Source organism: Alkalicoccus saliphilus (assembly GCF_003044065.1).
GTDB lineage: Bacteria > Bacillota > Bacilli > Bacillales > Salisediminibacteriaceae > Alkalicoccus > Alkalicoccus saliphilus.
This window is the reverse complement of sequence record NZ_PZJJ01000028.1, coordinates 1-42,989: the sequence shown is the minus strand read 5'-3', so window position 1 is coordinate 42,989 and position 42,989 is coordinate 1. Positions and strand designations below refer to the sequence as shown.

33 protein-coding genes and 1 tRNA gene are annotated in these 42,989 nt (G+C 48.0%); 13 read left to right on the top strand and 21 right to left on the bottom strand.

The annotated features are described in order from the left end of the window. Nucleotides 1-1,054: 1,054 nt before the first annotated feature. From C6Y45_RS13935 to C6Y45_RS13925, 3 genes are read right to left on the bottom strand one after another with little or no spacing between them, the layout of a single operon-like run. Nucleotides 1,055-2,470, bottom strand: a complete 1,416-nt coding sequence (locus tag C6Y45_RS13935; protein ID WP_107585842.1) for a glycosyltransferase family 2 protein — start codon at nucleotides 2,468-2,470, stop codon at nucleotides 1,055-1,057. Next, the gene (locus C6Y45_RS13930; protein WP_160058396.1) at nucleotides 2,460-3,503 is read right to left on the bottom strand and encodes a HEAT repeat domain-containing protein; all 1,044 of its coding nucleotides are present in this window, start codon (nucleotides 3,501-3,503) and stop codon (nucleotides 2,460-2,462) included. The genes C6Y45_RS13935 and C6Y45_RS13930 overlap by 11 nt, the downstream gene beginning before the upstream one ends. Nucleotides 3,504-3,554: 51 nt before the next feature. Further along, the gene (locus tag C6Y45_RS13925) at nucleotides 3,555-4,478 is read right to left on the bottom strand and encodes an acetamidase/formamidase family protein (RefSeq protein WP_107585840.1); all 924 of its coding nucleotides are present in this window, start codon (nucleotides 4,476-4,478) and stop codon (nucleotides 3,555-3,557) included. A gap of 382 nt (nucleotides 4,479-4,860) precedes the next feature. On the opposite strand from C6Y45_RS13925, the gene C6Y45_RS13920 reads away from it, so the two are divergent. From C6Y45_RS13920 to thrB, 3 genes are read left to right on the top strand one after another with little or no spacing between them, the layout of a single operon-like run. Beyond that, nucleotides 4,861-6,159: a homoserine dehydrogenase gene (locus C6Y45_RS13920; protein ID WP_107585839.1), complete on the top strand. Its 1,299-nt coding sequence runs from the start codon at nucleotides 4,861-4,863 to the stop codon at nucleotides 6,157-6,159. Beyond that, nucleotides 6,159-7,223, top strand: coding sequence for a threonine synthase (gene thrC, locus C6Y45_RS13915; protein ID WP_107585838.1), 1,065 nt, complete (start codon nucleotides 6,159-6,161; stop codon nucleotides 7,221-7,223). Before C6Y45_RS13920 ends, thrC begins: the two co-directional genes overlap by 1 nt. Beyond that, nucleotides 7,220-8,140: a homoserine kinase gene (gene thrB, locus C6Y45_RS13910; protein ID WP_107585837.1), complete on the top strand. Its 921-nt coding sequence runs from the start codon at nucleotides 7,220-7,222 to the stop codon at nucleotides 8,138-8,140. Before thrC ends, thrB begins: the two co-directional genes overlap by 4 nt. A 553-nt stretch (nucleotides 8,141-8,693) precedes the next feature. Here thrB and C6Y45_RS13905 read toward each other — a convergent pair. The 6 genes from C6Y45_RS13905 to C6Y45_RS13880 form a co-directional block, all read right to left on the bottom strand. Continuing rightward, entirely contained in the window at nucleotides 8,694-9,212 is a 519-nt protein-coding gene (locus C6Y45_RS13905; protein WP_107585836.1) for a DoxX family protein, read from the bottom strand. Nucleotides 9,213-10,176: 964 nt separating this feature from the next. After that, nucleotides 10,177-11,310: a PTS ascorbate transporter subunit IIC gene (locus C6Y45_RS13895; protein ID WP_342752444.1), complete on the bottom strand. Its 1,134-nt coding sequence runs from the start codon at nucleotides 11,308-11,310 to the stop codon at nucleotides 10,177-10,179. Then, the gene (locus C6Y45_RS18120; RefSeq protein WP_281260620.1) at nucleotides 11,225-11,446 is read right to left on the bottom strand and encodes a PTS transporter subunit IIC; all 222 of its coding nucleotides are present in this window, start codon (nucleotides 11,444-11,446) and stop codon (nucleotides 11,225-11,227) included. The genes C6Y45_RS13895 and C6Y45_RS18120 overlap by 86 nt, the downstream gene beginning before the upstream one ends. 18 nt (nucleotides 11,447-11,464) lie before the next feature. Then, the gene (locus C6Y45_RS13890; protein ID WP_107585835.1) at nucleotides 11,465-11,737 is read right to left on the bottom strand and encodes a PTS sugar transporter subunit IIB; all 273 of its coding nucleotides are present in this window, start codon (nucleotides 11,735-11,737) and stop codon (nucleotides 11,465-11,467) included. An 18-nt stretch (nucleotides 11,738-11,755) separates the two neighbouring features. Further along, on the bottom strand, nucleotides 11,756-12,214 hold the full coding sequence (locus tag C6Y45_RS13885) for a PTS sugar transporter subunit IIA (protein ID WP_107585834.1): 459 nt from the start codon (nucleotides 12,212-12,214) through the stop codon (nucleotides 11,756-11,758). 23 nt (nucleotides 12,215-12,237) lie between these two features. Continuing rightward, nucleotides 12,238-14,073 carry a BglG family transcription antiterminator gene (locus tag C6Y45_RS13880; protein ID WP_107585833.1) on the bottom strand — a complete coding sequence of 612 codons (1,836 nt, stop codon included), beginning with the start codon at nucleotides 14,071-14,073 and terminating at the stop codon, nucleotides 12,238-12,240. 1,003 nt (nucleotides 14,074-15,076) lie between these two features. Between C6Y45_RS13880 and C6Y45_RS13875 the strand changes: the two genes are divergently transcribed. Continuing rightward, nucleotides 15,077-15,829: a hypothetical protein gene (locus C6Y45_RS13875; protein WP_107585832.1), complete on the top strand. Its 753-nt coding sequence runs from the start codon at nucleotides 15,077-15,079 to the stop codon at nucleotides 15,827-15,829. A gap of 487 nt (nucleotides 15,830-16,316) precedes the next feature. Here C6Y45_RS13875 and C6Y45_RS13870 read toward each other — a convergent pair. Both C6Y45_RS13870 and C6Y45_RS13865 read right to left on the bottom strand, forming a co-directional pair. Then, a tRNA-Arg gene (locus C6Y45_RS13870) sits at nucleotides 16,317-16,393 on the bottom strand. Nucleotides 16,394-16,439: 46 nt separating this feature from the next. Next, nucleotides 16,440-17,216: a Cof-type HAD-IIB family hydrolase gene (locus C6Y45_RS13865; RefSeq protein WP_107585831.1), complete on the bottom strand. Its 777-nt coding sequence runs from the start codon at nucleotides 17,214-17,216 to the stop codon at nucleotides 16,440-16,442. A gap of 190 nt (nucleotides 17,217-17,406) precedes the next feature. Between C6Y45_RS13865 and metA the strand changes: the two genes are divergently transcribed. Together metA and C6Y45_RS13855 are read left to right on the top strand one after the other, a co-directional pair. After that, the gene (metA, locus tag C6Y45_RS13860; protein ID WP_107585830.1) at nucleotides 17,407-18,321 is read left to right on the top strand and encodes a homoserine O-acetyltransferase MetA; all 915 of its coding nucleotides are present in this window, start codon (nucleotides 17,407-17,409) and stop codon (nucleotides 18,319-18,321) included. Nucleotides 18,322-18,498: 177 nt separating this feature from the next. After that, nucleotides 18,499-19,956, top strand: coding sequence for an alpha-amylase (locus tag C6Y45_RS13855; protein ID WP_107585845.1), 1,458 nt, complete (start codon nucleotides 18,499-18,501; stop codon nucleotides 19,954-19,956). Between the two features lie 384 nt (nucleotides 19,957-20,340). Here the strand turns inward: C6Y45_RS13855 and C6Y45_RS13850 are convergent, their stop codons facing one another. From C6Y45_RS13850 to C6Y45_RS13840, 3 genes are all read right to left on the bottom strand, one after another. Beyond that, nucleotides 20,341-21,705 (bottom strand): aspartate kinase, encoded by a 1,365-nt coding sequence (locus tag C6Y45_RS13850; RefSeq protein ID WP_107585844.1) that lies wholly within the window; start codon nucleotides 21,703-21,705, stop codon nucleotides 20,341-20,343. A 170-nt stretch (nucleotides 21,706-21,875) separates the two neighbouring features. After that, nucleotides 21,876-23,534: a glutathione ABC transporter substrate-binding protein gene (locus C6Y45_RS13845; protein WP_107585829.1), complete on the bottom strand. Its 1,659-nt coding sequence runs from the start codon at nucleotides 23,532-23,534 to the stop codon at nucleotides 21,876-21,878. A gap of 362 nt (nucleotides 23,535-23,896) precedes the next feature. Beyond that, entirely contained in the window at nucleotides 23,897-25,522 is a 1,626-nt protein-coding gene (locus C6Y45_RS13840; protein ID WP_107585828.1) for a glutathione ABC transporter substrate-binding protein, read from the bottom strand. A 390-nt stretch (nucleotides 25,523-25,912) separates the two neighbouring features. Between C6Y45_RS13840 and C6Y45_RS13835 the strand changes: the two genes are divergently transcribed. From C6Y45_RS13835 to C6Y45_RS13820, 4 genes are read left to right on the top strand one after another with little or no spacing between them, the layout of a single operon-like run. Further along, nucleotides 25,913-26,809, top strand: coding sequence for an ABC transporter permease (locus C6Y45_RS13835; RefSeq protein WP_107585827.1), 897 nt, complete (start codon nucleotides 25,913-25,915; stop codon nucleotides 26,807-26,809). Between the two features lie 21 nt (nucleotides 26,810-26,830). Further along, nucleotides 26,831-27,751, top strand: a complete 921-nt coding sequence (nikB, locus tag C6Y45_RS13830; protein ID WP_107585826.1) for a nickel ABC transporter permease — start codon at nucleotides 26,831-26,833, stop codon at nucleotides 27,749-27,751. A 35-nt stretch (nucleotides 27,752-27,786) separates the two neighbouring features. Then, a complete protein-coding gene (locus tag C6Y45_RS13825; protein WP_107585825.1) occupies nucleotides 27,787-28,839 on the top strand; it encodes an ABC transporter ATP-binding protein in 1,053 nt (350 codons plus the stop codon). Then, nucleotides 28,805-29,818, top strand: coding sequence for an ABC transporter ATP-binding protein (locus tag C6Y45_RS13820; RefSeq protein ID WP_107585824.1), 1,014 nt, complete (start codon nucleotides 28,805-28,807; stop codon nucleotides 29,816-29,818). The genes C6Y45_RS13825 and C6Y45_RS13820 overlap by 35 nt, the downstream gene beginning before the upstream one ends. A gap of 345 nt (nucleotides 29,819-30,163) precedes the next feature. Here C6Y45_RS13820 and C6Y45_RS13815 read toward each other — a convergent pair whose 3' ends face one another. Both C6Y45_RS13815 and C6Y45_RS13810 read right to left on the bottom strand, forming a co-directional pair. Then, complete coding sequence (locus tag C6Y45_RS13815) at nucleotides 30,164-30,757, bottom strand: FMN-dependent NADH-azoreductase (RefSeq protein WP_107585823.1); 594 nt, start codon at nucleotides 30,755-30,757, stop codon at nucleotides 30,164-30,166. Between the two features lie 10 nt (nucleotides 30,758-30,767). Beyond that, nucleotides 30,768-31,100, bottom strand: coding sequence for a CHY zinc finger protein (locus tag C6Y45_RS13810; RefSeq protein ID WP_107585822.1), 333 nt, complete (start codon nucleotides 31,098-31,100; stop codon nucleotides 30,768-30,770). 121 nt (nucleotides 31,101-31,221) lie between these two features. Between C6Y45_RS13810 and C6Y45_RS13805 the strand changes: the two genes are divergently transcribed. Next, nucleotides 31,222-31,743, top strand: a complete 522-nt coding sequence (locus tag C6Y45_RS13805) for an acyl-CoA thioesterase (protein ID WP_107585821.1) — start codon at nucleotides 31,222-31,224, stop codon at nucleotides 31,741-31,743. Between the two features lie 37 nt (nucleotides 31,744-31,780). Here C6Y45_RS13805 and C6Y45_RS13800 read toward each other — a convergent pair whose 3' ends face one another. From C6Y45_RS13800 to gltB, 3 genes are all read right to left on the bottom strand, one after another. Next, a complete protein-coding gene (locus C6Y45_RS13800; protein WP_107585820.1) occupies nucleotides 31,781-32,017 on the bottom strand; it encodes a hypothetical protein in 237 nt (78 codons plus the stop codon). 160 nt (nucleotides 32,018-32,177) lie between these two features. Further along, nucleotides 32,178-33,665, bottom strand: a complete 1,488-nt coding sequence (locus C6Y45_RS13795) for a glutamate synthase subunit beta (protein WP_107585819.1) — start codon at nucleotides 33,663-33,665, stop codon at nucleotides 32,178-32,180. Between the two features lie 256 nt (nucleotides 33,666-33,921). After that, nucleotides 33,922-38,511, bottom strand: a complete 4,590-nt coding sequence (gene gltB, locus C6Y45_RS13785) for a glutamate synthase large subunit (protein WP_107585817.1) — start codon at nucleotides 38,509-38,511, stop codon at nucleotides 33,922-33,924. A gap of 731 nt (nucleotides 38,512-39,242) precedes the next feature. Between gltB and C6Y45_RS13775 the strand changes: the two genes are divergently transcribed. Then, nucleotides 39,243-40,673, top strand: a complete 1,431-nt coding sequence (locus tag C6Y45_RS13775; protein WP_107585815.1) for an NAD-dependent succinate-semialdehyde dehydrogenase — start codon at nucleotides 39,243-39,245, stop codon at nucleotides 40,671-40,673. Between the two features lie 71 nt (nucleotides 40,674-40,744). Here the strand turns inward: C6Y45_RS13775 and C6Y45_RS17980 are convergent, their stop codons facing one another. Next, the gene (locus tag C6Y45_RS17980; RefSeq protein WP_245922665.1) at nucleotides 40,745-41,059 is read right to left on the bottom strand and encodes an ATP-binding cassette domain-containing protein; all 315 of its coding nucleotides are present in this window, start codon (nucleotides 41,057-41,059) and stop codon (nucleotides 40,745-40,747) included. Next, nucleotides 41,038-41,541 (bottom strand): ATP-binding cassette domain-containing protein, encoded by a 504-nt coding sequence (locus tag C6Y45_RS17975; RefSeq protein ID WP_245922664.1) that lies wholly within the window; start codon nucleotides 41,539-41,541, stop codon nucleotides 41,038-41,040. The genes C6Y45_RS17980 and C6Y45_RS17975 overlap by 22 nt, the downstream gene beginning before the upstream one ends. 172 nt (nucleotides 41,542-41,713) lie before the next feature. Between C6Y45_RS17975 and C6Y45_RS13765 the strand changes: the two genes are divergently transcribed. Further along, a complete protein-coding gene (locus C6Y45_RS13765) occupies nucleotides 41,714-42,610 on the top strand; it encodes an AEC family transporter (RefSeq protein WP_107585814.1) in 897 nt (298 codons plus the stop codon). The last annotated feature ends 379 nt before the right edge of the window (nucleotides 42,611-42,989 follow it).

Below are 42,989 nucleotides of genomic sequence, written 5' to 3'. Positions count from 1 at the left end.
TCTCTGTGAATGTTTTTTTCGTCATGATCTTCTCCCCGATCTTTACTCATTATCTATTTCTCATTATACAAAAAAGTACCCTATAGGTAGACTTTTTAATGTGTCTACTCTATAGGGTACACTTTATATTCAGGGCGGAGGCTTTTAAGATGTTGAATAAAATACTTTCAGCATAGAAAAGATCAACTTCGACTTCAGGAACGCCTTATGGAGAGAGTCGTTCTCTGCAGCTGCAGCCATCTATTAATAAGCTGATTCCTTCCATAAAGCTGTGTTCAAGTTCAGAGTTGAGAACTGAAGGAACTCCGCTTCAATCCGGCAGGCTTGCCGTGGAGGAGATCTCCAGCTTCCTCGGACTCGCGTCCTGCGGGATCTTCCGATCTCCTTCTTCCACAGGCGTCCGCCGGCTTCCGCTTCGTTTCCCCTGCTATCCAGTAAAAAGCCGCCTGCTTCTATGAATGAAGTTTTCTGCTAAATAATTAAGTACTAAGGAGGGTTCGAGACATCTGCGTAAAAAATATGAAAGATATTCCCGGGCGCGGGGGACCACCGTAAGCCTTAGCCGCAGAAGTCTTCTTAATTAACACAGAGCTTTAAAAGAGCCATTCATGCAAATTTCCGCCTTATAAAAGGATGAAAATAATTTTCTATATCGGTGGATTTTAAACAATCCTCTTTGTTAGAAGAAAAAAAAGAGGTCGTATTTTTACCGGTAGTTGCAGGAGAAATGGGGGACTCCGGAGCGATCAAGGACGAGCCCCCACCCCAACCGACCTAAGGAGGATGGAATTAGCTGAGGCCGGCCCGCTCGGAAAGCTCCCCATGGAAACGAAAGCGCTCCTATTTATTTTCAAAGTATTCTATAAAACAGTAGTCCGGAAGATCATCCTATACATAAAAACATTTTATTATCAGCCCAAAAGCCTCCGTCCTTTTATATTCAAGGCGGAGGCTTTCCTGTTGTTCTTTTATTTGTTCTGCAGGCACTCGTTACTATTATTAAAAGAAAATTTCTTTTTTCAGCGTGTTTTGTGTGGAAAGCACTAAAGACTGCTTACTTTTCCTCTGCAAGACCTTTACGCTGCATTGTGCCCCAGCTGTGCTTCTTTTTAAAAGCGGCGATTATTCCGAGGAACTGGGCCCATACCATGAACGGCCGGTACCAGAAGGTTTCACTCAGCGCCCATAAATAAAGAATAATGATGCTTCGGAGCTCTTCGTACTTATGATAGGTCCACTCCTCCAACAGGACGGCAAGCGCAGAGAGCAGTGAGCCGTAAAGAATCGTTACTACAATCATAAGACCTGTAATATGTGCATCGACGAGACCGAAGAAAAGCCCGGCAATAATCAGAACATAGCCGACAAGCTCAAGCACGCAGCTGAGCAGTTCCACGAGAAGGTAGTACGGCATCGAAAACGTTCCGACTCCTCTATACTTCGGGTTCAGCATCATCTTTCTGTGCTTCCAGAGCGTCTCGGCAAGCCCCCGCTGCCAGCGGACCCGCTGGGATTTAAGCGAGCGTATATCCGATGGGGCTTCGGTCCAGCAGACAGGATCCTGAATATACTCAATCCGCTGGGAGGACTTTTCCTCTTTCAGCATCCGGTGCAGCCTGACGATCAGCTCCATATCTTCTCCTACGGTGTTCGTATCAAAACCTCCGGCCCGTATAACACGGCTTTTTTCAAAAACCCCGAACGCTCCGGAAATAATCAGCAGCAGATTCATCCGGCTTAATCCGAGCCGTCCGATCAGAAACGCCCGGAAATATTCGATAATCTGCATGACTGCAATCGGCTGCCGCGGGAGAGAAATTTTTTCGACGATACTGTTTCTTACGACCGAACCATTCGCAATGCGCACCGTGCCGCCGGTTGCCGTGACTCCGCCATTGGAGTCGATAATCGGCTTCATCGTTTTCAGAAGCGCGTCTTTTTCAAGAATCGAATCCCCGTCAATCGCTGCAAAATAAGGATATTTGGAGACGTTTATCCCGGCGTTCAGCGCGTCTGCCTTGCCGCCGTTTTCTTTTTCGATCAGAACAACTTCCGGATGTTCCTTGGATCGGTACACAGCTTTAACCTGCGCCGTAGGAAAGTGTTTTCTTACAGGCATCGTCACCTGATACATATTAAATTCCTCAATCATTCGTTCACTCGTTTTGTCTTTGGAGCCGTCATTAATGACGAGCACTTCAAACTGCGGATAGTCCAGACCGAGCAGGGAATGTACAGTAGTCGTTACGCCGAGTTCTTCGTTATAGGCAGGCACGAGTACGGAAACCGGGTACGTATCCGGACTGTGCAGCAGATCTTTAATCGGTTCCCGCCGGTGCAGTTTATGCTCCCGGCGGATTTTCGGAGTGGCAATAAAAAACAGGACAAGGTAAATAAGCCCGATGGCCACCATATAAAAAATGACGGCATAGGCGAGAAAGTTTAATAAACTGTTCAAATTACCCATCATGTACACTCACCTCCCCGCGTGTCGTCAGCATTTTGGCCGCCATGTCCCGCGCATACCGGTCCTGATGATTCTTCCGGGCCTCTTCCAGCAGGTCCGGACCGTCCGAAAAAGAGAGCAGTGCTTCGGCAGCCGCGGACCGGACCCACCATGCCGGATCGCCGAGAAGGCGAAGAAGGCTTTCCTTCCACTGAGCTCCGGATAAAGCAGCCGCTGTTTTGCAGGCATACATCCGTTCCTCCCAAAATTCAGAATGGAAAAACGGCTCGATAAGCTCCGGCTGTTCCACCTGCTGGTAAAAACCGAGGCTTTTCAGTGCTTTGAGACGAATTTCCATCTCTTCGTGCTGAAGCGCTTTTTCTACGTAAGGAAGAAATACCTCCTCCCCACGTTCACCAGCGTGAACTAAAAATGCCTGCAGAAGGAGAAGATCCTGCCTTCCCGTGCGGTAGTATAAAAGCGTCAGCTTCTCACGATTCAGCCTCCGCATTATTTCTTTTATGAAAGCGACACTTTTGTTTTTCTCATCCGAAAGGCTTTCCACTGCCTGCAGGTGGGAGAAACTGGCGAGTACGCGCAGTGCCTGCCTGTATTCCTCCCCACTTCTCATTCCACGGCGGACCCTTTCAGCAAGTGTATCCCCCATATCCACCAGTAAGAATTCCTCCATAAAGTACATCGCATTCATCCTGTCTGCCCAGGATCCTCCAGAAAGCATCTTCTGATAAAGCGGCTGCAGTTCCTGGACAGCGAGCTGCCTGACCTTCTCCTGCTCGACCGCGCTTTTTGTTTCACTGCGAATTTGGGAAAGTACTTTTTCCAGCACTTCTCTCCGCAGCCGGGTGTTTTTAGGAAGACCATAAACTTCCTCTAAGCTTCCCGACACGTAGTCCTTCATGACAGGCATTATAGCAGTACAGCTTTTCTCCACTCTTTCTATAAAACGCAGACTTCGATACTTTCCGATCAGCAGAACCCCGAGAAGAGTAAGCTGCAGAATCAGGAAGATGCCGATAAGCCACCATGCCCAGATCATCCAATAAAACACCCTCTCCATTTACATTCCTTTTGAGTTTTTCCGTGCGGGCTACTTAAATATATTCAGCGGCAGGTAAGCCGATACGAGATAATGCGGCATATCCACCGCTTCGCTGATTTTCAAATCAACAGCTACGCTGCACAGCGCATAAGCCTCCACATCGGACAGCTTATATTTCATCGTCAAATGTTCGATCATGTAGCTGACAGCTTTTTTGGAAGCCGTCAGAAGATCCGTGCCAAATCCGGTTGTTACAAAATGGCCTCTGCCGGGCGGCCCTGCCTGCAGCGGTCCCGGGGTTTCAAACTGAGGCTCTTTTATCTGCTTTCCTTTGTGCAGTTTAAAACTTAAGTCGATATCCATCGGTGCCTCGATCGCCGTACCGCATACTTCCCCGTCCCCCTGGGCTGCGTGGGTGTCGCCTACAGAAAACAGGGCCCCTTGCACCCAGACCGGCAGATACAGCTTTGTTCCTTTCGTCAGGTGGCGGATGTCCATGTTTCCGCCGTTTTGACGCGGCGGTACGAGGCTGTGCGGTCCTTCTTCAGGAAGCGCGGTGCCAATCGTTCCTGGAAACGGTGCAATCGGAACTTCAATCCCGTCCGTAAACTGTGCCCTCCCGCCGGAAAGATCCCATGTTTTTAAATACGGATTCGGAAAATCACTGCTCAACAGTCCAAAGCCCGGTATAACGGCTGTCCACCCCCAGTTCTGCGGTCCAAATCCGGCAATTTCCACTTCGAGCGTATCCCCCGGCTCGGCTCCTTTTACAAAAACCGGCCCGTTCACCGGATTGACGCGGTCAAAGTCCAGACGGGCCACATCCTCCGCCGTGGATGACGGCTTCAGCTGTCCAGCCGATGAATCCGTCACTTCAAAACGAAGCCGGCTCCCGGGGTCGATTTCGTGTACGGGCCGGATCGATTTGTCCCATGCAAAATGGTGATGATGCCTGTGAATAGTATGCTGCATAATGATTGCCCTCCCTGTAACTAAAAACATTTTGTTCAGATGAATAAAAATAATTTTTTCAAAGCAGAGACAACAAGACAGTAATATACTGATTTCCTTTATCTTACCATATAAACTTCCGTGGATAATATCAGAAGCCGCTCCTTCCTGCGGACGTAAAAAAAGCAGCCTGAAGTTTTAACAAAACCTTTCTCAAATACAGAAACCGGCCGTATTTTTCCATCTTTATACAGCACAATGCACTTAGGAAAACGCATACATTAATTTAACACGCCTTTTTCCTTCCTTAAGGTTGTTTTAAGTAACAAAGCCCTCTATAATGTCCTTTATACAAATACATTTGTTCTTTTAATAGAGACATGAATTCAGGAGTGATGACGGCATGACACAGGTAATGAATATTGGTCTTCTCGGCTTCGGAACGGTCGGCACTGGAGTGCTGGAAATCGTCGAGCAGCACCAGGATAAGCTGGCCCACCAGATCGGTGCCAACGTAAAAGTTAAAAAAATCCTCGTAAACGATCTGGAGAAAGAACGCGGCATTCACGTCCAGCCGGAACAGCTGACGACAAACGTGGAAGATATTATTCACGATGAAGATATTGATGTTGTTATTGAAGTCATGGGAGGGATTGAAGAAGCGAGGCGCTGCATGAAGCTCGCTCTTGAAAACGGCAAGCACGTCGTAACAGCGAACAAGGACGTTATGGCCCTTTACGGAAGCGAACTGCTTAAAACGGCAAACGACAAGCACTGCGACCTTTTTTATGAAGCGAGCGTTGCCGGAGGTATTCCTATTCTGCGGACGATTGTGGAAGGCCTTGCATCCGACCGGATTACGAAAATCATGGGTATCGTTAACGGCACGACAAACTATATTTTGACGAAAATGACAAAGGAAGGCCGTCTGTACGAAGACGTGCTGAAAGAAGCCCAGGCTCTCGGCTACGCCGAAGCTGATCCGACCGCAGACGTCGGCGGCCTCGATGCAGCCCGTAAAATTGCGATTCTCGGAACGCTCGGATTCTCTATGAATCTGGATCTTGATGACGTTTCCGTGGAAGGCATTACAGAAGTGACGAGCCAGGACCTTGCATACAGCAAGCAGCTTGGATATACAATGAAGCTTGTCGGTATTGCCAACAGGCAGGATGATAAAGTGGAAGTCAGCGTCCAGCCGACGCTCGTCCCTCATGAACACCCGCTCGCTTCCGTAGATAATGAGTTTAACGCCGTGTATGTGAACGGCGAAGCCGTCGGGGAAACGATGTTCTACGGCCCGGGTGCCGGAAAACTGCCTACCGCTACGGCCGTCGTTTCCGACCTTGTGGAAGTACTTAAAAACAAGCGTCTCGGGGTCAACGGCAATTCCGCTGTCATCCCGCAGTATGATAAACAGCTGAAAACACCGGACGAGATCCGGTCCAAATATTTCATGCGTATTCACGCAAAAGATCTTCCAGGGACATTTGCTTCTCTGACAGCCCTTTTTCTTAAAAACAATATCAGCCTCGAAAAGATTCTTCAGGTGCCTTTAAACGAAGGCAAGCTGGCTGAAATTATTATCGTCACCCACGAAGTAACGAAAGCCGATTACGACCGGGTCAGAAAAGAGCTCAATAACGAAGACGTAGTCATCGAAGTAAAAAGCAGCTACCGTGCGGAAGGAGAAATGAACTAATGTTATGGCGAGGACTTCTTGAAGAATATAAACCGTATCTTCCGGTGACAGATAAAACACCGATGCTTTCCCTGCAGGAGGGAAACACTCCGCTCCTTCCTCTCCGTCACCTTTCGGAAAAACTGGGCGTTGAACTGTTCGTCAAATACGACGGGGCCAATCCGACCGGCTCCTTTAAGGACCGCGGCATGGTCATGGCTGTAGCTAAAGCAAAGGAATCCGGAAGCGAAGCCGTAATGTGTGCTTCCACCGGAAACACGTCCGCCGCTGCCGCAGCGTATGCCGCCCAGGCGAAAATGCGCTGTATGATCGTGATTCCGGAAGGCAAAATTGCGATGGGTAAACTTGCACAGGCTGTTGTGTACGGAGCAGAAATTGTCAGTATCGCCGGGAATTTCGACAATGCACTGCAGATGGTACGGAACCTCGAGAAGCAGTCACCGATTTCTCTCGTTAACTCCGTCAACCCGCACCGGATTGAAGGACAGAAAACAGCGGCTTTTGAAATCTGTGATGCGCTCGGAAGCGCTCCGGATGTTTTAACGATTCCTGTCGGTAATGCCGGAAACATCACGGCCTACTGGAAAGGATTTAAGGAATACCACGAAGCCAAACAGACCGGCCTTCCCGAAATGCGCGGTTTTGAAGCAGAAGGAGCTGCTGCGATCGTTAGAAAACAGATCATTGAAGAGCCGGAAACACTTGCAACAGCCATCCGGATCGGCAATCCCGCCAGCTGGGATAAAGCAGTAAACGCCGCAGACGAATCCGGAGGGAAAATCGACGAAGTAACAGACGATGAAATCGTCGCCGCCTACCGGCTGCTCGCGAAAGAAGAGGGCGTCTTTGCAGAACCGGCTTCCGCAGCTTCTATTGCCGGACTGATCAAACAGATTGATTCCGGGGAGATCAAAAAAGGCTCCCGCGTTGTATCGGTCCTGACAGGAAACGGCCTGAAAGATCCGGATACAGCTATTGATACAGCACCGGTGCAGCCAATGAAACTTCCAAACAATGAAAAAATTGTTTTTGATCATCTATTAGGGCGGGTGAATGCAACATGAGCAGACAGTGGAAAATCCGTGTACCGGCAAGCACCGCCAATCTAGGCCCGGGCTTTGACTCCATTGGTATGGCGCTTGGGCGGTATTTAACTTTACACGTGAAACAATCGGAAGAGTGGTTTTTTGAAGGTCTTGGTGAAGACCTTCAGGGGCTTCCTTCCGGAAAAGAGAATTTGATTTATATTATCGCTGAATGGGTTGCAGAAAAGTATGAAGCAGAACTTCCGGCAGCCTATGTCACGATGGAAAGTGATATTCCTTTATCCCGCGGTTTCGGAAGCAGCGCCACTGCGATCGTCGCGGGCATTGAGCTTGTAAATGAACTGTGCGGTCTTCAGCTGACAAAAGAAGAGAAAGCCCACCTTGCGAGCTTGTACGAGGGGCATCCGGACAACGTCGTCCCTTCCATTTACGGAGGGCTCGTTATCGGCAGTCAGTTTGAAGAGGAAACTCACGTCGTCCACGCAGGGGTGCCGACGGTTGATCTCGTTGCGGTCATCCCATCCTATGAACTGAGTACGAAGGAATCCCGCGATACCTTGCCGGAAGGCTTTACGTATAAAGCCGCGGTATCCGCAAGCAGCGTATCCAACGTTCTTACTGCTGCTATTATGCAGGATAACTGGGAGCTTGCCGGCAGACTGATGAAAAAAGACCTTTTTCACCGGCCGTACCGTCTTCCGTCGATTCCGGAGTGGCAGCGGGCTGAGCTTCTTGTGGAGGAACTTCCGGTTTACGGTGCCACGCTCAGCGGTGCCGGGCCGATTATTCTCTTTTTTGTTCCGAAAGGTAAAGGCAAAGAAGTACTCCTGCAGATCCGTTCCCAGTATCCGGGACAGGCGGTCGAGCAGGTGGACGTCGATGCCTTCGGTTCTTCTGTGGAAGTACTCGAAGCCGCATGTACCGCTAAAAAATAAATCTGCAGGCCTTTGGCTTCGCACAGAACAAAGCCTGTCAGTATTGAGCTGACAGGCTTTTTCAGGCTGTTGAAAAATTGTTTTTTATTTATAAGTAGACGGTTTTTGCTTCCGCCTCCACAGGACGCTTTCCGGGCGGGACGTCCTCAGCTAATTTTCCCCTCCCGCTGCTCGGGAAAAATGGATCTTCGGCTCGTCCTGTTTCGCCCTGGAGTCGCCTGCTGCAGCTCCAGCAGAAACATAAAAAGAAGATTTCTCTTCTAAAAAACGTGTTGCTTCCCCCTTTTTATACTATTCAGTAGATGCTTTTTCCTCCGGAACGTCCGGCGGGGACACTGGTGGGATGAAGCGAAGTTGGAAGATTCTTCACGGCTGGAGATCGAACAGCTGAAGACGAGCCTTACAGCAAGCTTCCACCGAAACGTGAAGGAGAACTGTACGCTGAATTAATCTAAAAAGCAGCCTGAATCCACAAACTGTAAAGCCTGTCAGCATTGAGCTGGCAGGCTTTTTCCCTTTATTATATCCGGTACCCGATTTCCGGATTGGAAAGTTAAGCGGCTTTCGGCTTAGGCTGCGGCAGGCGCTTCTGTATCCAGCTTCGTCCGAGGACGTTTGTGCGGAGGTAAGGAATGACCCAGCGGTCTCCGCCGAAACGGCCTGCATTGGCACCGGCAGCAAGGATGAAAATGGTGATCAGCACTAGCAGCGGGTTAGTGGAAATCGTTCCTGCAAACAGGAAGGCAAAGTTCATTGTGATTCCGAAGAAAGCGGCGGCCGTTGTGAATATTCCTAAAATAAGTCCGAGTCCTACGAGTACTTCTCCCCAGGCGACCATGAAGCTGAAAAGGTCGGCGTTTGGAAGAGCAAATCCTTCTATGAATGTATGATACCAGGGATAGTTGGCAAGCACTTCTTCACTGCCGACAACACCCTGCAGGTAGCCGCTTGCGTCAAAGCCTCCTGTGACTTTGCCCCATCCGGCTGTCAGCCAGGCCCATCCGAGATACACACGGAGAAAAACGAGAATACCAGCAGCGATCCGATTGTTACGTAAGAAATTCATAAACATGAGAGAGTTCCCCTTTCAAATATGGTTGAATTTGGAGAAAAGCCGCTCATCGGAGTTTACCGTAGTTTCTTTCGTTCCTCCCAGGTACCTTTGGGCTGCACGAATGTTTGTGATTTACTGAGCAACTTTTCTATATTTTTATAATACCATACTATGTGAATCATTGAACATAATAATTGTGTCTATTATGTGAAATGATGAACAAGAATAATGGATATGCCTTCCGTTGCAAACGGACGCTTTCCCGAGGGCTTGTCCTCAGCTAACTTTTGCGAAAAGACTTTTTCGCAAAAGTGGATCTTCAGACTGCGCCAAATCCTCCGGGAGTCGCCGTCTTACACTTCGGTCCTTTTATTGGAAATATGTTTTATATGAAGTATGCTGATTATTCGTTTATATGTTTTATAAGTACCGTTATGAAATTAATTCATTTATTAAGTCAGCATCCAATTCTTTTTTACATAATTTAAAAACAGAGGTACAGTTTCAGGTACTCTTGCATTCGAAGCTCCGGTTGACGATCCAGAATTAGAGCTTATTTTTGAACTGATGACGAGGTACACGTTGAACTGGATTAAAAATTTCAATTTTTCCTTGTTTGTATTACAATACTGAAAAAGCATCCGGTCAACATTTTACATTTAAAGAAGCTTATAAATAGAAAGAATACCAGTGAAAGTCACTGGTATTCTTTCTATTTATAAAGTTTTTTATCCATCAGGTAGATAATTGCGGGAAAAGTGAAGGAGGAATCTGTACGGCAGAACCATTATTCGAAAAATAAGACTCAATCAATCCTCTGAAAGGGTAGGTCCCATAAGGGAGGGAGCACGGCCCACCCCCGGTCTGACGGGGGTGGAAAACCTCGGTCCGGCTCACTCGTACTTTACAGGCTGTTGCAATGATCCTTTTGAGACGGTCTCTTTCAATTGAACATCGGCTGAAAATTCATTTGTTAGCTGTATTAGCCGCCGAACAGGTTCGCCAGTGCTCCGACCAGGATGCCGATGACTCCGAAGTCGGAATCGCCGAACGTGGTGTTTTCGAAGCCAAGGTTTCCAAGTACCGGCAGGAGGAATGCGGGTATGAAGCTGATGAGAATCCCGTTTGTAAATCCTCCGGCAGCAGCTCCGATCCGTCCGCCGACGGCGTTGCCGAATACGCCGGCTCCTGCTCCGGTGAAAAAGTGCGGAACAAGACCTGGAATAATGAGCGCGAGGGAGAAAATACCGAGCATAAACATGCCGATCAGACCGCCGATAAAGCTGCAGATAAAGCCGATGATAACGGCTGTCGGCGCATAAGGAAAGATGATCGGCACGTCCAGTGCCGGTTTCGCACCTGGAACAAGCTTTTCTGCAATTCCTTTAAACGCAGGGACAATTTCAGTCAGGATCATGCGCACTCCGTACATAATGATACTGAAACCGGCTGCGAACGTGATCCCCTGCATCAGACCGAACATGATATAGTTCTGATCTCCGGCATACGTGCCGACAACTTCCGGACCGGCCACGAGTACAAGAATCAGGAACATAATGACCATCGTAAGGGCCGTTGAAATCAGTGAGTCTCTCAGGAAGGACCACTGCTCCGGGATTTTAATATCCTCTGTCGTCTTTTTCTCATTACCTACGGCCTTCGCGACCAGGCCGGCCGAGACGTAGCCGATGGTTCCGAAGTGTCCCATCGCAATTTCGTTGCCGCCGGTGACTTTTCTCATGAACGGCTGGGCAAGGGCCGGCATTAACACCATCACCCCGCCCAAAATAAGGGATCCTGTTGTAACAAGCGCAACCCCGCTCATACCGGCGGAAGCGAGCACGGCAGAGAGCAGCGCTGCCATGAAAAACGTATGGTGTCCGGTCAAAAAGATATATTTCAGCGGCGTAAATCTTGCGTAAAGAATGTTGGCAAGAAAGCCAAAGCCCATAATCAACGCCGTTTCGGTACCAAGCGTCTGCTGGGCAAGAGCGACAATTGCCTCGTTGTTCGGGATAACTCCCTGGATATCAAAACGGTCCTGAATGATCCCCCCCCAGGGCATCAAGCGAGCCAATAATAACTCCCGCACCGGCTCCAAGGATGAGAAATCCAATGATACTTTTAGTTGTGCCGGCAAATATCTTGGAAAAATCTGCTTTCTGAAGCAGCAGACCTACCATGACGATCAGGCCGACGAGCACTTCTGGCAGGCTCAATATTTCATTCATTAAGAACTCAAAGAATTCCATCCGTATTCATCCCCCTGCTTATTTTTGACTCAAAAATTCGTCGATCGCACTTTCCACTTCCTGCTCACTTGCCATGTTCATGATTGCTTTTACAAACGCCTTTCCACCCTGAAGCTGGGAAGCGAATTCATTATTTGTCAAAATCATGTCGGCCTGCACACTCTGAGCTGTACCGAAATCGACCGCTTCCACGTCCGCCTTTACTCCTTTGTTTTTCAGCACCTTGTCTGCTGTCATTTTCAGCAGCAGGCTGGAGCCAAATCCCATTCCACATACGCATAATACTTTCATCTTACGTCACCTCTTCGTTTAGTTTTTGCTGCTCTGAAGCAGCTGCTTTGTTTCTTCCTGCGATGCTGCGTTTAAAAGACTGTTAATGAGCCCTTGATTGTCAATCCATCCTGAAATTTTCTGGAGCATGTTCAAGTGCGACTCTGAATCCACCGCTGCGAGACAAATGAATACCCTGGCCTGCTTTTCCTCCCCGCTGCTGTCGGCAGGAAATTCGACGTCCTCTTGAAATACTGTCAGTGCGATCCCCGCTTCTTTCACTCCGTTTTCCGGCCGTGCGTGGGGAAGTGCCACATTAGGTGCAATTAAAATGTACGGCCCCAGCTGATTGATGTTTTCCACCATTGCCTCTGCATACTCTCTCGTCACAGCTCCTTTCTTTATAAGTGGTGCAGCGCTTAAAGCGATGGCTTCCTGCCAATTAACTTTCTCGTTAAACCACTGAATGCAGTTTTCGTCCAGCTGATAATCACTCATTTATCTCTCACCTCATCGATTGATTAATTGTTTTCTTCCCAGTGCAGTATCTGCTGCACTCTGTCTGCATTTGTGAGCAGCTGGTACAAATACTGCAGCTGCGGCAGGTGGGCGTATTTGTCCGGCGTTGCCATGAACAGTACAGCATAAGAGTGGAGTCTTCCTTCTTCTACATAAGGCTGTTTCAGCTGTACGAGGCTGAAGCCGGCCCGGTTAACGTGTCCGGAGTGCGTATGGACAAATGACAGACCCGGTACAATTTCGTATAAATAATTTTTCTCAATGACCGTGCGGCGGATATCTTCCAAAAACTGCTGTTCCACTATCCGGTCCTGCTCCAGCAGCTCCACCCCGGTCTGCAGAATTTCATCAAGGTCCGCAGCGTCCCTGACACAGATTCTCGAAGGCGGGATAAGTGCATGGATGGAATCAGGTGTTTCGGTAATCTTCGTAGAGCCATTTTTCTGTTTAAGATCTTTGATAAAATGCTCCATTTTTTTGATCTCATTGTCTGTAATAATTGGATTTATCGTGACGTAAGGATAAGGAGAGTCAGGCAGTGTCACCGTCGATACGATAAAATCCGGCTTTTCCCATCCTTCTGTTTTATGAAGCATTGAGACCGCGGCCGTCTGTTTTACTTCCAGCTGAGGAAAGTGCTTCATTAACGAAACGGTGAGCAGCCTTCCTGCTGCTATTCCGCCCGGACACATGACCCAGATCTGATAGCGCTCATTGTCAAAGGAAGCCTTTTCATAAATCGTCGCAAAGCTCATAGCAATTGGGATCATGCTGTCTGTGTTTCTTATAGTACCTTCCGGCGTATGGGAGGCGAGGGCTTCTTTCACGTGAAACACAATAAACGGATACTGTTCCTCTACTTTTTGCTTGAGAGGGTGAACAAACTGAATACCGCAGTCTCCTGCGTAAAGATAGGCACGCCATTCTTTAAATATATGCTGGAGCTGCTGGGTGTTGAAGCCGGTTAGTCCCATTCTCGTACTGATTTCTTCAATGAATGATGTAAATGCGTTGTCAGCTGCGTAATCAGGTACGCTGTCACTGTAAAGGTTCGACGTGGCCCGGAGGTAGCAGTAGCCGAACTCCATCTCCCCTTCCTCGACTTCCATGTTGAATTCCGTACAGAAGCGATCCCATACTGTCTGAAACCATTCCTCTATGTCAATTTGTCTATCTCCCGCTGAAAGTTTCTTTCCGGAGCGGACACGCTGCATATGAAGCATCCAGACTTTTAAAAAGGCTGTCGGACTGCCGTCGGGTGGAAGTTCTTCTTCTACTCTCTTTCCTGCGGTTTCCATTTCCTTCATTGATATTTCCGACCAGTTTAAATAAGGGACTGGATTCATGCTGTTCCAGGCTGACTCCAGCTGACTCATTACGCTGAGCAGAGCAAGACGCTTGTCTCTTTCCTGTCCGGTTAATAAGAAGCCTTTTCTCCCCCGTTCAAGGGTAAGATTGAAATCCCCGGACCAGCTTTCCACTTTTTCCATCTCCTGCAGCACCGTGCCACGGCTTACATCCACCTCTTCGGCCAATTGCCGGAGCGACTGGCTGTGATCCTGCATGAGCAGTTCGTAAATGATAAGCAGGAACCTCTCCGCTGCTGCATCCGCCCGTCCATAAAGGTTCATCGCCTCGTCCAGCTCTTTACGTTTTCCGGCATCCGGCATTTCTTCAAGCTCCCACACTCCCTGGCCGGAAGCGTGATCGAGATGTACGCCGTATGTTTTAAGCCATCCGGAAACGTACTCCATGTCATAACGAATCGTCCGCTCTCCAACTTTGAACATGTCTTCCGTATCCTTCAACTTGAACTGCGTATGACCGTTTACAATCATCTGAACAAGCTGCCGCCTTCTTGTGTTTATTTTCCTCACCTCCCTGCTGTAAAAGAAGTATACAACGGATAATCCAGAAAATGAATGCGCTTACATTATGAATGTTTTCAAAATAGTCTGAAACGATTTGAACGGTGGAAAGCCTTGTCAAATCAACCTTTATAAGGTTTCCCAGCTTAAACTGGACTTCTCAGAAACAGAATATATGAAAGAGAGGAGACTCTTTGTCCACTTTATTTCAGCCAGACGTTTTATGGACAGCCTGTTCGCGGCTGTCCTTGTAAAATCTAAATTTGGAAAGAAAAAGACGGTTGTGCCCTGCAGACAAAGTCATGATTTATGTATACGCAGGAAGGAAACAATACAGAATCTCCTCGTTTCATCAACCTGATCGAAGCGAAGAACGACTTCTCTTATATAAACATGATCAGTTATTTCATTTGGCCAAGGTATGTATTGTATTTGATTCATTCTAAGTTCTGGAATAACAGTGCGGTTGGAGGAGTGCTAATATTTGTAACGATATTAGTAAATATCCCGCAGAGAAGGTTGAAGACGAAAATATGAAGGCTTTAGTCAGTAAAGAAAAAGCAGCTAAAGAAATGAGTGAGGACGGCTGAAAACATGGGATTCAGAACGTATTCAGATGGATCTTTAATGTAGTTGAAAATGAGTATTCCGCTGATTTAATAATAAACAAAAAATAAAATTATGGACACTTTTTTGCTCGCCAGGATACGTAAATATTTATACACTCGTGGAACATTCCATGGACACTCACTTGCCTATTAAACTGGAAGGGAACCTCTGATTTTTGAAAGGTGGAATAGAGACCTTGTATTTGTACGTTGAAAAATTTCCTTAACGCAGTGAATAAACTCTTTAACTTCTATTTCACAAATTTTTCTTAGGATAAAAGACATTTCATAGAACGTTTTAATTTCAATATGTTACCATTATAATGAGTCATATTTGATAACAATTTGCCAGGGGGAAATACAAAATGAAAAAATCTATCGCTCTTTTATCTATCAGTACTGCTTTAGTATTAAGTGCGTGTGGAAACGCAGACGAAGAGAATAATAATACAGCGGAAGCGGACAATGTGAATAATTCAGCTGAGGAGAATGCTGTAGAAAACGAAGAAAATGAAAACAATAATGAAGCGGCCGAAGAAGATCCGGAAAATAATGAGGAAGACAATGAAGAAGTAGAAGAGTCGGAAAATAACATGAATGCTGATGAGGAAGAAGCCGCTGACGAAATGGCTGAAGACGGATGGGAAACGGAAGTAGGAGAAACGGTGGAGAACGAAGGTGGAACGTTCACTCTTCATGCCCGCCAGGATGACATTGATACGATCGAAACAGGCCCTGTTGTTATCGATATCGAACAGGTAAACGCTGCCTCTGGAGAGCTAGCTCCGGACCTGGCTGAAATGATGGAAACGGAAGAACTTGATTACGTGCAGATGGATCTGACTGTCGAAAATACCGGCGAAGAAGATATCTCTTTTTATGCATCTCAGGCTACTATTGCTACGAGCACCGGCGAGCAGCTGGAGTCCGATATGTGGTTATCCGATTATATTGATGGAGATATGATGGCAGGGACCTCTCACAGCGGCAGCTTCTTTTTTGTCCTGGAAAATTCCAATGCAGAAGATGTAGAAAGTGTCCGTATAACTTGGAGCGCCCCGTCCAATGAAGACTTTGAAGATGTTGGAGAAGATGTAGATATTGAAATTGAGTTTTAATAAATAATATTTTAGTCCCGGGGAAGCTGCGTCTTCCCCGGGACTGCAGTTTGTCGATTAAATGATCGATGCAGAGTATGTATTCTAGTCGTTGTATAAGCTCCTTCTCTTGCCCTGCCGTGGGGCTGGCCTTCAGCTGTCTGGCCTGCACCGTGGTTTGACTGCGCTGATTTCCCACCGGCCTCTCCGCCGTTTCGGAGGACAACCGTTTCTTTATTGGAGAAAACGACTTTAAAAGAGATTTTTCATCGCAGAAAACTTTTTTAATTTCCCTGCATCAGCCGCAGGGACGACTCCTGGGCGATCCAGGACGAGGCGAAGATCCATTCCTTCCATCCATAGGCTGGAAGAAATTAGCTGAAGCCGGTCCGCCCGGAAAGCCTCCCCATGGAAACGAAAGCGGAGGGTTCTTACTTATCTATTTTATTTACAAGACAGCCCATAAATAAAACACCCTCATCAGCTGAGGGTGTTTAAATGTTTAATATGGCGACCCTGAGAGGATTCGAACCTCCGACCTGCTGCTTAGGAGGCAGCTGCTCTATCCTGCTGAGCTACAGGGTCATACATCAGCCGCGTCTCCGCGGCTGAAAAAATGTCTATTCCTATTCTACTTAATAAAGCCCAGTTGACGCAAGGCTTTTACGAGTCCGTCGTCATTTACGTGCGATGTCTGTATCGCAGCAGCTTCCAGTGCCTGTGGGACAGAGTTGCCCATCGCTACGCTGTTTTTCGTGAATTCCAGCATTTCCACGTCATTCGGCCCGTCGCCAAAAACATACACATCTTCTTTCGATGCACCGAGACGGTTCATAAGTGCTTCAATACCGATAGCTTTTGAACCTCCGGACGGCAGTACGTCTGTTGACACTTCGTGCCAGCGGATAAAATCAAAGGCATCGAATTTGTCCTCGTACGGCTGTTCCTCCCCTTCTGCACAGAAAAGGAGAGTCTGATAAATACTCCGGCCTTCCAGATAGCTTTCATCGAATTCCGGATGATCAAACTTCAGGCTTCCGAGACTTTTCTCAATGTGCGGATGGTGCGGAACATTCGCTTTCATATCGCGGTGGTCAAGATAGACGACTGGATGGTCATTTTCTTCAGCATGCGCTGTTAACCGCTTCAGCTCCGAAGCGTTCAGAGACCTTTTGTAGATCGCTTCGTTTTCAAGCTCCACGTATGAACCGTTAAAGCTGACAAACGTATCAATGCCGAGCTTTTCTCTTAGTTCTGCAAACATAAATGGGGCCCGTCCCGTAGCAATGGCTACGTAATGCCCCTGTCTTTTCAGCTCTGCAACGGCCGCTTCGGTGGACGCGGGGAGCTGTTTGTTTTCGTCGAGCAGCGTACCGTCAATGTCAAAAAACAGCAGTTTTTGTTCCATATGTCATACTCCTCTCAAAATCACACTTTCTCTCCGCTCCATTATAAGTGAAATTGTGCACGCAGTACACCCGGAAGGCTGAGTCTGATATTTTCTTTCTGCCTTCATTTATGCAAAACCATTGTAGATTTCCTCCCACTTGATATAATAGGATTTATCAGAAATTTTTGTGACCTTGGGAGGTGAGGACGTGCCGATTAATGTGCCGAAAAATCTGCCGGCAAAAGATGTGCTGGAACTGGAAAACATATTTGTGATGGAAGATGAGCGGGCTACGATGCAGGACATCCGTCCTCTGAATATCATTATTTTAAATTTAATGCCGGAAAAAGAAAAAACGGAAGCCCACCTGCTGCGGCTTCTCGGAAATTCGCCGCTTCAGTTGAATATTACTTTCCTTCGAACCGCTACGTATCAGCCGAAAAACGTGAGCCATTCCCATCTGGAAGCATTTTATCAGGATTTTGACAGTATTAAAGACCATAAATTTGATGGAATGATTATTACCGGAGCTCCTATTGAGCATATTGCGTTTGAAGATGTGATCTACTGGGAGGAAATGACGCGCATTATGGACTGGGCAGAAACGAATGTCACGTCGAACCTTCACATCTGCTGGGGGGCACAGGCTGTTCTTTATCACCTGTATGGAATTAATAAAGTCCCGCTTGAACAGAAATGCTCCGGTATTTTCCGTCACCGCATCGATCCAGTTATGCGCAACGTTGAACTTCTCCGTGGTTTTGACGACGAATTTATCGCTCCTCACTCCCGCCATACGAACATTGCGATTGAAGCTCCGGAAGAGCACGATGAGCTGCTTCTGCTTGCCTCTTCAAAAGAAGCAGGCCCTTTTCTTATGATGTCCAAAGACGGCCGCCACATTATGGCGACCGGCCACCTGGAATATGATACCGTCACGCTGAAGGAAGAATATGAACGGGATCTGGACCGGGGGCTGAGCGTGCAGATTCCGGCACACTACTTTCCTAATAACGATCCAACAGAAGCACCGATGAACCGTTGGCGTTCCCACGCCCATCTGCTGTTTTCCAACTGGCTGAACTACTACGTGTACCAGCAGACTCCTTATGAGTGGGGATAAGCTTCATGAAAACATTAGTGTACACAGGAGCTGTTCCAATCGATGGAACAGCTCTTTTTGTATGCCTCCCTCCTTAGCCGGGTCAGTACCGTTCTCCTTTTTCCAGACAGTTGTTTCATTTTCTTCAGGAAGGGTATTTATTCTTATGCTTACAGAGGAGGAATCGTAATGTCAGATATACCAAGAAATAATACAATGATGCAGTTTTTCGAATGGCATCTGCCAAATGAAGGGGATCATTGGAACCGTCTGAGTGATATGGCGGAAGAGCTGAAGAGCCAGGGAATTGATTCTGTCTGGATTCCGCCTTCCACGAAAGCTATTTCCCAGGACGACAACGGCTATGGGGTTTATGATACATACGACCTTGGAGAATTTGATCAAAAAGGAACTGTCCGTACGAAATACGGTACGAAGGACGAGCTGATTCAGGCCATTGAAGTCTGCCACGAACACGGCATCCGTGTATACGCTGATGTAGTAATGAACCACCGGGCCGGGGCAGATGACACCGAGCTGTTTGAAGTAGTTGAAGTTGATCCCGATAACCGGGAGGAAGAAGTAAATGAACCTCACAACATTGAAGGCTGGACCCGATTCACGTTCCCCGGACGGGACGGAGAGTATTCTGATTTTGAATGGCATTTCTACCATTTCAATGGGACCGACTACGATGCGGCTACGGAAAAAACGGGTATCTTTCACATTCTTGGTGAAGGTAAAGAGTGGAATGATCACGTAGACGACGAGTTCGGCAACTACGACTACTTAATGTTCGCCAACATCGACTATAACCACCCGGAAGTGCGGGAGGAAATGAACAACTGGGGACGCTGGTTTGCAGAGGAAATTAACTGCGACGGTTTCCGTCTTGATGCGATTAAGCACATCAATCACCTTTTCATTAAAGAATTTCTTTACTTAATGCGGGAGGAACAGGGTGAAGACTTCTACTTTGTCGGGGAGTTCTGGCACCCTGAACTGGAAGCGATTGAATCGTTCCTGGAGTACACCGAGTACAGTATCGATATGTTTGATGTGGCCCTGCACTATAACTTTTTTGAAGCATCCAACGAAGGTGATGCCTACGACATGAGCGCCATTTTCGATGGCACACTCGTACAGAAACATCCGGCAAATGCTGTGACGTTCGTGGACAACCATGATTCCCAGCCGCATGAAGCTTTGGAATCATGGGTGGAAGACTGGTTTAAACCTATGGCGTATGCAATGATTCTTCTCAGAGAAGACGGGTATCCGTGCGTTTTTTACGGTGACTACGCGGGAATTAACGGAGATGCACCAATGGATGCAAAACGTGAAATGCTTGAACCTTTTCTTCACGCAAGGTATCACTTCAGCTACGGGGATCAGGAAGATTATTTTGATCATGTGAACACGATCGGATGGGTTCGTTTTGGCACAGAAGAAGTACCTGGTTCCGGATGTGCTATTGTTCTGACCAATGGAGAGCCGGGAGGCAAGCGGATGTATGTAGGAGAAGAGCGGGCCGGGGAAGACTGGCACGACCTGACAGGTAATAAAGAAGACGTCATAACCATTGAAGATGACGGCTGGGCCGACTTCCCTGTCGAAGGCGGAAGTGTTTCCGTGTACGCCCCGAAGGCCGACTGATTAAACTATTCTATTGTATAAAAAGAGGCTGCCCATATTTCCAGGGCAGCCTCTTTCATTTATCTTTTATCCCCGCTATGTTAAAGCGTGAAGATCCTCATGGACAGAAGAACAGCCGCAGGCGACTTTCTGAATATCACGGAGCTTTAACAGAAGGAACAAAGCCTGTTTATGATCTGTCTTTCTAACCGCATGCTGTAGTGGACATGGGGGACTCCGAGGCGATAAAGGCCGTGCGGAAGATCCATTTCTTCCAAATCGAAGATTGGAAGAAATTAGCTGAAGCCGGCCCGCCCGGAAAGCCTCCCTATGGAAACGAAGGCCGAAACCTTACTTATCTATTATATTTTCAAGACAGCTTTTATCTTTAATGCCTCCGCTGCTTCAGCGTGCGCCGGCTGTTTCAAAACAGGCTTTATAAAGACTTTTTACAGCGGCATCTGCCTGGGAGGCATTGACGCCGAACATCATGCTGACTTCCGAGGAACCCTGATTGATCATTTTAATATTGATTCCTGCTTCCGCCAGAGCAGTGGTAGCCTTGGCAGCCACCCCGACAGTACTTGCCATGCCTTCCCCGACTACCATTACCATCGCGAGCTCCCGCTCCACGTGCACTTCCTCCACTTGAAGTTCTGTGCGGATACGGTGAAGAATTTTTTCCTCTTTGCCGTTTTCCAAATACTCTTCCCGAAGGATAATGGACATGTTATCGATGCCGGAAGGCGTATGTTCAAACGAAATTCCTTCTTCCGCCAGGATTTGCAGCAGGTGCTGGCCGAACCCTACTTCCCGGTTCATTAAATACTTTGTCAGGTTAATCGTTAAAAACCCTTTATCAGCCGCAATTCCGATAACCGGAAGTCCTTTCTGCTCTCTTTCCGCTACAATAAGCGTCCCGTCCGCTTCCGGGCGGTTCGTGTTTTTAATACTGACGGGCACTTTTTTGGCTACTACCGGCTGCAGTGCTTCGTCATGGAAGACCGAAAAGCCGGCGTACGCGAGCTCCCGCATTTCCCGGTAGGTTAATTCTTTCATTTCGTTCGGATTTTCCACAAGAGACGGATTAACAGAGTAGACGGAGTCCACATCGGTGAAATTTTCGTACAGAGAAGCTTCAACTCCGGCAGCTACGATGGAACCCGTGATATCTGAACCGCCGCGCGGAAATGTTACGATATGACCGGTTTTGGAAACTCCGAAAAATCCTGGAATCACGAGAATCCCGCTTCGTTCCCGGAGTTTTTTCAGCCGGTCGTATGCTTCCGGAAGCACCCTTGCGTCCCCCGGTTCGTCCGTCACGACGATCCCTGCTTCTTCCGGCGGTACAAAATGGGCTTCTTCCCCCAGCTTTTCAAGATAGGCTGCCATCAGCCTTGCATTCTCGTTTTCCCCGCTTGCTTTCAGGGAGTCAAACAGCCGCGGGGTATTTTCTTTGTACGTTTCAATCAAGTGCTGCAGACGGCCGTGGATCGTGTCGAGAAGTTCTTTATCCAGGCCGAGCTCCTCTACAATCGCGGCGAAACGGTCAACTACTTTACGAAGAGGCTCTTTTGCTTCTCCGCCGGCCGCCACGGTTTCTGCCAGCTCAATCAGCAGGTCCGTTGTCTTGATGTCTTCCGGGAATCTTTTCCCCGGAGCGGAAACGACAACGAGCCGTCTTTCTTTTTCCGCCCGGATGATCGATGCGACTTTAGTAAACTGCCCCCCGTCCGCCAGGGAGCTGCCGCCGAACTTCACTACTTTTATCATTAAAAAATCTCCTTTTGTTTTTTGTAGATGTACAAATAGCTTTTCTATAAAGACAATAACGAAATTATACTAAAATTCAGATACACCGGCAAGACGGAGTGCCCATTTTACCGCAGGAAAGCAAAAAGGAAGCTGCCCCCTTGAGGAACAGCTTCCTTTAGTTTAAATTAGTTCTGCTCGATCGTTACTTCATGAAGCTGGTAAAGGCCGTTTGGATGCTTCCAGAAGCCCTGTACTTCGTCACGCACACCAACGAGGTAGTCTGTGTGGTAAAGGTAAAGCATTGGTGCTTCTTCTACGAGAATTTCCATTGCATCCTCATAAAGCTGCTCCCGAGTTTCTTCATCCTGCTCGCGTCGTGCTTCATCGAGGATTTCGTCAAGTTCTGCGTTATCCATGAATGAACGGTTACCCGCTGCACCGTGCTGGCTGGAATGGAAGAGAGCGTACATACCGTAGTCCGCATCACCCGTTACAGTAACCCAGCCGAGAATGAACATATCATGCTCGCCTTCTGCTGTATTATCCAGGTACGCGCCCCACTCAAGTACTTCGATCTCTGCGTTAACACCGATAGCAGAAAGCTGTGCCTGCACAAGCTCTGCTACGTCCATACGCTCACGGCTGTCATTCGTCCAGATCGTTGTATCAAATCCGTCTTCGTAGCCTGCTTCCGCAAGAAGCTCCTGGGCACGTTCCGGATCATACTCAAGCTCATCTACTTGATCGGAGAAGCCGAAGACGTTTTCACCGATCGGTCCTACAGCCGGTGTTCCTGTTCCGTCGAGCACCCCTTCAAGCAGGTCCTCTTTGTTGATAGCCATGGAAAGTGCCTGACGCACCTGCGGGTCGTCGAACGGCTCTTTCTGCATGTTAAAGCCGATATAGGAAAGGCTCAGGCTTTCCTGAGTATAAAGGTCGACGCCTTCTGTATCTTCAATGCGCTCTGTATCACTTGGGCTTACAGGATAAATAATATCCGCAGCACCAGTTTCCAGTTCGCCGATACGGGTCAGATCCTCAGGAGAAACGCTGAATGTTACCTGTTCCACACCTGCAGGCTCGCCCCAGTAATCGTCGTTTCGTGTAAGTACAACTTCTGATCCGGGATTCCATTCTTCGAATTCGAAGAAGCCGGTTCCGACTGGATTTTCGTTAATATAATCTCCCGGCTGGCCGCCGTCTTCCATCTGCGCGTAATCTTCTTCAATCGCTTCCTGGCTGATAATACCTCCGCCGGAATGCGCAATATGGGCAGGAAGTGGTGCAAACGGGAATTCTGTATGGAATTCAACGGTATAGTCATCAACTACTACTACTTCTTCCACCATTTCATATAGGAAAGCACGTGGAGAACCGATATCTTCATCAAGTACACGGTCGAAGTTTGCTTTAACTACGTCGGCATTGAATTCAGAATCATCGTGGAAAGTCACATCGTCGCGAAGCTGGAACGTCCACACATCGTCTTCTGTTGCTTCCCATTCTGTTGCAAGAAGCGGCTGAAGCTCCATGTCTTCGTCCTGTGCCAGCAGTGGTTCAAAAATGTTTGTCTGAACCGCACTGGATGGTACGTCGTTGGAACCGTGCGGATCCATTGCCTCTGCGTCGGAAAGTGTAGCAATGACAAGGTTATCCGGATCAAGGTCTTCGTCAGACGCTTCTCCATCGCCTTCTGCATTACCGTTGTCCGCATTGTCTGTGTTGTCCGGTGCAGCACCATTGTTTGTGCCCCCATCGTTGTCCGGCTCGCCGGCACATGCCGTGAGAACCATTGCTCCGGCAACAGAAGCAAGTAAAGCCTGCATCTTCCTGCTTTTGAACATTCTTATTTCCCCCTTGTTCTTTCATAATTTCTCAAAATTGTACAACTTTAATTTACATTATTTCGATAAATAAAACAATAGTCTATTTTTTCTTACAGGGAATTGAAATTATATTTTAAAGCGTTTTTTGCGCAGAACAAGGTGTTTTAATGTTTCTGTTTTTCCATTTGAGGAACTTACAGAAATATTTAGAGGAGAGATCAGAATGCATAGAAACCTTCTCTTTTGTGACAGACTTTAAAAAGCTCCGGTTTTGTAGGTGAAGATTTTCACCGTTGACAGAAACCTTTCTGATAGGAGTTCATTCCAAGCCCTTCCGTTAAGAAGCACCGGACCTGTATCGGATCCGGTGCTTCTTCATGTTATTCTTCTTCGATTGTTACGTCATGCAGCTGATAAATACCGTTCGGGTGCTTCCAGAAGCCCTGGACTTCGTCACGCACACCGACGAGATAGTCCTGGTGGTAGAGATAAAGCATTTTTGCTTCGTCTACGAGCAGCTCCATCGCTTCTTCGTAAATATCCTCTCTTGCGCCCTGATCCGTTTCGCTTCTTCCCTGCTCCAGCAGGTCGTCAATTTCCGGATTGTTAATGAAGGATTTATTTCCGTCCCCCTGCTGGCTTGAATGGAACAGGTTATACATCAAATAGTCTGCATCCCCTGTCGCCGTGGACCAGCCGAGAATAAACATGTCGTGCTCCCCCTCTGATGTATTCTCGAGGTAGGCTCCCCATTCAAGTACTTCGATACTGAGATCAACGCCGACAACGGAAAGCTGTGCCTGTACCAGTTCAGCAATATCGATCCGCTCCCGGCTGTCATTTGTCCATAGCGTCGTTTCGAACCCGTCTTCATAGCCCGCTTCAGCCAGAAGCTCCTGGGCTCCCTGCGGATCGTATTCAATTTCATCGACTTCATCGGAGAAGCCGAAGATCTGCTCACCGAGAGGTCCTGTCGCCGGTGTCCCGGTTCCTTCCAGTACGCCTTCCAGCAGCTCTTCTTTGTTAATGGCCATCGCCATCGCCCTTCTCACCTGCGGATCGTCAAACGGTTCTTTTTCCATGTTGAATCCAATATAGGCGAGACCAAGGCTTTCCTGGGTGTAGAGATCCATGCCTTCTGTATCTTCAATGCGCTCGGTATCACTCGGGCTCACAGGGAAAATGATGTCTGCCGCTCCTGTTTCCAGCTCTCCGATTCTCGTAAGGTCTTCCGGCGTAACCTGGAACGTTACCTGCTCTACGCCTGCCGGGTCACCCCAGTAATCATCGTTTCTTGTCAAAATGATTTCCGATCCCGGATTCCATTCATCAAACTCAAAAATAGCTGTTCCGGCCGGATTTTCATTAATGTAGTCTCCCGGCTGCCCGCCGTCTTCCATTCGGGCGTAATCTTCCTCAATGATTTCCTGACTCATCATGCCGCCGCCGGAGTGCGCCAAGTGTGCCGGAAGCGGAGAAAATGGAAATTCTGTATGGATTTCCACCGTATGGTCATCGATGACGACAACTTCTTCAATCATTTCAAACAGCGCTGCACGCGGTGACCCAAGATCTTCGTCCAGAATCCGGTCGAGATTGGCTTTTACCACGTCTGCATTAAACTCTGATCCGTCGTGGAACGTAACGTCCTCCCGAAGCTGGAACTCCCACGTCGTATCATCGGTGTTTTCCCATTCTGTTGCAAGCAGCGGTTCGATTTCCATATCTTCCGTCTGCATGAGAAGCGATTCAAACAAATTATGCTGTACCGTACTCGATGGTACGTCATTCGAGGTGTGGGGATCGATCGCTTCAATATCCGAAAGCGTCGCTATAACCAGGTTATCCGGATCCACTTCTTCATCCGTCGCTTCCCCGCCGTTTCCATCTGCTGAAGGGTTTCCCTCATTTCCATTGCCTGTCCCGCCATTTTCCGGTTCTCCCGCACACGCGGTAAGAACCGCTGCCGCCGTAAAAGCAGCCAGCACTGCTGTCGATTTCTTCATGTTGTGTCCTCCTGAATATGTATTGTGTAACACTTAACCAATTTACTCTATTAATGTGTAAAAATCAATGTAATTTTCTAACTATTCTATCTATTTTTATTATTTGAATAAAATATTCTTTTGCACAGTAAAGGAGCACATTGCATGTAAGTGATTTCACATAAAATCGTTGTTTTTCTAGTAAATATTTCAATTATATGGCAGGATGAGGGAGAAATTATTATTATATTAAGAAAATATTCAGGTTTTTTCAAATAAGGCTTGTGAAAAAGTGTGGGAATGATATAATTTTTTCGTATCGACCGTTTATTTCAATCCTATATAATAGGGGAATAGTGGCAGAAGTTTTTGCTTTTTTAAAAAAACAAATATGAAAGAGAGGTTTACAATATGGCAGAAACGACGGTTAACGTTTCTACGGAAGAAAAGAAACGGGTCAACCCGCAGATGGAAAACTTTAAAAATGTCTGGCGTAAACTCCGGCAGAATTATCTCGCCATGGCAGGCGGTATTCTTATCGTCCTGTTTATGATCATAGCAATTATCGGCCCATGGATAACAACAGGGGACCCTCTGGCTCCAAACGTCGCGGACAGGCTGGAAGGGCCTTCAAGTCAGTACTGGTTTGGAACAGACCACCACGGCCGTGATATTTTCACCCGGATTATTCACGGAATGTCCATTACACTCTACATAGGCTTTCTTTCCGTGTTCGTCGGGATGATTTTCGGGGTTGTATTTGGAATTGTATCCGGCTACTACGGAGGACGGATTGACGCAGTTATCATGAGAACGATGGACGTTCTTCTCGCTTTCCCTGGTATTCTACTTGCTCTTGGTATCGTAGCTGTACTCGGTGGAAGCATCAATAACGTTATTATCGCGATTTCGATATTCTCGATACCGGTATTTGCCCGTATCGTACGCGGTTCAACTTTATCTGTCAGAAAATTAGAATATGTTGACGCTGTCCGTGCTCTTGGGGCGTCGGATTTCCGCATTATTTTCCGTCACATTCTTCCGAATATTATGTCACCAATCATCGTACAGGCAACACTCCGCATTGCGACAGCCGTACTGACCGCTAGTGGACTGTCCTTCCTTGGCCTTGGTGCGCAGCCGCCGACGCCGGAATGGGGAGCCATGCTTGCTGCCGGACGAAACTACATGTGGGAACATCCGCACATTGCCCTTTTCCCTGGTCTTGCTATCGTACTTGTCGTCCTTGCCTTCAACCTGTTTGGTGACGGCGTACGTGACGCCCTGGACCCTAAACTAAAATCTTAACAGTAAGAGAGGTGAAGCCTTTTGTTTATCTATACAGTACGACGTTTGATACAGACTATCCCGGTTATGATCGGGGTAACTCTCGTCGTTTTCCTTATGATGCACCTGATTCCAGGTGACCCGGCCCAGATTATTGCCGGTGAAAGTGCCAACGAACAGCAGGTTGAGCAGACCCGTGAGCGTCTTGGGCTGAATGATCCACTTCCTGTTCAGTACGGAACGTTCGTCGGTAATGCCGTGACTGGTGACCTCGGAAACTCCATCCGGAGCGGCCGCGCCGTTACGGATGAGATCGGTGCAAGATTCTGGGTAACAGTCGAACTGGCCTTTTACAGTACACTTCTAAGCATCTTTATCGGCCTGATTGCCGGGATTGTTTCTGCAACACGCCGTAATTCACCGCTTGACATGATTATTATGATTACTGCTTTATTCGGTCTATCCATGCCGAACTTCTGGCTTGGCCTGATGCTTATTCAGTATTTTGCACTGAATATTGAATGGCTCCCGGTTTCCGGCTGGGGCACACCGCAGTCGATTATCCTGCCGGTTATTACCCTCGGTACTGCCGGTGCAGCGATCATCGCCCGGATGACACGTTCCAGCATGCTGGAGGTTATCCACCAGGATTACATCCGTACCGCCCGTGCCAAAGGGGTAAAAGAGCGCTACGTCGTTTACAAGCACGCCCTTCGTAACGCGTTAATCCCGGTTGTCACTGTTGTCGGACTTCAGTTTGGTGTTCTTCTAGGAGGTGCGGTGCTGACAGAAACCGTTTTTGCGATTAACGGCCTAGGCCGCCTCGTCGTGGAAGCCATCGGACAGCGGGACTTCCCGATTGTTCAAGGTGCAGTACTGATCCTTGCCTTGATGTTCGTATTCGTAAACTTTATTGTTGATATTTCCTACCGCTTCCTTAACAAGCGGATTGATCTTGATTAATACTACTATTCCAACAAAGAAAGGTGGGAGACCTGTTGGATAACCTTAAAGATAATGACACGAAAACAATTATTAAAGTAGATGACCTGCAGACATCGTTTTTTACCCATAAAGGAGAAGTTAAGGCGGTAGACGGCGTTCATTTTGACGTCCCTGCCGGAAAAACTCTCGGTATCGTAGGAGAGTCCGGTTCCGGCAAAAGCATTACCGCCCTCTCCATCATGCGGCTGATTGAAGCCCCAGGCCGTGTTAAAGGCGGGTCGATTACTTTTAACGGGGAAGATCTTCTGGCTAAATCGGAAGCAGAAATGCGCCGGATCCGCGGGAATAAGATCTCCATGATATTCCAGGAACCGATGACTTCCCTCAACCCGGTATATACGATCGGTGACCAGATCGCTGAATCCTATCAGATCCACCAGGGACTCTCGAAAAAACAGGCGCTTGAAAAAGCTCTCGGCATGCTCGAACTCGTAGGTATTCCTTCACCGAAAGCCCGGCTGAAAGCTTATCCGCACGAACTTTCCGGGGGAATGCGCCAGCGTGCAATGATTGCCATCGCGCTTGCGTGTAACCCGGAACTTCTCATCGCTGATGAGCCGACAACCGCTCTCGATGTAACGATCCAGGCGCAGATTCTCGGCCTGGTCAACGATCTGCAGAAAGATCTCGGCATGTCGATGCTTCTTATTACGCACGACCTCGGTGTCGTAGCAGAAACGTGCGATTACGTCGCTGTTATGTACGCCGGTAAAATTGTCGAATATGCTGATGTGAACACGCTGTTTGCCAATCCGAAACACCCTTATACAGTCGGCCTTCTGAAGTCCCTCCCCCGCCACGATATCGACCAGGAAGAACTGGAAGTTATCCGCGGGATGGTGCCAAGACCGGACGACCTGCCGAATGGCTGCCGGTTTGCTCCGCGCTGCCCGTTCGCCCGAGAAATGTGCGTAGAAAGACTTCCTGACCTTGAAGATCAGGGAGACGGAAATCAAGTCCGCTGCTGGATTCATACCGATCAGTGGGACGGCCCGGAGGTGAATGTCAGAGATGACTACGGATATTCTGAAAGTACGCAATCTTAAACAGTATTTCCCGATCAAAGGAGGAATCCTCGGCCGTAAAGTAAACGACGTTAAAGCGGTCGATGACATTTCTTTTGAAGTAAAAGAAGGAGAAACGCTCAGCATCGTTGGGGAATCAGGCTGCGGAAAGTCAACGACCGGCCGCGCCATCCTCCGCCTCGATGAGCCGACAGAAGGCGAAGTCGATTTTCAGGGACAGGATCTTCTTGCTCTCAGTAAAAAGGACATGCGCCGTAAACGCAAAGACCTGCAGATTATATTTCAGGACCCTTACGCCTCCATCAATCCCCGCCAGACCGTACGCCAGATTCTGAGCGAAGCGATGGAAATACAGGACGTGCTTCCGAAAGATAAACGGGAAGCACGCATCAAAGAGCTGATGAAAACCGTCGGCCTCGGGGAGCACCAGATCGACCGTTTCCCTCACGAATTCAGCGGCGGACAGCGTCAGCGTATCGGTATTGCCCGCGCGCTTTCTGTGGATCCGAAAATGATTATCTGTGACGAGTCAGTTTCCGCACTCGACGTGTCCATTCAGGCTCAGGTGCTGAACCTGCTTAAAAAGCTGCAGCGTGACTACAACCTGACGTATTTGTTTATCTCACATGACCTCGGAGTTGTGCGCCATATCTCCGACCGTGTACTTGTGATGTATCTCGGAAAAATCGTAGAGATTGCTGATAAGAAGTCGCTCTTCGACAATCCGAAGCATCCGTACACAAAAACGCTTCTTTCTGCAATTCCGGTGCCGGATCCAACGAAGAAAAAAGAGCAGATCGTACTGAAAGGGGACGTTCCCTCCCCGATCGATCCGCCGACCGGCTGCCGCTTCCATACACGCTGTCCGTTTGCTACCGATAAGTGTGTAGAAGAAGACCCGGAACTCCGTAACAATGATTCACTTATGCAGGACGGCCACCGCGCCGCATGCCACTACATTGAGGAAATTGAATCCGGTGAAATGAAGCCGAATTATTAATAACTTGCAGCCCCCGTCTTTGGACGGGGGTTTTTAATTTCTTCGTTCTCGTTCTGTTTTTAGGGAGGGTTGAGTTCCGGGTTGATTAATCGGAAGACTGTACTGATTAATTCACCTTCCAGGACGGTATATAATGATTAAAGCAGACTCCATAATGATTAATAACATCCTTAATGACAAATGCCCCGCCTATAATGATTAATCGAGTTCCGATAAAGATTATTCCACCTTCTATAATGATTAATCATGACTGTGAAACAACTGCTCCTCCTCAAAAAAAGTCCGGTACAAAAAAAGAAGCGGCGCCCAGCTTTCGGCACCGCTTCTCTTTTCTTCTATACCGGCTTATTGAAACGTGGAAGCCAGCTTTTCCGCTTCCTGCTTTGCTTTTTCCAGCCGTCCGGCTGCTTCGTCCGGATAGGTGCTCGTTCCTTCCACATAAATGTGTTCGTATGTCTTTATCCCTGTGAGCTGGAAAATTGTTCGCAAATAGCTGTCTCCGTGTTCAAAAGAAGCCAGCTTTCCTTCGGAATAAATACCACCGCGCGACTGGAGATGGAGAATTCTTGTATTTTGCAGCAGGCCCTCGATGCCTTTTTCCCCAAACCGGAACGTTTTATCCGGAAGAATTAAATGGTCGATATAAGCTTTGACCGGGGACGGCACCCCCATGTTCCAGAGCGGAGTAACGAAAACGACCTGGTCGTACCGTAGAAATTCCTCTACGTATTTATTTGTTACTTCTGTCGTACTCGTCCGCTCCCAGGCGCTTAAAGCTTCTCCTTCGAGAGGAGGAACATTTTCCTTGAATAAGTCGAGACGTTTTATTTCTGCTTCCGGATGAAGCTCCTGATAGGATTTTAGAAAGTGCTCTCCAAGCTGCAGACTGAACGACTCGGAGGTTTTTTTCGGGTTGGCAGTAACATACAAAAGGCTCATCGTTTCCTCCTTATTTCTTCGGCTCAAAATACAGGTGATAATGCAGCGCACATCCCGGATTAAAGGCGGAGCGACAGGAAGGACAGCGGCTGGAAGACGTTAAATATCCGCTGATCGTCAGTTCTGTTCCGCATGCTCCGCACAGCACAGCTTTTTCTTCCCGGTACTCTGCAGGCCACGGTTTAAAAGGTTTTCCCGTAATTTCTTCGTGGCACTTATAGCAGGGATAGTATTCCCTGCAGCAGAAGCATTTTAAAGCAATACGGTCTGTTTCCTGATGATAATGGCTGCATCTCGTTTCTTCATCCTCTGCGCCGTATACTTGTTTTCCATATATGTTCACACGACTCACTCCCTGCTCTTAGGAAATACTTTCGACATACTTTCCTCCTGCCCCTTCCTTTTTCCCCGAAAAAATCATTCGTGCTATAATGGACAAGTTATATTTAGAGGAGAGTGAAATCATGTCAGAAAAACGATGCAGAGATTCACGAGTCATTAAAACGGGACGCGTGTTCCCGCAGGACACAAATAATCACGATACCCTTTTCGGGGGAAAGCTGATGCGTGATATTGACGATACAGCTTCTATTTCCGCTTCCCGGCACTGCCGGAAAGAATGCGTCACAGCTTCCATGGACTCGGTGGACTTTCTTTACCCGATACGCCAGACAGATTCAGTCTGTCTCGAGTCCCACGTTTCTTCCACTGGGAAAAGTTCGATGGAAGTTTTTGTAAAAGTCATTGCAGAAGATCTGCTTACCGGTGACAGAAGGCTCGCTGCTACAAGCTTTTTAACGTTTGTTGCTTTAAAAGAGGACGGAAAGCCGGCTGAAGTCCCATCGGTCCTCCCGGAATCAAAGGAAGAAACATACCTTTTCAATACAGCCCCTGAACGGCGTGCGGTCCGTAAAGAAGGACGAAAGCAGAGTAAAGAACTCGCAGACATACTAACGGATCTCAAGCCCTGGGATCAGGACTACTAAAAATAAAAACGCCGTGGCAGTTTTGCCGCGGCGTTTTTTATTCAGAGGCCTGTCTCTGAAGCAGGCTGTTTAATAGTACCGAGTGATCTGATATGTCTTCTGCTGCTTCTTCGTTTAAATCTACTGATATTTCTGTTTCATTAAGCTCCTCTTCCGCTGTTCCCGTATTCATCATCGGCAGAACAAAGTTTACAAGAATGAGAAGCAGAGTTACAGCAAAAAGGGCTGTAAGAATATATTTTAAAACATTGGATTTTTGTTTTGCGGTGGTCATGCTTTTCCTCCTTTATTTCTTTCCTTTCTTCTTATGCCCCCTGAAAACGAAATTTAAACATGAAACTTTTCCTTTCTCTTCCATCAAAGCATCAAAAAGAGACCGCCTCATCGTATGAGACGGTCCCTTTCTTTATTATTATTTAACACCGGTGTCTATCTTAAGGCAGCTGCGTTCCGCCCATTAAGTAGCGGTCACATTCACGTGCTGCACCCCGCCCTTCATTAATAGCCCAAACGATCAGACTCTGGCCGCGGCGCATGTCGCCTGCAGCGAAAACACCATCGACATTTGTACGGAAATCATCGTACATTGCTCTGACTGTGGAGTTCGTTTTTGTTTCCACATTCAGCTGTTCCAGGAGTCCCTGCTCCGGTCCTTTAAAACCGATAGCTACAAGTACGAGATCCACCTGCCATACTTTTTCCGATCCTGGAATTTCTTCGCGGATCTTGTTTCCTTCTTCGTCAAAGCGAAGGGAGACGTTGACAGTATGGACTTCCTTTACCTGACCGTTTTCATCTCCGACAAATTTCTTTGTCATGACGGCATAGGCACGAGGGTCATCACCGAATACAGATTCCGCTTCCTTCTGTCCGTATTCCACCCGGTGAATAACCGGATACTGCGGCCACGGATTTGCAAGCATGTCACGCTCTGTACCTTTTTTATCGTAAATATCAAACTGGACAAGGCTCTTACAGTTATGACGTACAGAAGTAGCGATACAGTCCGTACCGGTATCTCCTCCACCAATTACAAGAACATTTTTGTCCTCAGCGGAAATATAGCTTCCGTCTTCGAGATTTGAATCGAGAAGGCTCTTCGTATTGGCATGGAGGAAATCCATCGCATAATGAATGCCTTTCAAATCCGTGTTTTCTGCCGGCACGTCCCGGTGTATTGTAGCGCCGCCGCAGAGAATAGTCGAATCAAATTCGCTCCTCAGCTGCTCGGAAGTAATATCTTTTCCTACTTCTGTGTTAGTGAAGAATTCGATACCTTCCTGTTCCAGGATGTTGATTCGGCGCTGAACGATAGAATAAGGCAGTTTCATTTCGGGAATACCATACGTCAGCAGGCCGCCGAGACGGTCATGACGCTCAAATACCGAGACGCTGTGTCCCGCTTTGTTCAGCTGGTCTGCTGCGGCAAGTCCTGCCGGACCGGATCCGACAACCGCTACGCGCTTTCCTGTACGCTGCTTCGGAGGGTTTGGCTGCACCCATCCTTCGGCAAAACCTTTTTCAATAATTGATTTTTCTACGGAACGGATAGCAACCGGCGGCTCGTTAATGCCGAGTACACACGCGCCTTCACACGGTGCCGGACAGGCAAATCCGGTAAATTCCGGGAAGTTGTTCATTTCATGCTCTTTTTCCAGGGCAGCTTTCCACTGTCCCCGGTAAACCATGTCATTCCATTCCGGAATAAGATGATACACCGGACATCCTGTCGTTACTCCGTCCAGTTCCATTCCCGTGTGGCAGGTAGGGACACCGCAGTCCATGCAGCGGGCCCCCTGCTTCCGGGCTTCCTCGTCTGACATCGGGAGCGAATACTCGTCCCAGTCCTTCGTCCGTTCAGAAGGGTCACGCTCGGGTATTGTCACTCGAGTGTACTCCATAAATCCTGTAGGCTTTCCCATCGTTGCCCCCTCCTTCATTTCACTTTTTTCGGGACGGCTTCTCCCGGTATTTATGATAAAAACACATCACTTTTGACAGTGCTGAAAGGTCAGCTCCGCTTTTCTTTGTCCAGCTGCAGAGAGCTGGGACTGGACCGCTTCCCTTGCCCCGCTTACGATAAGTCAACCAGTAAAAAGGAATACGCTTTTCACGGTTTCCTTTATCTCGCAGGGCGCAGTCCACCGGCTGCGTCCCAAGACGCTCTCTTCCGCTTTTCTATTTCGCTGCGACTTTTGGTTTTTTGCTGTCTTCGAAGGCTGCCATTTCGGCGTCGAAGCGGCTCAGTCCCTGTTCCAGATGGTACTGGATGCGCTCCTGCATGACGAGGTAGTCCTGTGGAATAACTTTGATGAAGCGGGTGACGTATGTCTCCCAGTTATTCAGGATACGCTGGCCTTTACGGCTGAGCGTATGCTCGACGTGGTTTTCGATCATCTGGCGCAGCTCTTCTATTTCCTGCTTGTCTTCAAGTGACTGCAGATGGACAAGTTCTTTGTTGCACTTGTTGGAGAAAGAAGTTTTCTCGTCGAAGATGTAAGCAGTTCCTCCGGACATTCCTGCCGCAAAGTTCCGGCCTGTTTCTCCAAGAACGACTACTTTTCCGCCTGTCATATATTCACATCCATGGTCTCCGATGCCTTCTACAACAACGTTTGCTCCGCTGTTACGGACACAGAATCTTTCCCCGGCGTGACCGCTGATATAGGCTTCTCCTCCGGATGCTCCGTAGAAAGCCACGTTACCGACGATAATATTTTCCGACCAGTCAAACGTTGATTTGCGGGACGGACGGGCGATAATTCTGCCTCCGGAAAGTCCCTTACCGATAAAGTCGTTGGCGTCACCGACGAGTTTCAGTGTCATACCAGGTGGAATGAACGCACCGAAGCTCTGACCGGCAGAACCTTTAAACGTCAGCCGGATTGTATTGTCCGGAAGACCTTCCAGTCCATAACGGCGGGTAACTTCACTTCCAAGGATCGTACCGACTACGCGGTGGATGTTTCTTACAGAAGACGTTCCTTTGACCGGTGTTCCATTCTCCAGTGCCTCTTCACAGAAAGGAAGCAGCTCCTGATAGTCCAGCGACTTTTCGAGAGCGTGATCCTGCTTTCTGCTCGCGTAAGCTGTCTGTCCGGATTTCACTTCCGGCTGGTACAGCAGCTGGCTCAAATCCAGATGCTTTCCTTTCCAGTGGTCTACGTCTTCTTTTACTTTCAGGACATCTGTACGTCCGACCATTTCGTTGATTGTACGGAAACCGAGCTCTGCCATCAGTTCGCGGGTTTCCTGAGCAACAAATCGCATGAAGTTCTCCACGTGGTCTGCAGTACCGATAAACTTTTTGCGAAGTTCCGGATTCTGCGTAGCCACACCTACCGGGCACGTATCAAGATGACATACGCGCATCATAATACAGCCGAGAACAACGAGAGGCGCTGTGGAAAAGCCATACTCTTCTGCACCGAGAAGTGTCGCCACTACGACGTCGCGTCCTGTCATCATCTTGCCGTCTGTTTCGACGACGATACGGTCGCGCAGCCCGTTCAGCAGAAGTGTCTGATGTGTTTCTGCAAGACCTATTTCCCATGGCAGTCCGGCATGTTTCAGACTTGTTCTCGGAGCGGCGCCTGTTCCGCCGTCGTACCCGCTGATCAGAACGAGATCCGCACGCCCTTTAGCTACACCGGCTGCGATTGTACCGACACCGCCGGAAGAAACAAGCTTCACCGAGATACGTGCTTTCGGGTTGGCGTTTTTCAAGTTATGAATAAGTTCTGCCAGGTCCTCAATCGAATAAATATCGTGGTGAGGAGGAGGAGAGATCAGTTCCACACCAGGCGTGGAGCCGCGCACTTCTGCAATCCACGGGTACACTTTCTTACCTGGGAGGTGTCCCCCTTCACCAGGCTTCGCTCCCTGGGCCACTTTAATCTGGATTTCATCCGCATTCACGAGATAATGACTTTTCACCCCGAAGCGTCCGGAAGCCACCTGCTTAATGGAGCTGCGTCGGGAGTCTCCGTTTTCGTCCGGCGTGAAACGGTCAGGGAACTCCCCGCCTTCCCCGCTGTTACTGCTGCCGCCGAGACGGTTCATCGCAATAGCGAGAGCTTCGTGCGCTTCTGCACTGATCGCCCCGAGAGACATCGCTCCTGTTTTAAAGCGTTTCACGATCGCCTCCACCGACTCCACTTCTTCAATCGGAACGGCATTGCGGTCTTTAAAGGAAATCAGGCCGCGCAGAGACTGAAGATTGTTTTTCTCGTCTGTAATCAATCGGGAATATTCCTTAAAGGCTTCATAGTTATTGGAACGGGTGGAGTGCTGCAGAAGGTGGATCGTTTTCGGATTATACTGATGATCCTCCCCGTTCTGGCGGTACTGGAATTCGTCCCCGATTTCCAGACGCTTTTCCTTGCCCCGTTCTTCTTCAAAGGCCGGTACGTGGCGGAGAAGCACTTCTTCTGCCATCGTATCGAGACCGATACCGTCGAGCTTGGACGATGTCCGTGTGAAATGACGGTCAATAACTTCCCTTGATATACCTACAGCTTCAAAAATCTGTGCACCGCGGTAACTTTGAATCGTGGAAATCCCCATTTTCGACATTACTTTCATAATACCGTCTGTAACCGAATCAATATACTGGTAGACGAGCTGATGCGTAGTGTAGGCCGGATCGAGCTCCCCGCGGTCTCTCAGCTGCTGCAGAGAGGCATAGGCAAGATACGGGTTGATCGCTTCTGCTCCGTAACCGAGGAGGGAAGCAAAATGGTGCACTTCCCGGGCTTCGGCAGTTTCTACAAGCAGACTCACACGCGTCCGTCTTCCTTCCCGGATAAGATGGTGGTGCAGAGCAGATACAGCAAGCAGTGCAGGAATAGGCGCTTTATCTTTGTTTACGCCGCGGTCTGACAGAATGAGCAGAACGCTCCCGTTCTCCATTGCTTCATCTGCTTCAGCAAACAGCCGCTCCAGGGCAGGCTCCAGTCCTTCACTGCCTTCTGATGCGTTAAACAGAATCGGAAGCGTGGCTGCTTTAAAACCGTCAAGGTCCTGACGCCGCAGAGTTTCCAGCTGTTCATTGCTCAGCACCGGCTTTTTCAGACGGATATGCTTACAGCTTTTCGCATCCGGATTAACAAGACTTCCTTCAGCTCCGATTGTCGTGCTGAACTGAGTAACGATTTCTTCCCGGATCGCGTCGATTGCCGGATTCGTTACCTGGGCAAAAAGCTGTTTGAAATAGTTATATAAAAGCTGCGGTTTTTTCGAAAGAACTGCCAGCGGGGAATCGTATCCCATGGAGCCGACCGGATCTTTTTTACTTGCTACAAGCGGTTTTAAAATTTTGTTCATTTCCTCATTCGTATAACCGAAAGCAAGCTGCTTTTCCACGAGATTTTCCTGGTCATCCGGGAGCTTATCTTCTACCTTTGGAATTTCGTCCAGGTCAAGCATATGCTCGTCAATCCACTGACGATACGGCTTTTCTCTCGCAATTTCCATTTTGATTTCTTCGTCTGGAATAATTTTCCCTTTTTCCAGATCAAGCAGAAGCATTTTACCCGGGTGCAGACGCTCTTTGTAGAGGATATCGTCCGCAAAAATGTCCAGTGCCCCCACTTCGGAGCCTAGAACGAGCTGGCCGCTTTTCGTTACGTAGTAACGTGCAGGACGCAGACCGTTCCGGTCCAGAATAGCTCCTACGTGACGCCCATCGGTGAATCCGATCGCTGCCGGTCCGTCCCATGGCTCCATGAGCGTGCTGTGGTACTCATAGAAGTCGCGCTTTTCCGGTTTGATGGAATCATCGTTTGCCCACGGCTCCGGAATCATCATCATGGCCGTATGAGCGAGAGATCGCCCGGAAAGATGAAGAAATTCAAATCCGTTATCAAACATGGAGGAATCACTGCCGTTTTTATCAATTACCGGCATTAGTTTGTCCATATCTTCCTTATCGAAGTATTCGGACTGGCACATTTTTTCGCGCGCCTTCATCCAGTTCATGTTTCCACGGATCGTATTAAATTCCCCGTTATGGATCGTATAGCGGTTCGGGTGTGCCCGCTTCCAGCTCGGGAAGGTATTTGTACTGAAACGGGAGTGGACGAATGCCACAGCTGATTTGAAATCAGGGTGGTTCAGATCAATGTAAAAGGAATCAAGCTGCTCTGGGATAAGCATGCCTTTATAAACGATAGTACGGGTCGACAGGCTGCACACATAAAAATCCTGACTGTTCAGGGATTTTGCAATCTCGATCTCCGTCCGTTTACGGATCACGTAAAGACGACGTTCCAGTTCATCCTGGTTTTTAGACTCTCCGCTTGGGCGGACAATGACCTGGCGGATAAACGGTTCTGTTTTCTTTGCTTCATCTCCGACAAACGAGTCGTTGACAGGCACCGTCCGCCAGCCGAGAATAGACAGGCCTTCTTCTTCGATAATACGTTCGAAGATTTTCCGGCTTGCTTTACGCTCCTTCTGGTCCTGAGGGAAGAAAACCATGCCAATACCATAGTGGCCCTCTTCCGGGATCGTAATATCTTCCTTATGAAACTGCTTTTGGAAAAACCGGTGCGGAATCTGTGTGAGAATCCCCGCCCCATCCCCTGAACTGACGTCCGCTGACTGGCCTCCGCGGTGTTCAAGGTTACAAAGAATAGTGATGGCATTCTGAACGATATCATGGGTTTTTGTACCGTTGATATTCGCAATCATCCCTATCCCGCAGGCTTCATGCTCCTCTCTTGGGTCATAAAGTCCCTGAGCAGCAGGATATCCGTGTTTCATCATGATAACGTCCCTCCTTAATTTTTCGAAATATGAACAAATGAAAAAACATACATCCTCTTCGGAATATTTAATCATTTCTTCACATTTTTATACACTCTTACTCAACCTGCATAAAGGAAATTTTTGTAAGAGGCAGAAGTGAAAAATTCTGAAATTGAAGAATTTTTCTTTTATATCATTGAATAATACCATCTTTTCGGCGATTTACAAAGCCAAATATTGACACTTATCGGTTATTGTCAGACTATAACCGTTTACAAACCCTTGTGGTGCAAGGATTTTCGCCCGTCGAAGCTTCGTTGGATTTTCTAACATTTGCCCGAATTTTACCCATTAATAAAGCCGCTGCTGCCGTGTTTCTTCATATTTAAAAGCCTGGGGGAAATGTGTATAAAAGTTAGAACATAAAGATCATTTTCCATTAAAAGGTATTAAAGTATTTAAAAGGTTTTTTAAACATTCTTCATGCACAAACTTGTCTATTTTTTTGTATCCGCTTACATATTCATAATATGCATCTTTCGAGTGCAGAAACTTATTAAAAGCACGTTCTATCTGAACAAGGACATTTTCATTCCTCCTGGTGCAGTGATTCTGCATGAACCTTTCTGTTAAAGCTCCGGATTGTTTTTGAACGTCGCCTGCTGCTTCTATTTCTCCAAGAATTAGACGGTTAATGTTTACTCAGCGGTTATAAAGGTAAATTTTAGTTATAACAGGAGGGATAGAATATGAAGGATCTCTTATATATTGACGGTATGTGGACAGGCAGCAGTCTCGAAAAAACTGCAGTGACAAATCCCGGTTCAGGGGAAACGATCGGGCACATTCCGAAAGGTGGAAGTGCGGAAGCCCGTCAGGCAGTGGATGCCGCTTCTTCAGCTTTAAACGAGTGGAAGAATAAAACCGCCCAGGAGAGAGCCGGTTATCTCCGGGAAGTATTCCGGCTGATGAATGAACGATCAGAAGAAATTGCCGAGATCATGACAAAAGAAAACGGCAAAACAATTACCGATTCCAGACAGGAAACAGCCTATGCGGCTTCGTTTCTCGACTGGTTTGCCGATGAAGCCAAGCGCGTTTACGGACGCACGATTCCCGGCAAGCATTCTGAACACCGTATTGAAGTGATGAAACAGCCGGTCGGAGTCGTAGCTGCCATTACCCCATGGAATTTTCCGGCGGCTATGATTACAAGGAAACTGGCTCCGGCACTCGCTGCCGGCTGCACGTTTATTATTAAGCCCGCAACAGCCACCCCTTTCACAGCGATGAAAATTATTGAACTCTGTGAAGAAGCAGGTATTCCAAAAGGAGTCGTTAACCTGCTCACTGGCAGCGCCTCGGACATTACGAAAGTGTTTATGAACGACAGCCGTGTGCGGAAAGTATCCTTCACCGGCTCCACCGAAGTAGGGAAAAAGCTGATTGAGCAGAGTGCTCATCAGGTGAAAAAGCTTTCTCTCGAACTCGGCGGCCATGCTCCACTGCTCGTTTTTAATGACGCGGATCTTGATACAGCCGTCCGGGAAGCTTTACGAGCCAAGTTCCGGAATGGAGGCCAGTCCTGCATTGCAGCGAACCGCCTTTACGTTCAAAGCGGAGTTTACGCGGAATTCGTGGAGCGCTTTTCGGAAGCAGCCGGAAAAATGAGTGCCGGCAACGGTTTTGAAGAAAAGCATGATATCGGTGCCGTCATCGATCAGGACGGCTACGACAAAGTGAAGCTCCACGTGGAGGATGCCGAGCAGAAAGGCGGCACCATCACTGCCGGCGGAAATGGCACAGATGAAAACGGTGCTTTTTTCTATCAGCCTACTGTCATTAAAGATGCCTCTGAAGATATGCTCATTATGCAGGAGGAAACATTCGGCCCTGCTGCACCGATTCAGAAGTTCGAAACGTTTGATGAAGGAATTAAGCTGGCCAATGACACCGTCTACGGCCTTGCTTCCTACATCTTTACGGACAATGTAAAAACAGGAACAAAAGCAGCTGAAGCTCTCGATTTCGGCGTTGTCGGCTGGAATGAAGGTGTCCCGTCCACCGCCCAGGCACCGTTCGGCGGAATGAAAGAATCCGGGTTCGGCCGGGAAGGCGGCGCGGAAGGTATAGAAGATTTTCTGGAAGTAAAATATGTAGCGAAAAATATCGGCGGGTAATTTTTCTCTACGGCGGATGTTTGACATTATTTGTCAGACATCCGCTTTTTCTGCTTTCCCCGCCCCACTCTTTAGTTCGTGCGCCGGATTCTGACCCACGGACGGCCGTTTTCCCACGTAATATGAAGAGGCACCTGGAAAACCTGTTCCAGATTTTTTTCGGTAAGTACCTCCTCTTTTTTCCCGGAAGCCGTAATCGATCCTTCCTTCAGCAGCACAGCATGGGTCACCGGTGGAATAATTTCTTCCAGATGGTGGCTGACGTAAATAACGGTCGGGCCGCTGCTTCCCATCATTTCTTCAAGCGTATTAAGCAGTTCCTCCCTGGCATAAAGATCGAGCCCGGAGCACGGTTCGTCCAGGATCATAAGACGGGGATCTGCCATCCATGCCCTTGCAAGTATGGTCTTCTTTCTCCCTGGGAAAAATGGGCAAGAGGTTCATCCTCCAAATGAGCAATACGGAATTTAGCGAGCAGTTCCCGGGCTTTTTCCACATCCGCTTCAGTAACCGGTTCATAAAGGCCGATGGATGCGTGCCTTCCGCTCAGGACAATATCAAGTGCAGAGGCCTGAATATGTCCTTCGTACTGCTGCTCCACCGCCTGGCTGACCCAGCCGATCTGTTTTTTCACGTCCGGCATATACGTTTTCCCGTAACGATTCCCGAGAATATCAACAGGGCCGCTTCCGGCTTTCGGCCACATGGAGCCTGCAATAACTTTCAGCAGTGTCGTTTTTCCTGATCCGTTCAGACCGAGCACACCCCAGTGCTCCCCTTTATGTATTTCCCAGTTAACATTTTTTACGAGTTTTTTCCCGCTTCGCTGCACGGTAACATCCTGCAGAGAGATAATTTTTTCTGTCAACGGCCCCACTCCTTTTTCTTTTTATCTTACCCTATGTATTTTGTATAGAAAAGTGACAGGAAAAAAGCTTTATTTTTCAATAGATCAAGTTATCTTCTTTCAATTCTGTGATTTTTTATGCAATTAGCGGTAAAATGAAAAAAGCATTGTCCGGGAAGAGGTTGTTTTACTCATGCATATTTTTATTCAGGTTGTCCTGCCCGTACTTCTGATCTTCGGGGCGGGATTCGCCATTCAGAAGTGGAAGAAGGTTGATATTAAACCGGTCTCCGTTGTAGCTCTCTACGTAGCGACACCGGCGCTCGTTTTTCAGACGTTTCACGAAGCAGAAATCGACGGTCAGTATCTGCTGATGGTTGTCTTTGCGTTTGCTCTTTTATTTTCTCTCATTCTTTTCAACAAAATTCTGGCAAAAGCTTTCGGTAAATCGGAGAAGAAAGAAAGCGGATGGATTCTTTCCACGGCCTTTATGAATGCCGGAAACTACGGCGCACCGATTATTTTATTTGCCTACGGACAGGAAGGTTTCGCCTACGCCGTATCCTTTATGGTTCTGCAGTCGATTATCATGAACGTTTTCGGTGTTTACTATGCAGCAAAAGGTTATGCAGGAGCACGTTACGCATTAAAAAGTATTTTAAGCATGCCGGTGACTTATGCGCTCCTTCTTGCTGTCTTTTTTCAAATGATGCCTTTTTCCATGCCGGAAAACCTGATGGGGAGCATTGATATCGTCGCCGCTTCCGCCATCCCGCTCGTTATGATTATTCTAGGTATGCAGCTCGCCAACATGGAGCTCGGACATTTCGACTGGCCGTCGGTTTCCTACGGCGTCACAGTACGGCTTTTTGTTTCTCCGTTTATAGCCTACGTACTGACTGTTATACTGCCGGTCGATCCGCTTCTTGCGAAAGTGCTGATCGTATCTGCGGCTATGCCGTCTGCTGCCACGATCGTTATGATGGCCGTACAGTTTGATAACCAGCCGAAATATGTGTCGAGTGTGACGCTCGTTTCGACCCTGTTAAGCGTCATCACCATTACCGTCCTGCTGACGATTCTTAACTGAGGAATACGGGTAGGCTGAACAAATGCCGCTGAAAGCGCGAAAATGCTTTCAGCGGTTTTTTTGATTCTGCGCCGGCTTCAGAGACTGAGCGTTTTAAAGACCAGGCAAAAAGAACTTCCTGAAGATTAATCGGGGATTTATAATGATTAATTCGTCGTTGTACGGATCTTATAAAGATTAAAAGCTGCCTGTAATGATTAATAACCTTCTTAATGACAAAACGTCCGGCTATAATGATTAAACCGATCTCATTAACTCTCCGGCCCCCTAATTCCTTTGGACAAAGTAAGACCAGTTCCTTATACTAAGTAAAACCAAAGGAGGTGAACCGGGATGGGGGATAAAGAAGGAGCGATCGAAGAACTCAAAAAGAAATATG

What these genes read in the sequence shown, in the direction of transcription:
- C6Y45_RS13935 (WP_107585842.1), bottom strand. Translation starts at nt 2,470, where the DNA reads ATGATGGGTAATTTGAACAGTTTATTAAACTTTCTCGCCTATGCCGTC.
- C6Y45_RS13930 (WP_160058396.1), bottom strand. Translation starts at nt 3,503, where the DNA reads ATGATCTGGGCATGGTGGCTTATCGGCATCTTCCTGATTCTGCAGCTT.
- C6Y45_RS13925 (WP_107585840.1), bottom strand. Translation starts at nt 4,478, where the DNA reads ATGCAGCATACTATTCACAGGCATCATCACCATTTTGCATGGGACAAA.
- C6Y45_RS13920 (WP_107585839.1), top strand. Translation starts at nt 4,861, where the DNA reads ATGACACAGGTAATGAATATTGGTCTTCTCGGCTTCGGAACGGTCGGC.
- thrC (WP_107585838.1), top strand. Translation starts at nt 6,159, where the DNA reads ATGTTATGGCGAGGACTTCTTGAAGAATATAAACCGTATCTTCCGGTG.
- thrB (WP_107585837.1), top strand. Translation starts at nt 7,220, where the DNA reads ATGAGCAGACAGTGGAAAATCCGTGTACCGGCAAGCACCGCCAATCTA.
- C6Y45_RS13905 (WP_107585836.1), bottom strand. Translation starts at nt 9,212, where the DNA reads ATGTTTATGAATTTCTTACGTAACAATCGGATCGCTGCTGGTATTCTC.
- C6Y45_RS18120 (WP_281260620.1), bottom strand. Translation starts at nt 11,446, where the DNA reads ATGGAATTCTTTGAGTTCTTAATGAATGAAATATTGAGCCTGCCAGAA.
- C6Y45_RS13890 (WP_107585835.1), bottom strand. Translation starts at nt 11,737, where the DNA reads ATGAAAGTATTATGCGTATGTGGAATGGGATTTGGCTCCAGCCTGCTG.
- C6Y45_RS13885 (WP_107585834.1), bottom strand. Translation starts at nt 12,214, where the DNA reads ATGAGTGATTATCAGCTGGACGAAAACTGCATTCAGTGGTTTAACGAG.
- C6Y45_RS13880 (WP_107585833.1), bottom strand. Translation starts at nt 14,073, where the DNA reads ATGATTGTAAACGGTCATACGCAGTTCAAGTTGAAGGATACGGAAGAC.
- C6Y45_RS13875 (WP_107585832.1), top strand. Translation starts at nt 15,077, where the DNA reads ATGAAAAAATCTATCGCTCTTTTATCTATCAGTACTGCTTTAGTATTA.
- C6Y45_RS13865 (WP_107585831.1), bottom strand. Translation starts at nt 17,216, where the DNA reads ATGGAACAAAAACTGCTGTTTTTTGACATTGACGGTACGCTGCTCGAC.
- C6Y45_RS13845 (WP_107585829.1), bottom strand. Translation starts at nt 23,534, where the DNA reads ATGTTCAAAAGCAGGAAGATGCAGGCTTTACTTGCTTCTGTTGCCGGA.
- C6Y45_RS13840 (WP_107585828.1), bottom strand. Translation starts at nt 25,522, where the DNA reads ATGAAGAAATCGACAGCAGTGCTGGCTGCTTTTACGGCGGCAGCGGTT.
- C6Y45_RS13835 (WP_107585827.1), top strand. Translation starts at nt 25,913, where the DNA reads ATGGCAGAAACGACGGTTAACGTTTCTACGGAAGAAAAGAAACGGGTC.
- C6Y45_RS13820 (WP_107585824.1), top strand. Translation starts at nt 28,805, where the DNA reads ATGACTACGGATATTCTGAAAGTACGCAATCTTAAACAGTATTTCCCG.
- C6Y45_RS13815 (WP_107585823.1), bottom strand. Translation starts at nt 30,757, where the DNA reads ATGAGCCTTTTGTATGTTACTGCCAACCCGAAAAAAACCTCCGAGTCG.
- C6Y45_RS13805 (WP_107585821.1), top strand. Translation starts at nt 31,222, where the DNA reads ATGTCAGAAAAACGATGCAGAGATTCACGAGTCATTAAAACGGGACGC.
- C6Y45_RS13800 (WP_107585820.1), bottom strand. Translation starts at nt 32,017, where the DNA reads ATGACCACCGCAAAACAAAAATCCAATGTTTTAAAATATATTCTTACA.
- C6Y45_RS13795 (WP_107585819.1), bottom strand. Translation starts at nt 33,665, where the DNA reads ATGGGAAAGCCTACAGGATTTATGGAGTACACTCGAGTGACAATACCC.
- gltB (WP_107585817.1), bottom strand. Translation starts at nt 38,511, where the DNA reads ATGATGAAACACGGATATCCTGCTGCTCAGGGACTTTATGACCCAAGA.
- C6Y45_RS13775 (WP_107585815.1), top strand. Translation starts at nt 39,243, where the DNA reads ATGAAGGATCTCTTATATATTGACGGTATGTGGACAGGCAGCAGTCTC.
- C6Y45_RS17980 (WP_245922665.1), bottom strand. Translation starts at nt 41,059, where the DNA reads ATGGCAGATCCCCGTCTTATGATCCTGGACGAACCGTGCTCCGGGCTC.
- C6Y45_RS13765 (WP_107585814.1), top strand. Translation starts at nt 41,714, where the DNA reads ATGCATATTTTTATTCAGGTTGTCCTGCCCGTACTTCTGATCTTCGGG.